We start from the raw sequence: 57,671 nt of genomic DNA, 5'->3' as shown, positions 1-57,671 counted from the left end.
AAAAACAACGGTTGGCGATTTAATATCGTCAAATCGTTTAGAATTTCGTTTAAATTCGCGTGTTACCCGAAATATTTTGTCTTCGTAATTATAAAAATCAAACGCAATAAACGCCGTGCTAGATTTTAAATTCATCATGTTATATGCACGTTTGTCTTGCTTGTTTAAACGTTCGGTTTCGCCGTACAAAGCAAACGTAATGGCTTCTAAAATAGATGATTTACCCGAACCCACCGATCCAAAAATACCGAACAAACCCGCATTTATCAGGTTTTCAAAATCAATGGTTTGTCTTTTTTGATACGAATACAAACCTTCTATGGTAAGTTTAATGGGGATCATAGGTTAATTATTCAAAATTTCGTTAAACAAATCCATTAATTCATTATTGGGTTCTTGTTGGGCATTTTTAGATTTAAAATAATCTTTAAAAAGATGTTTAATATCCTGATTGAGGTTGATTTCTTTTGCTGAAATTTCATTAACATACCCATTTTTTACCTTCGGAATTAAATGTACAATACCCGCATGTGCCTGAAAAATGGCTTTTCGCTCTTCTGTTGTTAAAAAAGTATCGGTTTCCATGGTCAACTCTACCAAGGTATCTGGATTTTGAACCAACCAATTTACCGCATCATCAACCAGTTGAAAGGTTTTACGAACCAATGCTTTTCCTTTGGTAAGTTCTATTTTCGTAAAATTCACCTCTTGATTTGGTTGCGCATTAATGATGGATACATATTTGGTTTGACCAGCTTCGCTAAAACTGTAACACAAAGGCGACGACGAATAAACAACCGGTTTTTCGGCAGTACCAATGTTGTTAAAGGCATGCAAATGACCCAAAGCGGTATATTGAATTTGCGGCGGAATACAATCTGAATAAACCATATCTGCAGTACCAATTTTAATGGGTTTTTCGCCTTCAGGTTCTTCTAAAATTGTTGTGCCGCGCTTATTCATGTATAAATGCGAAAGCAAAATGTTTACGCCTTTTTCATCACAAAATTCATCGGCAATCTTGGTCCATTGATCTTTTAAAACACTGTTTAATTGTTCTTCTTTTTCTTCGCCAAAATATTGTTTTAAGCGGATTTCGTTGGCATACGGCGTATGAATGATTCGAATGGGAAATTCGATATGATTTATTTTTAGTTCAATAAATCCTTCTACAGATTTTGTGATTTTAAAATGATCCAATTCAAACAAATTGACCTTTTCGTTTGGATAACCAATTAAAATTATTCCGCATTCACGAGCTAAAGGATCGGGTGCATTAATGCGATCGGGCGAATCATGATTGCCGGCAATGGCAATTACCGGGCGTTTTGCATTATTTGTAAGTCGTTTCAGGGTTTTGTAGAATAAATCAACCGCTTCAACCGCCGGATTAAAAGCATCGAACAAATCGCCAGCAATTAAAACCAAATCCACCTTTTCGCGATCGGCAATTTCAAAGATTTCGTTCATTACATCAATCTGCTCTTCAAATCGCGAAAAACCATCTAAACGCTTTCCTAAATGCCAATCGGCGGTGTGCAATACTTTCATAATTATTCTTCTTTTAATTTTTGGTTAGCTTGGTTGAATCGTTGCTGAATTTGCTTCAATTTTTCTTTTCGAAGTGCCTCTGCATTAGTTGCTTTACTCTTTTTCTGATCAACTTTTTTCTTATGCGCCAATCGGTTGGTTTCGTTTCTTCTTCCCATTTCAAATATACACTTGTTTTTAAACATTAATTGTCGTTTAAGAATTTGCCCGAAACATAATACCAGCGATCGTTCATTTTTTGAAACACCGATAATTCGTGATGTACTTGTTCGTTTTGATCTTGATCGATATAATATGCCTTGAATTCCACCTGATTTATGGTAGGAATATTTACAATTACCAACTTGATCCATTGATTGATTTCGCCCCATTGCTGCAATTCTTCTTTGGTATGAAACTTTCGTTTTGCGGGCAAAGTGGTATTTATTAAATAGTCGCCGTTGGGAATGGTAAATGCAGAATATCGCGAACGCATTAAGGCTTCGGCAGTGGGTGCGTGTTTAGTTTTACTGTGATAAGGTTCACAGCATTCTGCATATAGTTTAGAGGAACAGCACGGACAATTCATAGTGTAATGTTTTTTCAAAAATACGCATAAAAAAAGAGGCGTAAATGCCTCTCTTTATCTTTTTTGCTGTTGCTTATTCTTCTGCTTGTTGCATTGCTTCTGCACTAGCATATTTCATAACCAAACCTTGCATGCTCATACCTACTTCTGCCTGTAAAGCATTGATTTTTTGTTCAAAAGCTGCTGCATCTTTTGGAGCAATTTGCGTCATTTCTTTTGTTTCCGCGTATTTTTTGTTGGCATCTTTTATTTCGTTAGCGTCGTAGTTTTCGTCAACTAATTTTGTAAAATCGGTAATAAAGCTGCTTGCTACTGCATCAAACTCTTTTGTAAACTCATCTACTTTTGCTGTGTCAATAGCAGGTAAAATTTGCTGTTTTGCACCTTCTATTTGCGCTTTAACGCCCATGTTGCTAACAAATGTTTGTGCATCTTGTGATTGTGCAAAACCAACTTGTATTGCGAAGAACATGAATGTCCCAAAAATCATCTTTTTCATAATCTTTATTTATAATATTAAAAAAACAGTGACTAAAGTACAATTTTTTTTTTAACGACGATAAAAACTTAACATTATTACAACAAAAACGAGGTTTGAGAACATTAAAAAATTTAAGGAGGCAAAACCAACTTTATAACATATTTATCATTCTTCGTAATAAGTATTTTTTCAAAATGGGATTAGATATTTTATAAAATTTCAAAGTTTTTTGTTTCTTATCGATAGCTTAAATATGTTATATGTTGTTTTTTGTATAGCTTAAATCTGTTATTTTCAATAGGTTAGTGAATAATGTAGGTTCAATAATCATTAATTTTATGCTCGTAATGAAGATTTAGATAAGAGTAAAACATACTTAAAATGAGTGTGTTAAAAAATAATTATTAAGAACGATTATGAAAAAAATGGCATTAGCTACAGTCTTTTCTGTGGTATCATTGGGTGCATATAGTCAAGGTCAGGTAGGGATAGGAACTAGAACACCTAATGCATCTTCTCAGTTAGAAATAGTATCAAATAGTAAAGGTGTTTTATTTCCACAAGTAAACCTTACCTCCACTACCGACAACACTTCTATTACACCAGGAAATATCAATAGTCTTTTTGTTTATAATACAGCATATACTAGTGACGTTACACCTGGTTATTATTATTGGTATCAAAATAAATGGCAACGACTATTGAATGGAGAAGACGTAGCGGCGATTGATAACAATGCAATAGTAGCACCAGGAACGGGAATATCGGTGGTTCCTAATGTGTCGGGAAATATAACTACTTACACAGTAAGCGCCAATACAGCTGGAATAACGTTGAATGGTGATGTAACAGGCGCAGCGAATAGTACAAAGGTAGAGAAAATTCAAGGAACAGCTGTAAGCAGTACCGCCCCAAATGTAAACGGACAGGTTTTAACATATAACAGTTCTTTGAACCAATGGGAAGCCGTAACCCCAAGTTTAAGTGGAATGGCAGAAAGTGGTGTAGAAATACATGATGGAAAAGTAAAGTTAGGAGGGAATTTAACAAGAGCCACTACCATTTCAAACAATGGAAATGCTTTTACCATTGCAACCGGAGGTAGTAATTTAGCAATTACTGGGCTTGATAAAACCAAAACCCAAGCTACAAACGCTACTACTGGAATTACACAGCATTTAATGGCTGTGAACCAAGATGGAACAGTGAAGGCTTTAAAAGCAGCAATGCCTAAATTTTTCTATATGCCATCGGTATTAGTGCCCACAGCAGAGAGTCAATTGGCTGGTCAAACAGGTGTTACCTATAATAATACAACACGAATCGGAACTATTGATCTTTATCAAATATACAGCACACAATTTGGCAGCCCAGTAATGAGTAGCACAGGTGCTGCTGCACTTCCCGTTTTACCAGCCAGCGAATTGGGATATCATGTAACACATGCCACATCGGGGGTTTTTACGATTAATAGCATCACACCAGCCGGACTTATGACTTATACGGTGAGTGCATCTGCTAATATTAATAATGGCAGCTTTATAAATATTGTTTTTGCTGTTAAAGAAGATTAATTATGAAAAAAGCAGTTTTATATATAACAATGTTTATTGCACTATGCTTTGGGTTCAAAACACAGGCGCAGAATACTGTAGTAAACACATTATCAGTCACTCAAGCTTTAGACAGTATGTCTGTAGCTTCTCAAGATCAACTGAAGGAAAGGCTATACGGACAAACTTCTTTTACATACATAACCGCACAAGGAGTTGTTGATGCAGTTGAATCAACAGGAAAACCTTTTGATGTTATTGAAATAGAAGATTTAAGTGGATCATCAGCTTTAAATAACCTTACATGGCAATTGCAACAATGTAAAGTTTTAATAGTAAATGTTAATGATACAATACCTAGTAACTTGAATTTTAATTTATTTCCATTAAGAAATCTGGAATATGTTCTTATAAAAGGATACAATCACAACCAGGTAGATGCTATAACTCTTTTAGTAGCAGAGCATATCAGTAATAAAAATATGAATAGTACTATACTGATCGAAAAATTAAAAATAGATAGATAGTCATGGTATATAAAAAAAATTATATAGCGTTAAGAATATTTGCTTTATTTCTGCTATTGCTTTCAGGAAATTATCTGATGGCGCAAGTACAAAACAAAGAAAATTTTTCATTACGTACTTCAGCCAATTCACCAGGAGGTGCACCAACTGGAGGCATTTACAATCTTCGAGGAGATTTCCTGATGATTGGAAATTCTAATTTATATGATAGAAGACAATGGCAATCGGGTAACCCTGATGCTAACAATAGTAACAATACCAATATGGTATTTCATAAACTATCTGGTGATCCTGCGGCTATTCAAAACTCGTCCTCTGCAGTACTATCACACCCTTCTGGATTTAATCAAGACTGTTCTAAAATAATCTATGCAGGTTTGTATTGGTCGGGTCGTGGAGATGGTAGTTCATCTCTAACATTAGGTAACGGTTTGGTTAAGAACAAAGTTAAGTTAAAATTACCAAGTCAAACTGCTTACACGGAAATAACGGCTAATGGAATCCATTTTGGAGCTTCTGATGTTGATGGAATGTATTCGGCGTTTGCAGATATTACGCAACAAGTACGAAATTTAGGAAATGCATGGGGAACTTTTTCTGTAGCCGATGTAGCTACAACAGTAGGTAATGGTGGCTCTGTTGGTTATTATGGTGGATGGGGAATAGTAGTGATATTTGAAAACCCGGAAATGAAATGGCGTGATATCACTATGTTTGATGGCTATAGCTACATTGCTTACGATGGTCAAACAGAGTGTATTGATCCGAGATGGTGGGGCTGTAATCAGACTGGACCAGTTACAACTTACGGACAACTTTCTGTTTCTGGTTTTCGCGCAGCACAAAGCGGAGCTGTTAATGTGAAGATGGGAATGATGGCAGGCGAAGGAGATCAAGGAATTAGTGGCGATGTATTTGATATTCGCAATGCAGCTAACAGTAACTGGGTGCGTTTAAGTCATAGCGGAAATACCACTAATAATTTCTTTAATTCGTCTGTTAATACTGGTGGAAATACCCGAACACCAAATTACACCAACAATTACGGATTAGATATTGCGATGTTTGATTTGCCAAATAGCTCTAAGAACATCATTACAAACAATCAAACATCTACACGTTTTCGTTTTGGAACCAATCAAGATACCTATACAATTTACAGCATTATTTTTGCGGTAGATGCCTATGTACCCGATGTAGTTGCAGAAAATATAACGGCTGTTAACACGCCACCCTCGGGAACAACAGTAGATCCTGGTCAAGAATTAGAATTTGATTTAAATTTGTATAACAAAGGAACAGAAGCGGTTAATAATCTTAAAATAGAAATTCCTATTCCTTTTAATCTACATTATGACAGTTCTACAATTACAGTAGGATCTCATCCTACAATAAAAATTCCTAACGGAACCACTGTTACTTGGGAGAAGCCAGCTTGGGCTCCGGTTGGAGCAACTCCACAGGATTATCCCGGAGGAAAATTGGTTTGGAATATAGGTACATTGCCACTAGACCCCAACAGAGATGTACTACAAGGATCATTGAATTACAAATTTAAAACTACCGAAAATTGTGCATTGCTTTCTTCAGCCGGACCATGCGGATTAAAGATCAATGTAAATGGGACAATTACTGGAACTGGTGCTACTTCAGGAAGTATTGTAAATTCAAAACTTATTCGCGAATATGTAAGTGGTGTTTGTGAAGGTCCAATATTTACAGATTTTGAATCTACTATTGCTGTGAGTCAACAATTTATTCAAAACTGTGCTCCACCTCCGGTTGAAAATGGAATGTTGCAGTTTAAAGCATTTTGTTCCTTGGCAGGTAATGCCTTTCCACGTGCGCAAATTGCAGACAAGTATCCATTACTAACCAAATTTTTTACGTCTGAACCTTCAAGTTACAGCTCTACTACAAATGTTGTTACCGGTAATTTTCCGGTTAATACCGATGGTTCAAAGAGAACTTATTATGCAGTAGTTCCGGGTATGGATGCCGGTTGTTATATAAGGTTACAAACATCGTTGATATTGGTAACTACACAGCCAACAGCTCAAAATGTATCGGTTTGTCAAGGTAATCCAGTGGTTCTGCAAAATGCTTTATCACCAACAGGCGTTACAAACGGTTATCAGTTATATTACTTTGATTCGGCAAGTGCAACCACACCTTTAGCATCTGTACCAAACCCAACAGCAGTTGGTTCACATAATTATTGGGTAGCAGAAGGAACTTCGGTTTCAGGAACTTTGTGCGTTGGTCCTAAAGTGTCTTTTACGATTACCGTGAATGCTTTACCTACGGTAGCGCAAAATGTTCCCAATATTAGTATTTGTGAAAATAACGATACACAAATAACGGTTGCTGTGGCAAATGCTACTACTTATACTTGGGAATATGCTACGGCATCTGCACCTTCGGTTTGGAATGTATTAACAAATGCTACTTTTAGTGGCGTTGTTTCGGTAAGCAACAACACCTTAAATATCACCCATGCTTCCAATGCTTTAAATGAAACAAAAGTGCGTTTAAAAGTGCTAAATAATGTGAATTGTGAAAATATATCCAACGAAGTATCTATACAAATAAAAAATTGTATAGCGATTACAAACCCGATGCTTCCAAATACGCATAATAAGTAAAATATTACAGTAGACAAATAGGTAAAAAGAAGAAAAAAAATAGAGAAAACATAACACTTGGGCAAAAGTTAATGGAATACAATTTTAAAGATATTCATATAGGACATCTTATTCTTCAATTGGTAAATGAACAAAAAATAGAAACAGACCGCATTCTGAAATTTTTTAAAATAACCGATGAAGAATTGGAAAAAATGTATCAATCCAAAAATATTGATACAGAGAAATTATTGCTTTGGAGTAAATTATTAGCGTACGACTTTTTTAGAATTTACACGCAGCATTTAGTGTTGTATGCACCGCCAACTTCCATCAATTATAAAAAAGAGAACAATTTTAAAAGTGTACCGCAGTTCAGAAAAAACGTGTACACTACCGAAATTATTGACTTTTTTTTAGAGATGCTCGATAAGGGTGAAATGACAAAAAATGAAATTATAGAAAAATACAACATTCCTAAAACAACACTTTACAAATGGATAAAAAAATACAAAAAAGATCAATAGTTCCTAATTATAAAAAAATTTATGTAGATTTATTAGAAAAAAAATATCCACATAAAAAGAATGATTGTGCTGCCATTTTATCAAAAGAGAAGCTATCTTCAATGGATGTTTTGTTATTAAATGATTTAATCTTTGGAAAAAAATTAAAGGAACAGCAAAGAAGTAACCAAAAGTATAAATCGTATGACAAGGCATCGATTGAGAAAATATTGAATCACCAAAAAAAGCATAATTTAAACGATAGCGAATTGGCGCTGCACTTTAAGTTAAGTCGCAATACAGTGGCAAAATGGAAGAAAATGTTTCAGCAACAAACCGCAAAACGTTAGGGGGAAATGCGTGTACAGAAAGCAGTATCTTATAATTTTTTTTAGGACATATGGGGATTTTTTTTGACAGATCTCTATCCTACAATGCTAACGATTGATGATTGGGGAATGAAGCCTTGTTGAGACAAACTGTTCATTCCTCTGTAGGAGCGACCTATAAAAATTATAGTAACATTGATTAAAACCAAAAACTTCCACCCACTTTTCAACCAAACTTTTCCTTGAAAGGGAAAAAATCCCAACCCAATGAATCACAATCGGAAAGCTAACGACAACATATTAGACAACGCCCTGAATTGAAAATCGGCGAATCCAAAAGGCAACCTAACACACCAAGCCTATTCAGAGAAAAGTAATGATAAACCGAAAAAATGGGGTAATACAAAGCTATATTGCCCTTTCAGGGCGCATCAACCACTATCCCAAAGAACCAAAGACATTGCCTTTGGCTAGTATATAAAAGGCTTTTTAGCTATGTGATACAGTATTTCCCTGAAAGGGAAATATAAATAGTTGATATTGTTTTTTTGTCAAAATGTTCTGAATAACTCAATAGGTAGCATAAACATTTTTTGAATTTTATAGGCCTAATTTTTAGCGACTTTCCATAGCGAACCAACTGCAATCATCAATACCAGAATATTAATAAACGCATTGCTCACATTTCCCGAAGTAATAGAACCTGCGCTGTCTAAAAAAAAAAAACAAGCTAAAAGACTCGCCAAGACTGCCTTTCGCACCTTGTTGGGTACTTTGTCATAAACCCATTTTTGCAAAAGCCAAATACAAACACCCCAACCAAACAAAAATCACGCCTGTTAATGCACTCAAAAATCGGTTAGTGGACGCCTCATAATTTTGCAAACCGTCTAGGGGAAGGCTTAGTAAATCCAAAGACCATCTTGCGGGTTCAGATGTAGGCAGCATCGTGCCCAAAAAGAAAATCGGACCAAACGAACCTATTACGATTGCAGTGATTTTCAGATAAAACTTGTGAAATCTTTGTGTCATTTCTCTTTAATTAATTTTTCACCACAAAATTAAAGAAAGAGTCAAAGGTGTTTTAGTCGCTACTGTACAACTACATTCAGGCAAAACTTTTGACAATTGCTTTCAGGTTTTCAAAATATGCCGAAAGCCATGTGCAATCCATTTTTTTTGATGGTCTTCTGTGCGTAGCATATCGTGTCAGTTATTCCTTATTATTAATTCGTTCTTGAATTATTGATTGTATTTCCTTTAAGAATTTCATCTTTTTGCCAGCTATCCGCTGACCGAGAGCCGATGCTTTAGCCGATTCATTGTGCTTAACGCTCCAATCGGCCATTTCTACCAAAATAGGTAACAAATCCGCACCTTTTTGTGTTAAACGATACTCAAATTTCGATTTGTTGGTAGCAGAAACTTCCTTTATCAAAATGCTTTCTTCCTCTAACATTTTTAAGCGATTTGCTAAAATATTGGTCGCAATTTTTTCTTCCGAAAGTAAAAATTCGCTGTATGAAACCTTTCCTTTCCATATTACATCGCGAATAATCAGCAACGACCATTTATCGCCCAAAATATCAAGCGTACAACTTAGCGGACAATTTGATCTGTTCTTTTCCATAAAAAATAAAAAAAGTACTTGCGTTTTGCAATTACATTTATATATTTGTACTTGCATTTTGCAATTACAAAAATACATAAAAATAACCGTTTACATAATGAATATAATCAACATTTTAAACAATCGATATTCAACGAAATCATTCGATCCTTCCACAAAAATAAAAGAAGACGATTTTAAGCAACTTTTATCATTATTGCAAATGAGTCCGTCTAGCGTAAACCTTCAGCCGTGGCATTTTGTGATTGCCGCAACAGAGGAAGGCAAACAGCGAATGGCAAAAGGTGTGCAAGGCAACTACAAATTCAACGAAGCTAAAGTGCTGAATGCCTCGCATGTGGTGCTTTTTTGCTCTAAAATGCGTATTGATGAAGCCTATAAAGAGTTAGTTCTTGAATCGGAAGCCAAAGCTGGGCGTTTCCCCAACGAGCAAATCAAGCAAATGACCAAAGACGGCAGAACATTGTTTGTAAATATCCATAAAGAACAATTAAAAGATGAACAACATTGGTTGGAAAAACAAGTGTATTTAAACATTGGTCAGTTTTTATTAGGAGCAGCCGCTTTGGGAATTGATGCATGCCCCATGGAAGGCATTGATGTGCAAATTTTGGATGAAGAATTTGGATTAACCGAAAAAGGATTCACAGCCATTACTGCTGTGGCGTTGGGATATAGAAGCGAAAGCGATTTTAATGATCCTGCCAAAACACCAAAAGCCCGATTGGCTTTAGAAGATATTACCACACTAATTTAATGAGAAGCAAATTGCTTGGAGCAATTTAAAAGTTAAAAACACCATCTGATAAAAAGCAGATGGTGTTTTTGGGTTTTAGGCTTTAGCAATCGCCTCAATTGTTGCTTTGTTAAAAGCGGGTAAATCTTTTGGGGTGCGGCTGGTTATTAAATTTCCATCCACAACAACTTCTTGATCTTCCCATTGCGCTCCGGCATTTTTCAAGTCGGCTTCAATTGCGCCAACCGATGTCAATTTTTTGTTTCGAACAGCTTCTGCATTTATCAAAACCTGTGGACCATGACAAATGGCAGCAACAGGTTTGTTCTCGTTAAAAAATGTTTGCACAAACTGCAAAGCATCTTTATTGGTTCGCAATTTGTCTGGATTGATTACTCCGCCAGGAATTACCAATGCATCGAATTCACCTGATTTTGCATCGTTCAGTTGTAAGTCAACATCATACTCTTTTGTCCAATCATCACCCGATTTTGCTTTTACTTTGCCATTTTTTGGCGATACAATCAACACTTCTGCGCCGGCATCTTTCAAGGCTTCAAGCGGGCTGGTCAATTCAATTTCTTCAAAGCCATCTTCTGTAAGAATGGCAATTTTTTTTCCTTTTAAATCATTCATAGCTTTAATTTTTTAAAATGAATCTACAAGTTAATGATATTTTACAAGCTAAAAAAGTGGATTTTTGTCAGGGGGAATATCTTATCAAAACCTTAACAAAAAATGTCGTTTTTAACTTTTGGAACGACAAGTGAAAATGAAAGGAATCGTTAACTTTGATAGGATGTAAAGAGGAACTATTTTGGAACGGATCGAAGAAAAATTGATGATATTGGCCGATGCCGCAAAGTACGATGTAAGTTGCAGTTCTAGCGGAAGCAAGCGAAAAAATACCGGCGGAATTGGCGATGCATCTGCTTCAGGAATTTGCCATACCTACACGGAAGACGGAAGATGCGTGTCGTTGCTTAAAATTTTGTTGACCAATCATTGCATTTACGATTGTGCTTTTTGCGTGAGCCGTAAAAGTAACGATGTAAAACGTGCTGCCTTTACGGTGGAAGAAGTGGTAGATTTAACCATGAACTTTTACCGCAGAAATTATATTGAAGGATTGTTTTTAAGTTCGGGTATTTTTAAAAATGCCGATTTTACCATGGAACGATTGCTGCGTATCGTTAAAAAACTGCGACTGGAAGAACGATACAACGGTTACATTCACTTAAAAACCATTCCCGGTGCCAGCGAAGAACTGATACAGGAAGCTGGTTTGTATGTGGATCGTATGAGTATTAATCTGGAAATGCCTACCGAAGCCGGATTGAAGCTCGTGGCTCCCGAAAAAGACCATGATTCGGTGCGTAAACCTTTACAATTTGTAAATACGAAAATACAGACGTTTCAAAACGAAAAAAAATTAATCAAACATACTCCGACATTTGTTCCTGCGGGGCAAAGTACCCAGATGGTTATTGGTGCAACACCCGAAAACGATTGGGAAATTATGAGTGTTGCGGATGAGTTTTACAAGAAATACCAGCTAAAGCGCGTATATTATAGTGGATACATTCCTATTAATAACGACAATACCGCGTTGCCACAGATTGGTTCGCGACCGCCGTTAATTCGTGAGAACAGATTGTATCAGACCGATTGGTTGTTGCGTTTTTATAATTTTTCATTGAATGAAATTCTAAATCCGGCATTTACACAGTTAGATTTGGATATCGATCCCAAATTGAGTTGGGCATTGCGAAATTTGCATTTATTTCCAATTGACATTAATACTGCTGATTATCAAACAATTATTCGTGTTCCCGGGATTGGTCGGCAATCGGCTGTGAAAATCATCACTGCACGCAAGTACGGAAAACTGCGGGAATATCAACTTAAAAAGATGGGAATTGCGTATAACCGAGCCAAACATTTTATTACTTGTGCCGATACCCTTGCGCCGTTGGGTTTTAAATATGCTCCGCAAATAAAAAGTACTATTTTGCAAATGGGTAGTAGTAAATACAAGGCGGAAATAGCTGAAAATCAATTAAAATTGTTTTAAAATGAATTATGTGTTCGATGGCAGTTATCACGGATTTTTGTGTTGTGTTTTCGAATGTTTCGAAATGAAAGAATGGCATGCCGTGCCTGTTGCCGAAGGTTTTTTTCAGCCCGATATATTCTTGCCCGAAAGAACCATTTTTACGGATGTTGACAAAGCTAAACGCATTCAAGACGCATTGATTAATCAATTTGGGAAAGCCACAGCCGATGATTTTTACAAAGCATTTCTCTCTGAAGATACCGAAGCTTGGAATGCGGCTTTTTATATCATGGTTTTATTGTTTAAAGGAAATCATTCCATATTAGAACATTTTGGTGATTTAAAGGTTTTGTATTTTCATCAAACCTTAAAAAAAGTAAGCCGTGAACGTCACCGTATGAAGGCGTTTATTCGTTTTAGTAAAAGTAACGATGGCTTGTATTACGCAATCATTGAACCCGATTTTAATGTACTGCCTTTAATCTTATCTTTTTTTAGAAATAGATATACCGATATGCCTTGGGTAATCTATGATGTAAAACGCAATTACGGATTTCATTACAATTTAAAAGGACTTTCTGAAATTGTGATTGATAAACAAGAACAAACCGCTTTTCAAAACACCCAGTTAACCATTGCTTTAGACGAACGCGACGAACTTTTTAAACGTTTGTGGAAACAGTATTTTAAAAGTACCAACATTGAAGCACGTAGAAACATGAAATTGCATTTGCAACATGTGCCGAAAAGGTATTGGAAGTATCTGGTTGAAAAACAGTAAAAAATAAAACAAGCTGCACAATCAAAAAACGGTGCAGCTTGCAAATTTGGGCTAATATAGTGGGCTAAACAGGAACTTTTCGGGCTTCTTCGCGTTCCCAAACGCGGTGTTCTTTCATAACGGCAATCATTTCAGAAATCCAGTTTTTATCTTTGCTTTCTAAAAAAACACCACGGTCTTTTTCTACAAACGATTGCGCCAAAACATCTTCTGTTCCCTCGGCAAAAGCCAATGCTTTGCAATGGCGATATGCCTCGTTTATAAAAGCAAAATAATCGGGATTTTTTAATAATTTTTCAGTTGCTTTTCCGCCGGGAGTGTACACAGCATCATATAAAACCGATGCATCTGTGGCATAGGCGTGTTGAATGTTTTCTGTTCCACCTTCCATAAACTGAAACGTACCCACATGCGGTGCAATTAAAACCGCTTCAGCACCTTCTTTTTCTAACGCCTTTTTAAATGCATCAACACTGGCTTTAGACGATCCTTCTTCAAGAAGAAAAGCCACTTTTCGCGTGGCAATAGTTCCTTCTCCTTTTTTAACAGCCATGCTCAAAGGTGCAGATTTTTCCACTTCGGGTTTGTTTGGTTTTAGAGGATATTCCGGATGATTGTTTCGGGCAAATTGCAACGTTAGCTCATCTAGTTGTTCAGGAACGCTGATTCCCAAATTACTAGCTACTTGCATCGCTAAATGCTTGTCTATTTGATGCAGAATAGCTACTTGGCGTTCTCTGATTTTAGGGTTGTTCACCTTACTCAATTCAAACGAAAGCGCATTTATAATATGATTTTGCTCGTATGATGTTTGCGATTGAAAAAACAATCGGGCTTGTGTGAAGTGGTCTGCAAATAAATGGGTTCTTTTGCGTTCTTTCACAGCTTCGATAGGTTCTTTGTGCGATTGATAACCTGTTTCGCCTTTCAACATGGCGTGGTACGGACAACCAGTGGCTTTACTGTTTGGAAAATAACTTACATCACCTTTTAAAATATCTTGGCGGGCAAAACCGTCTTTTTGATTATTGGTTTTTTTGTTGATGCTTCGATTAATAGGCAATTCATGAAAATTGGGTCCACCTAACCGGTAATTTTGGGTATCCATATAAGAAAAAATTCTGCCTTGAAGCAACGGATCGTTTGAAAAATCGATTCCGGGAACCACACGCCCCGGATCAAATGCAGCTTGCTCGGTTTCGGCAAAAAAGTTCTCAGGATTTTTGTTCAATGTCATGGTACCAACAATGGTTACTGGCACTACTTCTTCTGGTACTATTTTAGTTGGATCTAATAAATCGAATGAAAAGGAATGTTCGTCTTCTTCAGGAATCAACTGCATACCTAAATCCCATTGCGGATAGTTTCCATTTTCAATTGCTTCCCATAAATCCTGACGGTGAAAATCAGAATTGAATCCTGATATTTTCTGTGCTTCGTTCCATGCCACACCGTGTGCACCCAAACGAGGTTTCCAATGAAATTTTACAAAAGTGCCTTTTCCTTCTGCATTGACTAACTTAAAAGTGTGTACCCCAAAACCTTCCATCATACGCAAACTGCGAGGAATGGCTCTGTCTGACATCACCCACATAATCATATGTGCTGATTCGGGCATTAATGAAATAAAATCCCAAAAAGTATCGTGTGCCGAAGCTGCCTGTGGAATTTCATTGTTGGGTTCGGGTTTTACTGCGTGAATTAAATCCGGAAAATTCATGGCATCTTGTATAAAAAACACAGGAATATTGTTTCCTACCAAATCGTAGTTTCCTTCTTCTGTATAAAATTTTACGCTAAAACCGCGTACATCGCGTGCCAAATCGGTAGATCCCTTAAAACCTGCAACAGTAGAAAAACGCACAAAAACTGGCGTTTGCACGCCTTTTTGTAAAAAATGTGCGGTGGTGTATTTAGATAAATCTGCATTCATTTCAAAAACGCCATGCGCCCCACTTCCGCGGGCATGTACCACACGCTCGGGAATACGTTCTCTGTCGAAATGCATCAATTTGTCCAGATAAATATGATCTTGTTGCAAAGACGGACCTCTTTCGCCAGCTTTCAGGGTATTGTTGTTGTCATAAATAGGTACGCCATCGTTGGTAGTGAGTACCTTACCGTTGTTATCCGTAATTTGTTGTTGCAACTGTTTGGTTTTTTGGTTTTCGCTGGTTTGCTTTTTTTCCTTTTTCATGAATTTATTATTTTGAGATTTAATATTTGGTGGGTCTCTTTTAGCAGCGTGTTTTTGATGCAGTAAAAGCTCTGAAAAAACTTCAGAGCTTTTGTATTGTAAAGGCTAGAGGTTTAAATCGCCTTCTCTGCCCATGTCCATTTTTGCGCCTGTTAACGCGCTTGTTGCTACTTTGAAAAAAGTAATCAATTTGTTGGTTTTGTTGTCCCAATAGTGCGCCTCGTTTGGAACTACTTTTAAGATGCGAATGTTGGGATCTTCTTTTCCTTTTTCAAACCAAGCTTCTACAAACTTGTTCCAATATTTTTCGATTTTGGCAGCATCTCTTGAAACTTCGCCAATGCCGTTGATACTTAAAAATTCATACGATTTAACATCGGCAAATGTCAATGATATTTTTTTGTTATCCATTAAATGTTGGTGGGTATCACTGGTTGCCGAAAATAGAAACCATATATTGCCTTCTTCGTCAACTTCTTGACGACTCATTGGAACGCTGTGCGGATAATCGGTGTGGTTTTGAAAAGTAGAAAGCATACCAATATCAATGGCATCTACCATGTTTTTTAACTTTTCAACTGCCTCCTTGTGGTTTAGGTTTTCTGTACTCATAGCTTTAATTTTTTAAATTGATTTTTTCTTTTTCAATTATAAAGATACAAATTAATAACATAAAAATGCTATTAATTTTGTGTTTCTATGAAGCACAAATGGGAATGGAACGATTATTTTTTTTCTAAAAAGAGGGTATCCATATCGGGAATCTCGGCAAATTCGCTGTATGTTCCACCGTTCATATTTACGCGTAGTTCCATTTTATCGTAGCCCAAAAAGCGGTAAATGCCCCGCATGCGGTTGATTTCATTATTGTTTGCAAGGTTATAAAAAACATAATCTATTTGATGCGGTGTTTTAGAAAAATCGGCAATGTATTTGCAAGCGGCTTTAATGCCTTCGATTTCAAATTCTTTTCCGCCAAAGGTGTTTTTTCCGTTAATAAACGTCACATAACCATCTTTTGAGAATAGAATACAAACAGTGCCTCCTTGGGAATCGGTTCCTTTCCATTTTCCTGTAAGGCGCTTATCTTGAGCTTTACAGGAAAGGCTCAGCATTAAAAAAACAACAAATAATAGTCTTGGATTCATGTGGCGAGTAGCATAAATATGTGATGTCAAATGTAAACATAATATTAATAGAAAAAGCGCTTGTTTGATTTTAGGCATAAAAAAATGCTGTTTTAAATGAAAACAGCATTATTAGTGATTTATTTCTTTTTATCGGTTCTTCGTTTTAAAGGAATATCAGCGATATTGTTGTTTAACAACAGCGGATAATATTCAATTTTCACTGAACTATTGTCTAATCCAAAAGCTTTTTCTTCCGATAAACTATTCTTGCGAATGAATGCATAACAATCGAGTATAAATTTTTCGTACCAAGGCAAATCGTTGTCATAAGAAACTACTTTTTCGATGATGATGTATTTGTGGTCGGCAGTGATTTGATTTTTTCTTAAAGAGTGATACGTACTAAGTTTATTGAACTCTCCGCATTTGTTTAAATCTTCTAAAACTTTTTTAAACAACGGACTTATCTTTGGTGCAATGCGGAATCCTAAATAAAAATCGACACGGATAATTTTGTCTGAGAATTTTTTAATTTGATATTCCATTCCATAAGGTTCGTCTTGAACATTTACATGCAACATCCAATAAACATCGGCACGTTTGGGACGTTTATAAAGGATGGAATAAATCACTTTCGATTCAATTTCGCTTTTAATATGTGCGTTGGTAAGATAGATGAGGTTGTTGGCATATTGCGGGATGCTTTCGTCATTGCTTAAATCTTCTATTACAGTGGTGTAATCTTCCAAACGAACAAATTCGGTATAATTCTTACGAATGCGTTTACCCAAAAACCAAATGGCCATAACACTTGCTAAACCTCCTGCCACTAAAAGCGACACATAACCGCCGTGGTGAAACTTATCAATATTTGCCAAGAAAAACGATATTTCAATCACGCTATATACCATTACAAACGCAGCGATGATGAATTTGCTAAAGCGTTTTAAAATCATATAGTAGGTAAGCAATATACTGGTTGCAATCATACACATTACAATTGCCAAACCATAAGCAGCTTCCATATTGCTCGATTCTTTGAAATGCAACACAATCAAGATACAACCAATGCAAAGCATCCAATTGGTAGAAGGAATGTATAACTGTCCTTTTATAATCGATGGATATTTAACCAACACACGCGGCCAAAGATTTAAACGCATGGCCTCGTTTATCATGGTAAATGAGCCAGTGATTAATGCTTGTGCTGCAATGATGGCTGCCAATGTTGCTACAATAATTCCGACGGGAATAAACCATTGCGGCATCATTAAATAGAACGGGTTTTGAATAAATTCTACACCGTTTTCAAATGTTTTCAGTTTTATATCGGCATGTGAAAGTAAAAATGCACCTTGACCAAAGTAATTTAAAATCAATGTTGTTTTTACAAACAACCAACTGGCGCGTATGTTTTTTATGCCACAATGACCCAAATCGCTGTACAAAGCTTCGGCACCTGTGGTACACAGAAACACAAATCCCAATACATAAAAACCTTCTGGATGTTCTTTTAACAGCAAATAAGCATAATAAGGATTAAAAGCTTTTAAAATTTCGGGCAATTGGATAATTTGCAATAATCCCACAATTGCCAACATACTGAACCAAATAAACATAATAGGTCCGAAGAACTTTCCAATGGTTTTGGTGCCATAACTCTGAAAAAAGAACAGCACCACAATAACAGCAATTACAAGCGGAATGGTTTGCAAATCGGGGTAATAAATTTTTAAACCCTCTAAGGCCGAAGAAATTGAGATAGGAGGTGTGATGAATCCATCGGCAAGCATGGCACTACCGCCAATTAAGGCCGGAACAATCAACCATTTTTTCTTTAGCTTTTTCACCAACGTATAAAGCGAAAAAATACCACCTTCTCCGTTATTGTCAGCTTGTAAGGTAAGCCATACATATTTTATACTGGTTTGTATGGTAAGTGTCCAAAGCACACAAGAAACCGCACCCAGCACCAGATTTTCATTAATGGGTGCTTCGCCAAAAATAGCTTTCATTACATACAAAGGCGAAGTACCGATATCTCCATAAATGATACCTAATGTGATTAATAAAGCGCCGGCACTTACTTTATTTAGGCTGTGTTTTGCTTCCACTTAAATTGGATTTTTAATTAAATTTAGATTGATTTTTTTTATATTTCTTATATTTTACTAAAAACCATAGCCCCAAAATAAGAATAATTAAAAAAAACGGCCAAAGGTATAAAATATCTATTAATGAATCTACAAAATTTTCAAAACCACCGATAAACGCATTTTTGGTTTTGTATCCAATAGTGCGATCGGGCGATTTTGCGTGTGGCATTTCTTTAAAAATAGTAAGCGAAACGGAACTGTATTGCACTTGCCGATCATACAACCGTAGGCGGTTTTCTGAAAGCTCAATTTCTAATCGCACTTGGTGAAGTTTCTCTTCGATTTCTAAAATTTCGGTAACGTTTTTTGCTTGTTTCAACAACTCTAAATAGCGTGCTTCTAATGCCCTTTGGTTTTTTAAGCGAGTGGCTACATCCACGTAATCACGGGTAACATCTTCGCGCTTAATTTCCTTTAAATCAAAATAAGCTACGTCTTTTTCAAGAGAAGTAATAAACCCATCGAAATGTTCCGAAGGAATATTAAGCTGAAAAGCAATTTGCGGATTGTTGTAAGTAGCATCGGCAATTTCAGAAACTACAAAACCTTTTAAAGCATTGGTTTCGCGAACCAGTTTGTTTTTTTCTTCTTCTAAATCATCTACTTGATATTTAACCGTTGCCGATTTAATGATTTTTTTAGCAAAAGAAACTTCGTTCTGCACATTGTTCTCGTTAGGTGTTGGCTCTTGAACTTGAGCCATTTCTTCTGAAGATAGTTCGGCATCATACACCGCATTATACTCGCGTGGCTCATATTCCGGCAATTCAATCTCGGTAACCTCGACGGCATCTTCGGTAGCCGTTTCGTTGTTTTTACATGCGATGATCAACAAACTGTTGAATGCAAACACCCAAAAAATATACTTTTTCATACCACAACTAGTTTAGGTAGTACTAAGGTATATTTTTATTGTGAATATCAAATAGAAAATAGAGCGAATAATAATAGGTTTGTTTTTGATATTTTTTTGTTTTATTTAACAACATGTTAATTTTTTAATTATATTTACAATTCGATTAACTTAAATATAATAATTATGAGTAAATTAAGTAAAATTTTGTGGGGGGGGGTAATAGGCTTAACCCTTACAGCATGTACAACCGACAGCATGGTTGATGATTTGGATCAGCAAAATGCTGAAACAGGTTCGCAATACCAAACTAATAGCTTTAACCCTAATAACCCAGGTTTTTATATTCCAGGGTCTGGAACTCCAGGGATTGTAGGTGATAATTATTATTCTCCGTGGGATATTAAACACCGTAATGATGTTATTCCAACTTATACGATATCGAATCATACAGCTGGTGAGGGTTATAGTATTTTTGAGTTGCATTTAACCCCATATATTGGTTTGGCATATTATGATGGTGTGAATGATGGTCAATATCATGATGCTTACCAAGCATCACTAATCCCACCCGGGTTAGTAGCCGATTTTACAAACGGTAACTATCCCAACCTATACCAAAACGGTAATGAAATTGGTGAATTAATTGCGGCAAAACCAATTGTTTTAGACGGTTCTTCTATAAATCATTCCGAAGTATCTATAAGCTCTTATGCAGATCATTGTCCAGTAAATCCTCACACCCCAGGGTCAAATCCAGGTTGGAATCCCGAAAACCGTTTTTTTGATATTTCAGGGAATGCCACACCGCAAGAGCAAGCAGTTTTAGCACGTTATGGCAAAGTGTTTTTTTATGAATATACAATAATATTAAAATCAAACGGAAGTGTTGTGGGCAATGGCTTTATCCAAGTAGAAAACAAAACAATTCAAGATCCGGCGACTTATCCTTATTGGGAGGACACGTTTGTAACCAATGCTTTCGTTCCTGGTAAAGGAAACGTTGGTAAATTGCGTTATTACCATGAAACTGATCCTTTAATTGCACCATCACCATTTACATCTTGGATGCAGAATGGCGGTCCTAGTACTTGGTGCGATTCCCGCGAGGTGGACTATGAATTTGAGTGGTCTCATGAAGAATATTTCTTTGGTTACCCATCGCATAAAATTAATTTATATATGGGAATGGGTGCTAATTTATGGATGACATCTGGTCATGTTATATCTATAGGCTTATAAAAAATAATTCGTAAATCTTAAATCATTAAGATTTACGAATTTGTTATTTAATTTAAAAATGCTAGTATGAAAAAAATACTATTCACAATAATCCTGTTTGTTTATAGCTGTTATATAGCTGCCCAAGTACTCTACACCGAAAACTTTGATAACTACACATTAGGAAATGTTGCTACCGATTTTTCTGGTCAAACGCCTGGTCAGGGCGGATGGCATACTTTATTTGGCTCATTGAACACAAATGCTACAGCAGCAAATTTTCAAATAGAAAACGAAACCAATAAAGGAAAAGTGTTAACCATTACAACCGGACCGGTAGGGAGCCATGGTACTAACAGAATGTTCAAAAAAAATTTTGATGTGCTTTGGAACCAGCGCACACAAGGGAATAATGTTTTGAAGTTTGAAATTGAAATATTTGTACCAAACTATCCGGGTAATCCTTCAATCCCTTTTGCGGTAGTTAGCACAATAACTCTTTATACCACAAAACCAAAAATTTTGGCTGGGTTTCTTTATAATCATTTTGACGGGCTTTTAAGGGGTGTAAGCTCAAATGGATTAGTATCGTACTCTCCGTTTCATTTGACCCCAACTAATAATTTTTTGTATACACCTGATAACCAATGGTATCAACTGTTTTTTTTTATTGATTATGATAATAACAAAGCGTATGTTGAGATACCTAAATTGGGAATTGTAAAAAAAGTAGATGTTTTTGATAAGCTAACCCCACCAGATACGATGAGTAATTATCCGCCAACCGAACTAAATCTTGATATAGGAAAAAATATAGATGCTGTTCAAGAACAACCATCCTTTTTAAAATACGATAATATCAAAATAACGGCATTAAAAAGCGTGCCACCACACTTGTTAACCGCAGATAATTTTTTGGCAGAAAAATTTAATCTATACCCCAACCCGGCAAACAGCATGGTAAACATCACCAACGCCGAGAATATGCAAATACAACAAATCACGGTTTATGATGTTGCAGGTAAACAGTTAAGCACCCAAACCTATAACAACGAAACCGAAATACAATTAAACATAGAACATTTTGCAAGCGGCACGTATATGCTGCACTTGCAAACCAACCAAGGCACAGCGGTTAAGAAACTGGTGAAGAAATAGTTTTGTTTTTCTGTATAATGTAGATTGTATTGCTGTAGAATGTAAAATAAATTTGAGTGAACCACAGCAGTTTGTACTAATCAACTGTTGTGAAGCAGTTAACCTGCAAAGATTAACAGAAACGCTCTGATTAAAACAATCAGGGTGTTTTTTGTATGGTGGTAACAAACTTTTCAAAAAGCTGTTGGGTTTTTGTTTCAATTTCTTGGTAGGGCAGGCGTTCTTTGGTTTGGTAAAAGAACATCATTACATAAGGTTCTTTTAAATCGTTCAGTAGCAATTCTTTGTTTAAACGGTAGCATTCACGTAGAACTCGTTTAAAATAATTGCGGTCAACCGCTTTTTTAAAATATCTTTTGGAAACCGAAACACCCATTTGTAAGGGCACTTCTAAATCTTTCACAGGCACATACACCAAGCGCAACGGATATTTGGTTACCGTGCGTCCTTCCGAAAAAAGCAAATCGATATACTTTTTCCGTTTCAATTTTTCGGTTTTGGGATAGGTGTGGTTCATAAAACAATTTATGGGGCAAAAATACTGTTTTGTATCGGTTTTAAAACAATTAATAAAGCTATTTGCAGATTTACTTTTAAACGGAAATCATGTTATATGAAAAAGAGCATTCGTGTATCTGTGGAAAATTAGTTCCTAAAAATAAAAATTATTCCTATTTTTACTAATTCATACAAAAACAAAACAACTATGAAACTTCATGCCATAGAAGCAGGAAATTTTAAACTAGACGGCGGGGCAATGTTTGGCGTGGTGCCAAAAGTGCTTTGGAACAAAACCAACCCCGCCGATGCGAATAACCAAATTGATCTGGCTGCCCGTTGCCTTTTAATAGAAGATGGAAACCGATTAATTTTGATTGATACCGGTATGGGCAACAAACAGTCCGATAAATTTTTTGGTTTTTACAATATGTGGGGTGATTATAGTTTAGAAAAATCTTTGCAAGAAAAAGGTTTTCATAAAGACGATATTACCGACGTGTTTTTAACCCATTTGCATTTTGATCATTGCGGTGGTGCCGTTTCGTGGAATGAAACACGCACGGGATATGTGCCTACTTTTAAAAACGCCACGTATTGGAGCAACGAAAACCACTGGAATTGGGCCACAAAACCAAATCCGCGCGAAAAAGCCTCTTTTTTATCAGAAAACATTTTGCCGTTGCACGAAAGTGGTCAATTAAAATTTATTGAAACATCAAACAACCCTTTGGAGCAGCACGCCGATTTGAATTTCGGTGTATTGTTTGTAGATGGGCATACCGAAAAACAAATGATTCCGCATATTAAATACCAAGACAAAACCATTGTTTTTTGTGCCGATTTACTGCCTACTGCCGGACATATTCCGTTGCCGTATGTTATGGGATACGACACCCGACCATTGCTTACTTTGGGCGAAAAAGAGCAGTTTTTAAAACTCGCCGCAGCAAACAATTATTATTTATATCTGGAACACGATGCCCACAATCCCATTATCACCGTACAAGAAACCGAAAAAGGCGTTCGTCTGAACCAAATTTTTGCAATTAACGATATTTTATAACAACGTACTGTAACATTTGAATGTGTTTGCATACCAACTTCTAAAATTAATACAAGTTTTATCAAATATGAAGATCAATAAATCTATTTATTTATCAGCTTTAGTAGCATTAGCGTTAACAAGCTGTAAAACAGCGCAAACATCTTATTTACAAGATTTAAGCACGTTGAAACCTATTACTTCTGCAGACCAACTTCCTACAAGAAAATCTGCTTTGCCAGAAGCTTCCATGCAACGTTGGAGTCATTTAGATATTTTAAAAGATACGGTTCCGGGAATGTCGGTAGATCGTGCTTATCAAGAAATCATAAAAAACAAACCGGGTAAAAAGGTTTTAGTAGCGGTGATTGATTCAGGTATCGAAGTAGATCATCCAGATTTAAAATCGCAAATGTGGGTAAATCCTAAAGAAATTGCAGGAAACGGTATCGATGATGACAAAAACGGATACATCGATGATATACACGGTTGGAATTTATTAGGAGCTACCAACGAAGAGCAGTTAGAGCTTACCCGAATTGTGTCGAGAGGCGATGACGGATCGGCAGAATACAAACGTGCCAAGAAAGAATTAGATGAGAAAATTGCCGAGTTAGAGCCTGTGAGAAAACAGCTTGAAATGATGGAAGATGCGCACGGAAAACTTACAAAATACCTTAAAAAGACCGAGTATTCTAAAGAAGATTTAGACAACATAAGCAAAGATGCACCTGCCGATGTGGCAAAAGCAAAAAACATTGGTTATGTGTTAATTTCTCGCGGAAAATCGGCAGCTGATTTTATTAAAGATTACGGTGATTACGTAAACGGACAATTAAAATACAACTTAAATGTTGATTTCAGAGGACGCAAAACAGGAGATGATATTTTTGATATTAACGATACCAAATACGGTGATAACGATGTAATGGGCAACCGCGACCATGCAAAACACGGAACCCACGTTGCGGGTATTATTGCGCAAACACGAAACAACAATATTGGTGGCGATGGTGTAGCATCAAACAACGTAGAAATTATGTCGGTTCGTGCAGTGCCAGATGGCGATGAGTACGATAAAGACGTTGCATTGGCAATTCGCTATGCTGCAGACAACGGTGCTAAAGTAATCAACGGAAGTTTTGGTAAATATTTTGCACAAAACAGCCAATGGGTGATGGATGCCATTAAATATGCCGCTAAAAAAGATGTGTTGATTGTGGTTGCAGCCGGAAACGATGCAATGGATTTAAACCCGGAAGGGGAAGAAATTAAGCGCTATCCAAACGACCGTATTGAAGGAACAAATACCGAAGTTGCAGACAACTTTTTGGTAGTAGGTGCTTTAAACCCATCATTCGGCGAAAAAATGGTAGCAAACTTCTCCAACTTTGGAAACATTGACGTAGATGTTTTTGCACCAGGTGTTAAAATTTATGCAACCGTTCCTCATGCCGGATACGAATATTTGCAAGGAACATCAATGGCGTCACCAAACGCCGCAGGTGTTGCAGCAATGATTCGCTCGTACTATCCAAGCTTAACCGCACCGCAAGTAAAACAAATCATGAAAGATTCTGGTGTTGCTGTTAACAAAGAAGTTATTGTTTCAGGCGATGCAGAAGATAAACGCAACTTTAAAGATATTTCTACCTCAGGTAAATTTGTAAACCTTTACAATGCTTTAATCATGGCAGATAAAGTTTCTAAAGGGAAAAAATAAAATTATAATTAATTTAGTAATTTAGCTGTTCTCTTTGGGGAACAGCTTTTTTATTAAATAATGAATGATCCCTAAAAATAATTTAAAATGAAGGTAACTGTTGCAATAATATTGTCTTTTAGTTTTTTTGGTGCTTTCGGACAAGTTAATAAAGAGAAAATTAATGATTTGCAAATAGAACTCGACATTAGCTCTTTATGGATAAAAGAAATAGAAAATCAAACTTATTTAAAGAAGCTTGATATAAATTCTACTCAATTAAAAACAATTGACATAAGTTCTATTTTAGTATCTAATGACAATTCAAAGGATGAAGTTTCGAGATATTTCACAACTTTTACAGGTGTTTTAGGACAAAATTTTGAGAGAGTTGATTTCCATTTTTATTCAGCGATTAAAAAGAATAATCATGATTATGACTTGAAGATCTTGATGAAAAAAGGAAGTTTAATTGATTCACTTTCGGGATATTTAAAATTAGTAGAAGCTTTCAATTTTCCAGAAGTTTTTACTGACAAAACTATGGAAGCTATGGTTTTTCTTTATGAGTTTGATTTTATATCAGAAAAATTCGACCATGGATTCAAAATAAAAGGAACAAGTTCGGTGTGCTTTTATGTCAACGATAAAGGCGTAGGAAATTTTTGGATGGAAGATGGGTCGTTTCGGGAATATATTAGAACTTTTGTAGGTTATTATATTGACAATAAAACAAATCAAAGATTAAATTGCATTTTTTCACTTGACGTTGCAGGATTGTATTCGTACTTGCCTTTTTGTGAGGATTTTTACTATATAGACGAAGAAAACCCAGATTATTATTTTATAAAGGATAAATATAGACAGTATGGCTGGGAAGATTATGATTATTCCAAGCCTAATAAATATGAAAGTCAGTACAAATAACACAATTATAAATGGAAAATTAATATAAATTTACTATTCCGTAGAAATCTAAAAAACTATTACTAATTTGCAACAAACACTCAAAACCAAAATATGAAAAAGTTTTTACTATTATTAATTGCTGTATCAACTGCCGGATACGCACAGCACAAAAACCCAAATCCGGGTTACTGGCAGCAACACGTTGATTATAAAATGGATGTTACCATGGATGTTGAAAAATTTCAATATTCGGGAACTCAGGAACTAGCCTATACCAACAATTCAAACGATACCTTAAAAAAGGTTTTTTACCACTTATATTTCAATGCTTTTCAACCGGGAAGCGAGATGGACGCTCGTTTAACTTCTATTGCCGATCCCGATAAACGAATGGTAAAGTCGTTTAAAGGGCCAGATGGTATCGAAAAAAAACAAAGTAAAATAGCTGAATTAAAACCCAACGAAATTGGTTTTTTAAGAGTAAACGATTTAAAACAAGACGGCACACTTTTAAAAACAAAAGTTGTTGGAACTATTCTAGAGGTTGAATTGGCAAAACCTTTATTGCCGAAAGCAAAAACCACTTTCACCATGAAATTCAACGGACAAGTGCCTGTAATGGTGCGCAGAGCCGGACGAAATTCAGAAGAAGGCGTGGCACTTTCCATGACGCAGTGGTACCCAAAAATGGCCGAATTCGATTTTGAAGGTTGGCATGCCGATCCTTATATTGGGCGGGAGTTTCACGGCGTTTGGGGAAATTTTGATGTGAAATTAACCTTGGATAAAAAATACACGGTTGGAGCCACAGGTTACCTTCAAAACAAAAACGAAATTGGTCATGGTTACGAAGATGCAGGCGTAAAAGTATCAATCCCTAAAAAAGAAAAAAATCTAACGTGGCATTTTATCGCTCCAAACGTGCATGATTTTGCTTGGGGTGCCGATCCTGATTTTATCCACGATAAAGTGATGGGGCCAAACAATGTAGAACTGCATTTCTTCTATAAAAACGATGCTTCTATCAAAGAAAATTGGGAAAAACTGCAACCAGAAACCGTGAAATTATTAGATTTCTTCAACAAAAATATTGGCGAATATCCGTACAAGCAATACTCGGTAATTCAAGGTGGCGACGGCGGTATGGAATATGCTATGTGTACTTTGATTACCGGAAAACGCAGTCTGCCGAGTTTAATCGGAGTTACAGCACACGAAATGGCACACATGTGGTTTCAGCATTTACTGGCAACCAACGAAAGCAAACACGAATGGATGGATGAAGGTTTTACCTCGTTTATTTCAGATTTTGCAGTGAACCAAATCATGGATAAGAAAAACCAAGAAGACGAAAACCCGTTTCAAAGTGCTTACAACAACTATTTTTACATGGTAAAGATGAATGGCGAACAACCATTATCAACACATGCAGACCGGTACGACGACAATATGAATTACGGCATATCGGCATACAGCAAAGGTTCGGTTTTTATTACTCAGTTGGCTTACGTTATCGGTTGGGATAAAACCTTTGAAACCTTAAAACGTTTTTATCATGATTACCGTTTTTCACACCCAACCCCCAACGATTTTAAACGAAGTGCAGAACGTGTTTCGGGCGCTGTATTAGATTGGTATTTGGTAGATTGGACCCAAACCGTGAACACCATAGATTACGGCATTAAAAACGTTGAGGTAAAAGACAATCAAGCAAATGTTACTTTGGAAAGAATCGGCAGAATGCCAATGCCTATTGATTTTTTAGTGATTTATGAAGACGACAGCACCGAAAGTTTCTACATTCCCAATACCTTGATGCGTTGGACTAAAAACAACCCTTACCCAAATATTCCTCGCACAGTTTTAAAAGGCTGGGATTGGGCTTACCCAACTTATGATTTTAAATTTGATACCAAAGGAAAAAATATAAAAGCAGTAGTTATTGACCCATCGCAATTAATGGCAGATGTAAATCTTGCAAACAACGCAAAAGAAATGTAACGATTCTAAATAGTAAACCCCAAAACCACTTCCAATTTATGAAGTGGTTTTTTGTATCAATTCAATTTATAGCAGTATAAGTTATAATATTGTTATTAATATGATAAAAATCATATTTTGTGCCTATCTTTGCAATTAGTAAAATTTAAAACCCGAAAGTCATGATAAAAGTGTCAGAATCGGCTGCAAAACGAGCTAAAATGTTGATGGAAGATGATGGATTAAACCCCGAAACAGCGTTCATTCGTGTAGGAGTGAAAAGTGGTGGTTGTTCAGGTTTGGAATATGAACTGAAGTTTGATGAAAATGCTTTAGAAAACGATAAAATTTTTGAAGATAACGGTGTAAAAATCGCTGTTGATAAAAAAAGCTTTCTGTATTTAGTTGGCACCACGTTGGAATATTCAGGTGGATTAAACGGAAAAGGGTTTGTATTTAACAACCCAAATGCAGCCAGAACATGTGGTTGTGGAGAGAGTTTTTCGCTTTAAAAATGTATAGTTTTTTTAGTTTCAGGTTTCAAGTTTAACGTTCAAAAACTTTAAACCTTAAACTTTAAACTACAATTTAAAAACTTATTATGAGCAAATACACAGAAGAAGAATTAAAAAAAGAATTAGAAACAAAGGAATACGAATACGGATTTTATACCAATTTAGAATCTGAAACTTTTCCTGTGGGGCTAAATGAAGATATCATTCGGGCAATTTCTATGAAAAAAGAAGAGCCGGAATGGATGACAGAGTGGCGTTTAGATGCTTTTAGAATTTGGCAAGAAATGACCGAACCCGAATGGGCAAATGTAACTTACGGAAAACCAGATTTTCAAGCAATTTCATACTATTCGGCACCAAAAAAAGTAGATCCAAATAAAACGCTAGACGATGTAGATCCGGAACTTTTGGCTATGTACAAAAAGCTGGGAATTTCTATCGAAGAGCAAAAGCGAATGAACAACATTGCAATGGACATTGTGGTTGATTCGGTTTCAGTGGCAACTACTTTTAAAGAAACTTTGAACGAAAAAGGAATTATTTTTTGTTCCATTTCCGAAGCCATAAAAGAGCACCCAGAGTTGGTGAAAAAATACCTTGGAACGGTTGTGCCAAAAAGCGATAATTTTTATGCAGCATTAAATTCGGCTGTTTTTTCAGACGGATCGTTCTGTTACATACCAAAAGGTGTGCGCTGTCCAATGGAATTATCCACCTATTTCCGCATCAATCAAGCCGGAACTGGACAGTTTGAACGCACGTTGTTAATTGCCGATGAAAGCTCGTATGTTTCTTATTTAGAAGGATGTACCGCTCCAAGTCGTGATGAAAATCAATTACACGCAGCTGTTGTAGAGTTGATTGCCATGAACGATGCCGAAATTAAATATTCAACCGTTCAAAACTGGTTTCCGGGCGATAAAGAAGGTAAAGGCGGTGTGTTCAATTTTGTAACAAAAAGAGGATTGGCCGAGAAAAATGCGAAAATTTCTTGGACGCAAGTGGAAACCGGATCGGCAGTTACATGGAAATATCCTTCATGCATCTTAAAAGGCGATAATTCGGTGGGCGAGTTTTATTCAATTGCCGTAACCAATAATTTCCAGCAGGCTGATACCGGCACCAAAATGATTCATTTAGGAAAAAACACCAAATCAACCATTATTTCCAAAGGAATTTCGGCAGGAAAATCCCAGAATTCATACCGTGGATTGGTGCAAATTGGTTCGCGTGCAGAAAATGCCCGTAACTTTTCGCAATGCGATTCGTTGTTAATGGGGAACGAATGTGGTGCACATACTTTTCCGTATATCGAATCGAAAAATGCAACAGCCAAGTTAGAGCACGAAGCTACCACTAGTAAAATTGGTGAAGATCAAATTTTTTATTGCAATCAAAGAGGAATTCCAACCGAAACAGCAATTGCCTTAATCGTAAACGGTTTTTCACGCGAAGTTTTAGACAAACTGCCAATGGAATTTGCTGTAGAAGCTAAAAAACTATTAGAGATTTCGTTAGAAGGATCGGTGGGATAATTTTTTGTTTAAAGTTTAAAGTTCAATGTTACAAGATTATGAATAACTTTAAACCTTGAACAGAAATAGCTTTTAACTAAAAATAATGGCAACAATAAAAAGATTTGAAGATTTAGAAATTTGGCAGGAAGCAAGAAAACTTTCTAAAGAAATTATAAATATTGCTAAACATACAGATTTGAAAACTCATTATAGGTTCAACGAACAAATAAAAGCAGCATCTGGTTCTGTAATGGATAATATAGCAGAAGGGTTTGAGCGAAATGGAAATATGGAGTTTAGACAGTTCCTTTCCATAGCAAAAGGCTCGGCAGGAGAAACAAGATCTCAAATTTATCGTTTATATGATAATGAATATATCAATAATGAAAAGTTCAATTTCTTGGTTTCAGAATATGAAAAATTGAGTGGAAAAATAAATAATTTTATTATTTACTTAAATAAAAACGATTTTAAAGGAACAAAGTTTCAATAATAATATAAATAAGGTAGTAAGTCTAAAGCTTCAAAACTTTAAACTTTAAACTTTAAACTTTAATCAAATGTTACAAATTAAAAATTTACACGCAAGTGTTGAAGACAAAGAAATATTAAAAGGAATTAACCTAGAAGTAAAAGCAGGTGAGGTGCATGCCATCATGGGACCAAACGGCGCAGGTAAATCAACCTTATCGTCTGTAATTGCAGGTAATGAAAACTTTGAAGTTACCGAAGGCGAAATTATTTTAGAAGGCGAAGATTTGGCAGATTTAGCACCAGAAGAGCGTGCTCATAAAGGTATTTTCTTATCGTTTCAGTATCCGGTTGAAATTCCGGGTGTTTCGGTAACCAACTTTATGAAAACTGCAATCAATGAAACACGCAAAGCAAACGGTTTAGAAGACATGCCTGCAAACGAAATGTTGAAGTTGATTAAAGAAAAAGCCGAATTGTTAGAAATCGACCGTAAATTCTTATCTCGATCTTTAAACGAAGGTTTTTCGGGTGGAGAGAAAAAACGTAACGAAATCTTTCAAATGGCAATGTTGAATCCTAAAATTGCGATTTTAGATGAAACAGATTCAGGTTTGGATATCGATGCTTTACGAATTGTTTCAAACGGTGTAAACAAACTGAAAAACGAAAACAACGCAGTAGTTGTCATTACACACTACCAACGTTTGCTAGATTATATCGTTCCTGATTTTGTACACGTTTTGCACGATGGAAAAATCGTTAAAACAGGTGGTAAAGAATTAGCACTTGAATTAGAACAAAAAGGATACGATTGGTTGAAATAATATAGTTTAAATAGTTTAAGGTTTCACGTATAAGGTTCATTTTCCAACTTTAAACAAAACAAACTTTAAACTTTAAACAAAACAAATAATGGATTTAAAAGAAAAAGTACTATCATCATTTTTAGCATTTGAACAAAAGGTAGATATCAATTCAACCTTGCACAATGTGCGTACAGATGCTTTGAAGGTGTTCGAAAATAAAGGATTTCCCACAAAAAAAGAAGAAGCTTGGAAATACACATCGCTAAATGCAATTTTAGCAAACGATTTCAATATTCTTCCTAAAAACGATAGCGCTGTTGAGTGGAAGGATGTAAAAAAATACTTTTTGAACGATGTAGATACCTATAAAGTAGTGTTCATAAACGGTGTTTTTTCCTCGCATTTATCCTCAACCACACACGATGGAATTGATGTGTGCTTAATGTCGTCGGCGCTCACAAAGCCCAAATACAAAATGGTAATCGATACCTATTTTAATCAAGCGGCAAACAAAGAAGACAGTTTAACCAATTTGAATACTGCTTACGCCTACGAAGGTGCGTATATCAATATTCCAAAATCGAAAGTGGTTCAAAAACCTATCGAAATTTTGTATTTCACCACCGGCAATTCTTCCAATTTTGTGCAACCAAGAAATTTGATAATTGTGGGCGAAAATGCACATGTACAGATTACGGAGCGTCATCAATCGTTGACAGATGTGGCTATGTTCACCAACAGCGTAACCGAAATTTATGCGGCAAAACGTGCCATTGTTGATTATTACAAAGTTCAAAACGACGTGCAAACTGCAAATTTGGTTGACAACACCTATATCGAACAAAAGCAAGAAAGCCGCGTGTCAGTGCACACGTTTTCGTTTGGAGGAAACATCACCCGAAACAATTTGAATTTTTATCAAAAAGGCGAACGCATCGATTCTACTTTAAAAGGAATCACCATTATTGGCGATAAACAGCACGTAGATCACTATACATTAGTGAATCACGAACAGCCAAATTGTGAATCGCACCAAAACTATAAAGGTATTTTTGATGAGCGTGCTACCGGAGTTTTCAACGGAAAAATTTATGTAGATAAAATTGCTCAAAAAACCGATGCTTTTCAGCAGAACAATAATATTTTATTAACAGATAAGGCAACGTTGAACACCAAACCGCAATTAGAAATTTTTGCCGACGACGTAAAATGTTCGCACGGTTGTACCATTGGTCAGTTAGATGAATCGGCGATGTTCTACATGCAACAGCGTGGTATTCCTAAGAAAGAAGCCAAAGCATTGTTGATGTATGCCTTTACCGATGAGGTTTTATCATCAGTAGCCATTCCGGATCTTCAATTAAAGCTACAAAAATTAATCTCAATGAAACTGGGTGTAAACATTGGGTTTGATATCTAATATAAACAAAAAAAGACTTCTAAAAAGGAAGTCTTTTTTTGTAAATTAATGTTCGTTATCAGGTGGAAGCTCATTTTTTGTGCGGTATAATATCATTAATTCGTTCCTTTGTTTAATATTCAAAATCGTATAAATAGCTTTTAAATGATACTTTACCGTATTTTCAGAGATGAACAGTTCTGCTGCAATTTCTTTGTTGTTTTTTCCTTTTTGTACCAAATCAATAATCTCTAATTGGCGTTCGGTAAAATTAAAAGAGTTAAGATCAATTTTATGGTCGCCTGCATTATTAGTGAGTTCGGTAAGATGGTCAATTTTTTCAGAAAAACGCTGGTTTTCTTCCACAATTAAAGCATTTTTTTGTTTGTTGGAGCGATACAATTGTATCAAAATGAAAACCAGTAAATCAAAATAATAGCTATAGAGAGAAGCAAAATTTCAATTTTCTGCTTTTTTTCAAGTTCCAAATGATATTCTTTATCTTTAAGCTGTTGTTCTAAAAGTTCAATTTTGCTTCCCACATTGTTGGCATTGTAAACAGCATATACCGAGTCGCATTTTTTTTGATAATAAACCGCTTTTTTATAATCTTTATTCGTGCTAAAAACCCTTTTCATGATTTCATGCAGATAAAATTCATACTTGATATTTCCAAGCTTTTTAGCAATCAATAAAGCTTTGTTGTAAATAGCATCTCTCTTGTCGGTTTGTTTGGTGAAGTCGTACAATTCAATAAACTTCCCATAAACAATAGGCAATTCTTCCGGGTGATAAACCTCTGCAATTTTCAAAGCTTCGTTTAGTTTTTCTTCCGAAACTTTATAATTTTTATCCATCAACAAAAAATAACCCTCTTGGGTCTTCAAAAAAAATTGCTGTTTTTTAGTCAAGCCTGCATAATCATTCTTTTTTAAATCACGCATCACTTCCTTTGCCTTATCAAATTGCTGCATATCAAAAAACACAAACGATTTTTCAGCCTTCACCTCTTGTATGCTGCATTGTAGTTTGCTATCTTTTTCTGCCTCTTTCAATGCTAAATTAAGATGATGTAAAGCGTGTTGATACTTAAATAGTTTTTTGTAAATAGTTGATTTAAGTAAATATGCAGTAAATTTTTCTTCAGAAGTTAAATTTTTCTCTGACAGATAATGAGATAAAGATTGAATGGATAGCTCATAATCTTCATGTTGATTATAGTAGATAATTTGTTTTTTAAGCGAATCTATCGGAATTTTATGGGCATAGATAAGACTGCTTAACAACAAAAGAATATATGTTATTAAGTTTTTCATTAGATTAGGTTGTAGCGCAAAAATAGAAAATTATTGATTTATTTCACTATATAGTTTTTTATTTAACTTTTTAAACCTCTCTTCCTGTTATTTTTTTACTTTTTTCGATAAAACACTGATTTAAAACAATTTGTATTTGTAACTACCCATTGAGTAGTAAAGAATTAACATAAATACTACCTACTAACTACCTGATTTATTATGTTGATTAATAGAATTATACCTAAATTTGCACTCGATATGAAATTCAAAAGGCAATACACTCAGAGTCTGCAAATTCGGGTATTTAAAATGCAACTTTAGAGGACCTTAAAAATAACAACATGATAAAAAACTATTTTTCTTTTTTATATTTTTTGGGCAATTAGGTTTCTCCCAAACAGAATTAACAGTCAACCAAGGCTTACTAAAAGTTGAACCGGGCACAGAAGTATCCACCTACTTTGATTTCAAAAACGAATCAACGGGCGATGTATTAAACGACGGCGATTTTTATTTCTACGGCGATTACCAAAACGAAGGTTTGTTCAGTTATACAACTAATAGTACTACGGGTTATGTGGTATTCGAAGGCTTAATGCCGGGCATGCAACAAATCTCCGGCAGTTCACCCAGTAGTTTTTACGATGTGCTGTTCAACAAAAGTGGCGCAGAACACAGCTTTCATTTAACCACTGACATCGCCAATGCCGGCACCGTAAATCTTTTAAACGGAGTGGTATTGATGGACAAAGCCAATGGCGGCGCGTTTGTCTTCTTAAAAGGAGCCAAGCACATCAATACTTCAGACCGCAGCCACGTAAACGGCGAAGTCACCAAAAACGGTAACGAAGGCTTTAAATACCCTGTGGGCGACGGAGGTTATTACCGTTTTGCAGGCATATCAGCACCCGTTCAAGAAGCAGAAATCTACACGGGGGAATATTTATTGGAAAACTCGAACAGTAAATACCCGCATGCCAGCCGCACTGGTGTCATAAAAGCCATTGACGACCAAGAATATTGGATCATCAACCAAAGCGTAAACACCGACAATTCGGTGGTTGTAACCCTCTCATGGGATACGCGCACGACACCGGCATGGTTAACAGCAAACCCTGATTTGCTACACATAGTTCGTTGGGACGAAACCCAAAAATTGTGGGTAGATGAAGGCGGTGTAGTAAACTATGGCGAGCAAACCGTAAGCACACCTGTAAATGTAGATGACTTTGGAATATTTACCCTTGGAACGATTAAAGAAAATCTTATAAATCCGGGTGAAGTAGTTATTTACAACGGGGTAACACCAGATGGCGACGGTATGAACGATTATTTCATTATCGACAACATCAACCAATTTCCAAACAACCACGTAACCATTTACAACCGTTGGGGAAGAAAAGTATATGAAACCCATAGCTATGACAGCAACGGCAACGTATTCCGCGGCTATGCCCAAGGCAATGCCATTGTAAACGAAGGCGAAAAACTCCCAAGCGGAACCTATTAACCTGAGTTCGGTTATTATTTAGGATAAATATATTGTGTAAAAAAAGAAATAGTTGTATATTTAATTATCTGATTGTTAAATATTTAAATAACTATTTCTCATGATTAATTTCAATAAAATTACAGAAATTTTTGTCTTGTTGATGAATTTTGCCAGCAATTTTTTCCTTTTCTTGAAAAAAACAGTATCGGAAACAAATCCAAAAGACCCCCAATGATGTCACCCAGTGAAATAATCAGTATTATGATTCTTTTTCATTTAAGCGGTTTCAGATGCTTTAAGCACTTTTACATTTTCTATATTCAAAAACATATGCAGGCTGAGTTTCCTAAAACAGTGTCTTACAATAGATTTACTGAGCTTATGCAAGCCAATATACTTCCGCTGACAATGTTTTTAAAAACTTGCTGTATGGGCAATTGCACAGGTATTTCATTTGTTGACTCCACTCCAGTAAGGGTTTGTAAAAACAAACGAATCAAAAACAATAAAGTCTTCAAAGACATAGCTACCGTAGGCAAGTCGACTATGGGGTGGTTCTATGGATTCAAGCTTCACTTAATTATCAATGGAAAGGGTGAAATTCTAAGCTTTACTATTACACAAGCCAATGTAGATGACCGTGAACCTCTTAAAAATGAAGGGTTTCTCAGAGGGATTTTCGGGAAACTCTTTGCAGATAGAGGGTACATCTCTAAAAAATTGCAGACATATTATTTGTTGATGGTGTTCATCTAATCACGCAGCTTAAAAACAATATGAAAAACTGTTTAATGACCTTGTCTGATAAAATACTATTGAGAAAACGATCTGTTATTGAAACAGTTAACGATGAATTGAAAAATATGTGTCAAATTGAACATTCAAGACATAGATCTATAGGAAACTTTTTCACAAGCCTTATTTCGGGGCTAATTGCTTATTCATTTTTTCCTAAAAAACCTTCAATACAATATAATGAGCTAAAAACAAATCAGTTAGCAATATTCTGATTAATCGAACTCAGGTTAGCAGCAACCGTTGTAGAGAAAATTCAAGGCATTCCCGTTGCTACTTCCAATCCAACAAACAACCAAGTCTTGACCTATAACGGAACAGCATGGACGCCTACAGCTATTACACCTTCGGTTATTAGTAATAAAGCAGACCTAAGTGTAACAGACGGGATTAGAATTGCATCAGGGTCTGGAACCGGAGCTTTGTTAAACGCAGCAACAGTTGGTATTAACGATAGAGGAATTGCACCTATTAAAATAGCCCTGGGAGCAAATGGTCAGGTTTTAACAACCAATGCCGCAGGGAATGCCGTGTGGGATACTAAAGGTAGTTTAATAATCGGTGTAAGTAATACTTCTAGCGGTAATTCTTTATCAACTACGGTTAACGGAATAACAGGAACTGCTGTAAACATTATTAATAGTAATACACTTACATTAAACGGTTCTAATCAGTTAGTAAGCACTGTAAATGGAGTAGCAAGTTCACCAGCAATTTCTGTTTTGTCTTCTGCAAGTAATGGTTTAAACGCTACAAATGGAGATGTTAAATTAGGTGGAAACTTAACTCAAAATACGATCATTACCAATACATCTGCTTTTGACTTGACTTTGGCAACAACTAATAGTGGATCAACTGGGAAATTAAAAATTACAGGTTTAGATAAAACTAAAGTTCAAGCTACAACAAATAGCGGAACAACGACAGGTGTTACAGAGCACCTTCTTGCAGTAGGTTCAGACAATGTTGTAAAAGCTTTAAAAGCATCTATGCCAAAATTTTTCTACATGCCATCTATTATAGTTCCAATAGCTGCTTCTCAATTTACTGCTATAAATGCAACAGCTGGAGAATCTTTTAGTGACGTTACCAGAACAGGCATTTTAAATCTTTACGAACGCTACAAAGCTCAATTTGGAACAGTTGGAACAGCAACACAACCGAGTAGTCCTAGCGCTCCTTCACTACCAGTATTGCCTGCATCAGAATTACATTATTATGTGACCTGGTACGATACAACAGTTTTTCAAAGTGTTTCGTTAGATGCAACAGGGAAAATGACTTATGTGGTTAGAGTAGGTGTCGATGTTACAGTAGGGTCTTTTATGAATATTGTGTTTGCAGTAAAAGAAGGATAATTATGAGTAGTTTTAATCTTAAAAAATATTTTAGCTTATTAATTATTTTGTGTGCTTATCAGCTTTCATCAGCACAATTCACCATTACTGATAATTTTAGAGGCAATGGATCGACGGATGTTAAAGTAGGTGGTTCAAATGTAGCTAGTCAAGGTGAAGCATATTTTACATCAGGAGTAGATGACCCAGTAAATTCGGGTTGGCTAAGAATAACAAAAGCTTTAGGAAATCAAAGGGGATATGCTTACATTGATAGATCATTTCCTTCAACACTAGGATTGTTAGTAGATTTTGAATATAAAATGTGGAGAAATAGTACTGATAGTTACAATGGTGCTGATGGATTAAGTTTTTTCCTTTTTGATGCAACTGTACCATTTAGTTTAGGTGGATATGGAGGATCGTTGGGTTATGCCCCAAATACTGGGGGTGGTGTTAATACTGGTGTTAACGGAGGATATATTGGAGTAGGGTTAGATGCATATGGAAATTTTTCTAATTTTAACGAAGGTAGAAATGGAGGGCCAGGAGAAGTAGCAAATGCGGTAACTGTAAGGGGAGCAACTACCAATAACCCTAGCACAACCAATCCATATCTAAATCACGTTCCATTAGGGGATCAAATGGATGGGATAAATGAAGTGCGTAAGCGTAATGAAATTGATTATAATACAGTCACTTCCACTCGCCCTACTGACGCTACTTTTTATAGAAGAGTTCAGCTAGAAGTTGTGCCAAATCCATCAGGAACGTATCGGATTATTGTTCGCTGGAAAAAATCGATTAATGCGTTAGTTTTTACCAACTTACTAGATTTTACTTCTGCAGAAGTACCGCCACAATTATTAAAATTAGGTTTTGCAGCATCTACGGGAGGGGGGGGTTAATTATCATGAACTTAGAAATCTTCTCATAACAACACCTAATAATTTAAGAGTTACTAAAAAAGCAGATAAAGATCTTTTAAGAAGTATTAATGTAGGGAGTAATGAAATAGAATAACCTATTATATAGAGGTAGTAAATGATACCGATACAACTTATACAAATGCAGATTTTTTAGATGAATTAGTTGATATAAATGGAGCATCTATACCTAGTTCAATGTTTACAATTAACACCGTAACGCCAACTAATTTTACAAACGCTAATCTTAGTATAGACTCCAATCAAAATACTATACAGGGAACAATAACGGTACCTGCACAAACAACTGGATTAGTAACTGTTGTGGGTACACTCAATGCCATCCCTTTTTATAACGTATTGATTAATAAAGTTCGTGTACTGCCTACTGGCACCGATAAAGATTTTGATTTAGCTAACAATTATGCAACTGTAAGCACACCAGTAATTGCAGAAAATGTTGATTTACTACTACAAAAGCAGACCATTGGTGAAAATTGTATTGATCCAGTTAATGGAAATACGTTTGAAATTAAAGTAGCGAATATGGGTGCAGTAGCTGCTCAGTACAGACGCACGGGCAATAATACTAATAACAATAAGAATAGAATTATAGTTACTAAAATAATACCTGCTGGCTTTACATACAACGATAGCGCAACGCCAGACGGTTTTGTAACAGATGTAAATACAACAACTGGTACAGCAAAATGGACAAAAATTACTCAGAGCAATACTCCAACATCAGGCGCAACTACAATTACTTATATTGCAAGAGGTGATTCGAATGCAGATAAAACATTGAGTGGCGGTGGCTCGGCCTTGCCTTACCCTATACGTTATACAATTAAACCACCCTCTGGAACTACTTCTTTTACTGACACTTCAGTTGTGACGTATCGATCTGCTAACGGAAATACTGTATATAATGGTAGTAATTTAGAATCAACTTACGCACCTCCCAATACAGCGAATAATACAAATAGTCAATTGCTAAAGTCTGTTCCTTCAGCACCTACAGTATCAAGTAGTACAGTTTATTATTGTTTAGGTCAGTCTCAACCATTATCTGCGACTGCCGATGCAGGTAATACATTGATTTGGTATTTAAACCCAGGTGGTGTTCCTTCAGCTATACCGTTTACTCCCCCTACCGCAAACAGAGGTACATTCAAATACTATGTTGCCCAATCAAACGGAAGTTGTGAAAGTGAGCTGACAGAGATCACAGTTATTGTTAGAAACTGTAAAATGATAACAAATCCAATCTTAATAAATAAACCAAAACCAATCTAACCAATTTCCAAAACCGCTTCTGTAAAACGAGGCGGTTTTTATTTACAACCATTCTAAATTCCAATTTCAATCGTTCTTTTGTGTGATTTAATATTAGTATCTTTGTATAAATTTTTTTAGAAGTTTCTATGAAGTTCGATATAAATAAAATACGCAGTCAGTTTCCTATACTTCAGCAGCAAGTAAATGGAAAACCTTTGGTGTATTTTGACAATGCCGCTACATCTCAAAAACCGCAAGTGGTGATTGATGCTGAAGCAAAATATTACAGCGAGATCAATGCAAACATTCACCGTGGCGTACATCATTTAAGTCAGGTGGCAACCGATGCTTACGAAGAATCGCGCATCAAAATCCAAAAACACATCAATGCCCAAAACAGTTTCGAAGTGTTGTTTACAACGGGCACAACTTTCGGAATCAATCTGGTAGCAAACGGTTTTGGTCAGATTTTAAAACCAGGAGATGAGGTAATTGTTTCACATCTGGAGCATCATTCTAACATTGTTCCGTGGCAGTTTGCCTGCGATCGGTCAGGAGCAACGTTAAAAGTAATTCCCATGTTGCAAGATGGATCTTTAGATATGGAAGCGTATCAAAACCTGTTAAACGAAAACACCAAAATTGTTGCCGTAAATCATATATCCAATGCGTTGGGTGTAGTAAATCCAATAAAATTCATTATTGAAAAAGCACATAAAGTTGGTGCTGCCGTTTTAATCGACGGGGCACAGGCAACTCCGCATTTAAAACCCGATGTTCAAGAATTAGATTGTGATTTCTACGTTTTTTCGGGTCATAAAATTGGTGGACCAACTGGCACGGGAATTTTGTACGGAAAAGAAGCGTGGTTAAACAAACTACCTCCGTACCAAGGCGGTGGCGAAATGATTAAGGAAGTTACGTTTGAAAAAACTACTTATGCTTGTTTACCGCATAAATTCGAAGCAGGAACACCCAATATAGCAGGCGGGATTGTTTTAGGGGTTGCCATTGATTATTTAAACGAGATTGGTTTTGATAACATTGCCGCTTACGAGCAGGAATTGTTAGATTATGGAATGCAGCAGTTAAGCAAGTTAGAAGGTATTGAATTTTACGGAACAACAGCCAAGAAAACATCGGTCATTTCATTTAATTTCAAAGGAATTCATCCGTATGATGTGGGTGCAATTATCGATAAATTAGGAATTGCCGTACGAACGGGGCACCATTGTGCACAACCCATTATGAATTTTTTCGATATTCCCGGAACCATTCGCGCATCGTTTGCTTTTTATAATACCAAAGAAGAAATCGATGCCATGATTGAAGCGTTGAAAAAGGCGCGGATGATGTTATCTTAATTTTGAAATCAAAAAGGAAAACGAACAAAAAAAACGTGAAACCTTAAACAAATCAAACCAAAAACAAAAAATGACAATTAAAGAAATACAGGAAGAAATAGTAGATGAATTTGCAATGTTCGATGATTGGATGCAGCGTTACGAATACATCATTGAACTAGGGAAATCACTTCCTTTAATAGAAGATCAATACAAAATAGAAGAAAATTTAATTCGCGGATGCCAGTCAAAAGTGTGGTTACATGCCGAAAAAAAAGACGATAAAATTGTTTTTACTGCCGATAGCGATGCCATTCTTACCAAAGGAATCATTGCTATTTTAATAAGAACATTTTCTAACCAAAAAGCTGCCGATGTAATGAATGCCGACACATCTTTTATCGATGAAATCGGACTAAAAGAACATTTGTCGCCAACGCGTGCCAACGGTTTGGTATCCATGCTAAAACAAATAAAATTATATGCAATCGCCCTTCAAGCCAACTAATATCATGGAAGAACAAATAGATATGAACGAATTAGGAGAAAATATCGTTCGCGTTTTAAAAACCATTTTCGACCCCGAAATACCTGTAGATATTTACGAATTAGGATTAATTTACGACGTTTTTGTAAACGAAAGCTACGAAGTGAAAATTCTAATGACACTAACATCGCCCAACTGTCCCGTGGCCGAAACCCTGCCTATGGAGGTAAAAGAAAAAGTAAGCTCTATTGACATAGTGAAAGATGTAGAGATCGAACTAACATTCGATCCGCCTTGGGATAAAGACATGATGAGCGAAGAAGCGAAGTTAGAACTTGGAATGCTGTAATATGGAAGAAGAAATTATAAATAAGGTTGCGCAAAGCAGTCTGGTAATTTTTGATTTGGAAGATTATTATCCGCAAGAAAAACCGGTTGTTTTAGATATTTCGCAATGGCTTTTTCAAGGTTTTATCTTAAAGGAAAAAGAATTTAGAGATGCTTTGAAAAATTTCGATTTTACCGTTTATCAAGATAAATTGGTTGCAATAACGTGTTCAACCGATGCTATTTTACCGTCTTGGGCATTCATGTTGGTATCGTCATACGTACAGCCGTTTTCAAAAATGGTGGTTCAAGGATCGGCAGATCAGTTAATCCTTACTTATTATCAGCAATTGATCGATAAGTTAGATTTTTCTGTTTACGATAATCAGCCTGTAATCATAAAAGGATGTTCTAAAAAACCAATTCCGGAAGAAGGTTATGTTATGGCAACCCAAAAAATGATGAATCATGCACGGTCTATCATGTTTGGCGAAGCTTGTTCGGCAGTGCCTATATATAAAAGAAAAAAATAGAAAATTAGTTGAAAATTATGAAGAAAATTATTTTTGCGAGTTTTTTGCTTGCTTCACAAGTCTTTCAAGCCCAAGAAGCAGAGGTTAAAAAAGACACCTTGTGGACTAAAAAAGGAGTTATTGCTATTTTGGGCAGCCAGTCTAGTTTTTCACAATGGCAAGCCGGTGGTGCTAATAACGTAGCCATCAATGGGTCTTTGAATTATGACATCAATTATAAAAAAGCTGATTGGGTTTGGGATAACAAATTCATTGCTTCGTACGGTATCAATAAAATCAGCGGACAAGATCAACAAAAAACCGACGACCGTTTAGAGATTAATTCCGTTTTGGGAAAAAAAGCAAAAGGCGAGTGGTACTACTCTGCGTTTACCAATTTCAAAACCCAATTTGATGTTGGTTTAAACCCAGATGATCAAACCGAACGTATATCGCACTTCATGTCGCCCGCATTTTGGCAAACAGGTTTAGGGATGTTGTGGAAGAAAAACGATAATTTTAAAGTAAACATTGCACCAGCAACTGCACGCTTTATTTTCGTACACAAACACTTTACCGACTTCAAAGAATCGTTTGGTGTGGAACAAGGAAAAAGCATGCGCTTTGAATTAGGTGCATCTGTAAATGCCTATTACAAAGTACAGCTGATGGAAAATTTCTCGGTAGAAAATATCCTTAATCTTTACAGCAATTATTTAGAAGATCCGCAAAATGTAGATGTCGATTATCAATTAAATGCAGTTTTAAAAGTAAATAAGTATATTTCTACCAATTTAACCTTCCAAGCCCTTTATGATGACAACGCTTACAAAGGTTTTCAAACCCGCCATACATTAGGTGTAGGGTTAAATTATATATTTTAATTTTTTTTTCTAAAAGTATTTTTCTAAATTTAACGAATTATTATATTAATTCAACCATTATGTTTAGAAAAATACTTTTCTTATTGCTTTTAACCTCTGCTACAGTAAGGGTATCAGCGCAGGATAACAGTGATCCAGGACCTACTTGTTTCGATGTATCAATTCGACCTGAAAATAATCCGTACTATTTAGAGAACAAAGATCAATATGTGGTATGTAAAGATCAGTTAGTTACTATTACCCCAACTATTGATGCTCCACTTAAAAGAACAAATCTGTATGAGGTAGAAGAGATTCCTTTTAATCCTTTTCCATATACAGGAACGGATATTCCATTTACAAATCTTGTAGATTATAGAGCAGATAGTGATATTGATTTGCCTTTTGATTTTTGCTACTTTGATGAAACTTGGAATAAAATTTCCGTACATTCTAATGGGTACTTATCATTTACCAACGGAACAAACCACAAAACACAATATCCTCAGGGAGGAAACACTCCTTCTTTTACACTTCCTGCTAATGCAGATGGTGTGACTAATACCATTATGTTTTGGAAGCATACGCATTGGATGACTGGAATGCAAGGTGCAATAAGATATGCAGTTTATGGAGAAGCGCCATGTAGAGTAGTTGTGATTACATACTTTGAACAATTAGCGTTCCAGTTAGATCCTACAGCTTGTTTACCTGCTTTGATTCCTCCGCAGACACACCAAATTGCATTATATGAAACAACCAATTTTATTGATATAATAGTTACACAACACAATGGATGTCCGTTAACTAATAACGGAAATGCCATTTTAGGTATCAATAACGCAAACGGAACACAAGCTTATACAGCACCAAATAAAAACCTTGGTATTTATGATATTGTTCAGCAATCATGGAGGTTTAAACCGGCTGGCGAGCAATGGTATCGAATGGAATGGTTAGTAGATGGTGTGTTGCAAAGTAACCAAAATGCCCCTTTTGATGTGGTGATAGACAAAACTAAAATCATTGCTGCTAAAATTATTCCTTTTGACTGTGATGGTGAAGATAAAGATGAAGATTTTGATAAATACGAAGTACGATTTAGACCGGCTATTGATCTGGATGAAATTGAATTGGATCGCTTAATTGTTTGTGATAAAAATCAAAACACCTATAATTTGAATGAAATAGCACAAATGGTAAAAGATGGTCAGCCAAATGTGGATCCGGCAGAGTTAGATAAGCTTACCTTCTTGTATTATCCAACAGAAGATGATGCTATAAACAAAACAAATCGTATCACAAATCCTCGTGAATACCCAATTCAAATGGGTGAGAATGAATTATATGTGAGAGTAGAATCAGAAATTGCTAACTGTTTTGAAATTGCTAAAGCTTTAATAATAAAGGCGCCGGTTGAAGTTAAAACACCAGTTGATGTTAATTTATGTGAAAAATATGAACTACCTGTACTAACAGATGATGAATTTTACTATAAATTGGAACGACTTGATGAAGATGGTAATTTTGTAGTTAATACATTACCGCAACCTTCTGAAAATCAAGTGATTGATGTTGTAGGGTATTACAGAGTCTCTATTAAAAAAACCAATGAATATGGATGCGAAAATGTTAAATCATTTATCTTGTTTGTAGAAAGCTGTAGTTTTCCTAAAGGAATTTCGCCAAACGGAGACGGTGCAAATGATTATTTAGATTTAACCTATAATAATGTTCAAGAGTTGAAAATATACAACCGCTATGGAAAACTTGTATATGAGCATGGAAAAGGCTATAAAAGACAGTGGAGTGGTCAAGACTCTAGCGGCAAAATATTACCTTCAGGTACTTATTTTATGTATATAAAAACAAAAGATAGTGAGTATCAAGATTGGATTCAATTAATGTACGAAGTGAAATAATTATAACAATTAATATTAATGAACATGAAAAATATAATATATATTATCTTCTTAATTGTTTCGGCAAATGGTTTTGCACAATCAGGAATTGCTAATGATCAATTGTTTTTAAAATATGAAGCAGCCTATCTAACTTATCTAAACAATATTGATTCACAAGAGCTAAAAAAATTAGATGAAGATGAGTCTACTTTTTATAAAATGTTTATAAGTCCAAAGGCTATAAAAAGTTTTAAAAAACAAAAAGATCAGTCAAAATGGTTACAGAAAAACTTATCAAAGACACATTATAAATCTGTATTGGAGGCTCAAGAAGCATACAATAACATTGTGACTGTTAGAAACAAGGCGAATGATGAGAGCAAGATGTTTACTGAATTATTAGAAGAACTTCTTAAAAAGTATGATTCTAAACTTATTTGGAAAACTTTAACAGAAAGAATGGACAAATAAACTTTATTCCATTTTAGTTGCAATTATAAAAGCCCGGTATTCAATATCGGGCTTTTGTATTACTGCCTACTCTTCACTAGCATCATTTTCGGTGTATTCCGGATAAAGAAAGTTATTATACGGAAAGCGCGTAATATGAATTTGCCTAACAGCTTCGTACACCTTTTCGCGTAATTCTTCAAAATTTTCTTTCTCAGTTGCCGAAATAAATACAGTGTGTTCTTTGCCTACTTTATTCATCCATGTTTTTTTCCATTCATCAATAGAGTAGTGCTTAGAGGTGCGCTCTATTACCAAGTCTTCTTCGTCAAAATATTCTGGTTTGTAAGCATCTATTTTGTTAAAAATCATAATAGTGGGTTTGTCATCGCTTTTAATATCTTTTAAAATTTGCTGTACCGATTCAATATGATCCTCAAATTCAGGATGCGAAATGTCCACAACATGTAATAATAAATCTGCTTCGCGTACTTCATCTAAAGTAGATTTAAAAGATTCTACCAACTGAGTGGGTAATTTTCTAATAAACCCTACCGTATCTGAAAGTAAAAAAGGTAGGTTTTTTATAACCACTTTTCGAACAGTTGTATCCAAAGTTGCAAACAATTTGTTTTCAACAAACACTTCACTTTTTCCCATTGCGTTCATCAATGTAGATTTTCCTACATTGGTATATCCCACCAAAGCCACCCGTACCATAGCGCCGCGATTGCTGCGTTGGACAGCCATTTGGCGGTCAATAGTACGGATTTTTTCTTTCAGCAAAGCAATGCGGTCACGAACAATTCGGCGGTCGGTTTCAATTTCGGTTTCCCCTGGTCCGCGCATTCCAATACCTCCACGTTGGCGTTCCAAGTGGGTCCACATACCGGTTAATCGGGGTAATAAATATTGAAATTGTGCCAATTCTACTTGCGTCCTTGCGTAGGAAGTTTGTGCACGTTGGGCAAAAATATCTAAGATTAAATTGGTACGATCTAAGACCTTACAATCTAGCTGGCGTGATAAGTTTTTTTGTTGCGCAGGAGTTAATTCATCGTCAAAAATAACGGTGTCTATTTTGTGTTCCTTTGCAAAAAGCTCAATTTCTTCCAGTTTTCCGGTTCCTACAAATGTTTTAGGATTGGGCTTATCCATTTTTTGAGTAAACCTTTTCACCACTTCTCCACCAGCAGTTTGGGTTAAAAATGCCAATTCATCCAGGTATTCCTGCAATTTATCTTCAGATTGATTTTGGGTAATAATGCCCACCAATACTGCTTTTTCATAATTAATCTCTTCTTTTTCTAACATTTTTTTATTTTTTGTAGTCTATATAATGCAAATTTATTAAAATAGCAGGTAAGAAACGTACCTAAAATTGGGCGAAGATTGTTTTTTTATAAATATTCAAAAAAATATTGATTATATTAAATTAATATTGTTATTTTAGTAATTTCTTAACAACGGCTGTTCGGGAAGAAATAATTGGCAATTATTATGCTACAAAAAATTAAAACTTATCTTTGTAATATTGAAATATAAATTTGTCCTTATGAAAATAAATAAGAGTATTGTTGCAGTAGTTTGTATTTTACTGGGGAGTTTAAAAGGTTTTGCCCAACAAGATCCTCATTATACGCAGTATATGTACAATCAGAGTATATTAAATCCTGCGTATGCAGGTATAAATGAATACATGTCAACAGGGGTGTTATACAGGTCACAGTGGCTGGGTATGAACGACGCTCCTAAAACAGCAACCGCTTTTGTGCATACACCGGTTGCAAAAAATTTAGGTGTTGGTTTATCATTTATTAATGATAATATCGGTCCCGTAAGTGAAAATAATGTGTATGCTGATGTTTCTTATACCATTCGCTTAGGAAAAGGTCATAGTTTGGCTTTGGGGGTTAAAGGAGGTGTTACGATGCAAAACATTGGCTTGTTTAGCGATATTAATAGTACATTACCTGATAAAAGTGATATTGTTTTTGCAGAAGACAGTAGCGCAACTAATTTCAATGTGGGTGCAGGTTTGTTTTATTTTACAAATAAGTACTATGTTGGTTTTAGTATGCCCAACTTTTTGCAAAATACTTTTGTTGAAAAAAATAACAGAAAATTTGGTACCGATGTGGCGCACATGTTCTTAACAGGTGGATATGTATTTGATTTGAACAGAGAATGGAAACTAAAGCCATCAACCATGTTAAAAATGGCTGTAGAATCTCCTGTATCAGCAGACCTATCTCTTAACACTTTATACGATGAAAAATTAGAGTTTGGTGTAAGTTACCGTTTGCAAGATTCATTTGGTGCTATGGTAAATTATAGAGTTACACCAAAATTAAGAGTAGGTTATGCATACGATTATGTAACTTCAGCTCTAAATTATTCAACAAGTGGATCACACGAAGTTTTCATTTTGTTTGATATTTTCTACAAGAAAAAAGTATCTAGTTCACCACGTTTCTTCTAATATGCAAATATAAATCATGAGAAAAATTTACTTATCACTTCTATTAATAGGTTCCTTATACACTGCACAAGCTCAAAATACGGCTTTCATCAGTACACCGCAAGAACGCTTAAAACACGCCGATGAGTTGTTTAAACGTTACGAGTTTACAGATGCGGTGGAGCATTACAAAAAATTAGTGCGCGGAGAAAAAACCGATAGTTATGTAGTTTTGCAATTAGCAGAAAGCTATTACCACTTGTTCAATACCGTTGAATCTGCGAAGTGGTACGCAAAAGCTGTAGAGCTAAACCCTAATCAAGAACCTGAAGTTTATTTCAGATATGCGCAAATGCTTAAGGCAAGCGGACGTTATGATGTTTCAAACAAAATAATGAAGAAATTTGCCGATTTAAAACCTGAAGATTCGCGTGCTATCGATTTTCTTAAAGACCCGGATTATATCCCCGCTTTAAGAAGCCAAGAAGCGTTGTTTACTTTTGAAGACAGCCGAATGAATCACTCGCAGTTTTCTGATTTTGGGGGTGTTTTAACAGCTGATAACATCTTATATTTTGCGTCTGCGCGAGACGAATCTAAAAAGAAATATGGCTGGAACAACCAACCATACCTTAATGTATATGCAGCCACTTACATCGCCGATGAAGAAAAGTTTAAAGACATTAAGCCGGTTGATGAATTAAATACAAAACATCACGACGGACCCACTACTATTACCGCAGATGGTCAAACTATGTTTTTTGCTACGGAAAGTTTCCGTGGAGGAAAATATGAAAAAGACAAAAAGAACCGTTTGAAAAAAGGTAAAGTTAGTGTGTATCGTGCAAAATACAACGGAAAACGTTGGACAGATGTAGAGCCTGTGCCTTTCAACTCTGCAAATTATATGGTGAGTAATCCGGCTGTAACGCCTGATGGAAAAACCCTTTACTTTGCTTCAGATATGCCCGGATCAGTGGGTGATATGGATATTTGGAGAGTAGCTTTAAACGACGATGGAACCTACGGGACTCCTGAAAACTTGGGAGCAATTGTAAATACAGAAGGTCGTGAATCGTTTCCTTTTATCTCTGAAGACGGAAAGCTTATCTTTGCTTCAGATGCTCATAAAGGATTCGGTGGATTGGATTTGTATATGTATGACTTAACTGACCCAAATGCATCAGTACGCAACATTGGTGACCCAATTAATACCGCAAAAGACGATTTCCATTTGTCGTATTATCCTGAAAAAGGAATTGGTTTCTTATCAACCAACCGTGTGGGACGCGATGATATCTATAAAGTACGCCCGGTGTGTGTTACTGAAATGGTAATCACTGTGAAAGACCAAAAAACGGGTGCTATTCTAAAGAACGCAGAAGTTGCTATTTTAGATTATGACAGTAACATCATCGAAACAAAATATACCGATGCGTATGGTATTGTGCGATACGATACCGATTGTAACAAAGTTTTTGCTTTGCAAGTAGGAGCAGAAGGTTATGAAAGCAAAGACGTGGAACTTCAAAAATGGGGTAATGGTAAATATCCAATCGATGTGGAACTTCGACCAATTGAGATGTTGATTGGAGATGATTTAAAAATCATTTTAGGAGATATCTATTTCGAGTTTGATAAAGCGAATATTACCCAACAAGGGGCTTTTGAATTGAATAAATTGGTTCAAATCTTACAAAGAAATCCAGGAATGATGATTAAGATTGAATCGCACACCGATAACAAAGGAAGCGATGCATACAACTTAAAATTATCAGAAGAACGTGCACGTTCAACCAGACAGTATGTGATTTCTAAAGGAATAAATCCTGCTCGCTTAGAAGCTCGCGGATACGGTGAAAGCCAACCAAAAGTGGATTGCGGTGCCGACTGTACACCAGAGCAAGATGCAATGAACCGCCGTTCAGAATTCATCATCACAAAAAGATAATTTTCACAAATTATAATGTTAAAAGACCTCATTTTTTGAGGTCTTTTTCTATTAATTGAATTTTGGCACAGTACTTGTTATTTCATAAGTGTAATAAAACTAAAAACAATAAAAATGAAAATATTTAGATTCGCATTAATAGCAACAGCCATGCTAACCGCAAGTGTTAGTAATGCGCAATACAACAGTGGTAATGCAACTGTTGTTGCTCAGAATTATGATATTTCTGATAATCTAGATTTGCAGGCAGTAGCATCTATTTTTGGCGAATCTAGAGATTTAGAAGATTTTGAGCGTAGATTGAATGATCCGTCTGCACAAATATCCAACCTTGATTTAAACAATGATAATTATGTTGATTATTTACGTGTGGTGGAAGTAGGTGAAAGCGATGTGCGTGTGATCGTAATTCAGGCTGTTTTAGGTCAGGATCAATTTCAGGATGTTGCAACGATTGAAATGGAACGCCAACGAAACAGAACCGTTCAAGTGCAAATTGTAGGTAACTCCTATTTATATGGACCAAACTATATATATGAGCCGTTTTTCTATTCGCCTCCTGTATTTTTTGATATGTTCTGGTTGCCTACCTATCGCCCTTATTTTTCTCCATGGTATTGGGGATATTACCCAACCTATTTTTCATATTGGAGACCAATGCCAGTGTTTAGATACCACAGACACATATATTCACATATCGACCGAAGAAATAGATATTCTTATACCGACAACCGCCGTTTAGTTCGTGCAGACCGTATGACTAGTAGTGTGAGAGGAAATTCATTAGAGCGTCAAAGTCCGAATAGATCTTTTGCAAGCCGTAATGAAAACGTAACCAATCGCAGAGCATTAGAATCAACCAGAACTTCAAGAGTAAATTCATTGAGTAATGGATCTAATTTAAGAAGCACAAACCGAAGCGAAGGTATTGGTAGATCGCAAAGCTTTAACCGCAGCAATACAAATACAAGCCGTTCTGCCGTGCAGTCTGGCAGAGAAAGAGTATCAAGCGAAGCGTTTTCACGTGGTAGAGCAACAAGCAATTCGAGTCGTACAGAAAGAGTTCGTGTACAGAACAACAACTTTGAAAGTGGAAGACTTAATTCTTCTTCAATTAGGAGGGAAGCTGCTCCGGCACGTTCAAGAATAGAGCGTTCGTCACGTATCTCCTCACAACCAAGCAGAACTTTCAACCAATCTAGCTCTAGCAGAAGTTCAGCTCCAACCATGCGTAGCTCGTCACCAACTATGAGTCGTTCGTCGGCTCCCTCAATGAGCAGAAGCAGTGGTTCAATGAGCAGAAGTAGCAGCGGCGGCGGAAGAAGTTCATCAGGTGGTGGAATGACCAGAGGAGGTAGATAATCATAAAATTATTCAAAAACAAAAGAGTGTGCTTTTCCGTACACTCTTTTCGTTTTTAGCTGAATAAAGCTTTTAATTCTGTGGCTTCGCTGGGTTGCATTTTGCCTGCTAAAACCAAGCTTAATTGCTTGCGACGAAGGGCAGCATCGAATCGGCTTTTTTCTTCATCGGTTTCAGGGGTAATTGCGGGTATTTCAATCGGAGTTCCCATTTCATCAACAGCAACAAAAGTGTAAATAGCTTCATTTGCTTTTTGGCGGTTGCCCGATTCGCGGTCTTCTATCCATACATCAAGAAAAATCTCCATAGATGTCCTAAAAGTACGCGATACTTTTGCTTCTACGGTTACCACACTTCCCAATGGAATACTTTTGTTAAATGCCACATTGTTTACCGATGCGGTTACACAAACGCGGCGCGAATGTCTGCGGGCTGTGATGCTGGCTGCGCGATCCATTCGGGCTAATAATTCGCCTCCAAAAAGGTTGTTCAAGGGGTTGGTTTCCCCTGGCAACACAATATCTGTTAATATCGTTATAGAATCTTTAGGTGTTTTGGGTTGCATATTCGTAATTTTTTACAAAAGTAGCAGAATTAAATCATATCAAAATAAAAAAAAAGACCAATGCGGTCTTTTTTTCTGTATTTAGTTTTCAATAAAAATCCAAGCGTCTTTATTTACTTTTTCGTGTATTAATCGCAATTCTTGCTGTGCTTCTTCTTGCGTTGCATAGCTGTTGTAAACCACCGGTCGCATGTTGTGTTTAGACGTGGTTAAATATTTTGCATTGGCATAACCTTTTGCTTTTAACTCATTGGTTAAAATTTGTGCTTTGGCTTCGGTTTTGAAAGCGCCGGCAACAATGTGAAAAGGTTTTTGTTCTATTTTTGAAGTAACTTCGGCAACCTTTTCTTTGATAATTTGAGGTGTTTCAATAACAAAAGTGGCTTGTTGCAGTTTTTGTTCGATTTGCGACTGCACTTCTTTTTCTACTGCCAATTTTTTGCCTTGATACACTTCGTATTCCTGATAGGTAGAAACAGAACTGTATAAACCAATCACAGCTGCCACAGCTGCTGCATAGCGCATCCACTGTAAACGTGGTTTGCTTGCTGTTGGTTTTAAAGCCACAACTTTTGTATTGGTTTGTTCTTCTTTCGTTAAAGCATTCGCCACAACCGCAGATAAACCAAAAGAGGATGTAAGGTAATTGGTAGATCCAACGGGTTCAAACTGCAATTTTTGTTCGCTGTTTAAAGAAAGCTCACCAATATTTTTTAAATAAATAATTTGTTTTTCATTCAAGGCATTTTTCCAGCTGTTTACTTGCTCATAAATCAAAGCTACCGCCTGATTAAACGAAATATTTTCTTCTAAAGCAATATGGTTTGCCAATAAGCCATCGTTTTGTTGTAACAAACTGTTAAACAAAATGGTTTTTTTGGGTGGAACAAATGCATGCGTGGTTTCATTGTATCTTGCAGATACTGCTTCGGTAATAAAAGCACCAAAACCAGGTACCGTTACACATTGGTAGCGGTATAATAATGCGGAAATATGTTTTTCGATCATCATAAAGCAAAAGTAAAAAATCAAACACAGTTTAAAGAAAATTATTCACAAATGTTATCAACAATTTTTGTCTGTTGTTGATAACATTTTCAGTTGCCTTGATTTAAGTGTTTTTCAAAATTAAAAAATGATTTATATTTATAAAAGAATGATAATCAAAAAGTAAATGAACAAGGAAACATTAACGGCTTATTTGAAACTATTAGCGTGTGATGGGATTGGGGTGCTGCACGCTCGGAAAATACTAGATGCCTTTAAAAATGTAGAAGCTGTTTTTAATGAAGAGCAGGATCATTTTTTTTCCGATGGAAAACTTTCAAACACTATTGAAAAAGCTTTGAAAGCATTCAATAAAAGGGAAATAGTGGAAGAAGAACTGCGTTTTATCGAAAAAAACAGTATCGAATGTGTAGGGATTTTAGATGATGCGTATCCTGCATTGTTAAAAGAATGTTCCGATGCACCTATTTTGCTGTTTTATAAAGGTGATTTGTCATTGTTGCATAATCGATGCTTAGCTGTTGTAGGCACTCGTAAAATATCAGCCTACGGAAAAGAAATTACCACAAAGATGATGGAACATTTGCAGCCATATAAACCCACAATTGTAAGTGGAATGGCTTATGGTGTTGATATTGCGGCATACCATGAAGCCCGAAAGTTAAACCTGAATATGGTAGGAATCATGGGCACAAGTTTTAAAAAATTGTATCCAAGTGTGCATAAAAAATACTATGAAGATTTATTTACAAACGGATTAATCATTTCCGAATATGCAGGTTTTAACACATTGGTACCCGAATTATTCACTCGAAGAAATAGAATCATTGCTGGTTTGTGTAATGCAACCGTGGTGGTTGAAAGTGCTGAAACAGGCGGATCGCTTTCAACGGCCTATTTTGCCAATGATTATGCACGCGAAGTGTATGCTATTCCAGGAAAAATAACCGATGCGTTTAGCAAAGGATGTTTGCGATTGATTCATGAAAACCGGGCACAAATTCTTTATAATTTTGACCATTTAATTACCGATTTAAACTGGAATACAACAGACGAACCCAAGAAACAAGCGGAAGTTAAAAAACAAATCAACTTAAATGATTTTACCGATTTACAGCAAACTATTTTAAAAACTTTGCAAAACGAAGCTTTACATATTGATGAATTGGCGTTGCAAACCCAATTGTCAATGCCGGTTTTAAATGCTGAATTAATGATGCTGGAACTAAACGGAATTGTTGTGGGGTTACCAGGGAAAATGTTTAAAGTGAAAGAATAAGTATTAAATAAACAACTCTGCCAAAGTTCTAAACTTTGACAGAGTTTTATAAGCTACAATAAAAATCTTAAAAAGAATACCCCAACTTCTCTCTAACTCGGTTTAATGTTCCGTTTGCAATAACAGCAGCTTTTACAGCGCCTTCTGTCAAGAAACGATCAACCTCTTCCAAGTTGTTCATGTAATAGGTATATTTTTCGCGTATGTCTTTAAATTTTTCGCAAATCAATTCAAACAAAGCTTGTTTTGCGTGTCCATAACCGTAATTTCCACCTAAATAATTTGCACGCATTTGTTCAGTTTGTTCAGGTGTTGCCAATAATTTGTAAATAGCAAACACGTTGCAGGTATCCGGATTTTTAGGTGCTTCTAACGGAGTAGCATCGGTAACAATTGCCATAATTTGTTTGCGCAACTTTTTATCGTCTTCAAAAATATTGATGAAATTGTTGCGAGATTTACTCATTTTTTCGCCATCGGTTCCGGGAACGGTCATGATTTCTTCGGAAATTTTTGCAGTAGGCAACACAAATGTTTCTCCCATTTGGTTGTTAAATCGAGATGCGACATCACGCGTTATTTCCAAATGCTGTAATTGGTCTTTACCAACCGGCACAAATTCAGCATCGTACAATAAAATATCGGCTGCCATAAGCATTGGGTAGGTAAACAATCCGGCGTTTACGTTTTCCAAATAACTCGATTTATCTTTAAAAGAATGTGCCAACGTTAAACGTTGAAATGGAAAAAAACAGCTTAAGTACCAAGTAAGCTCACAAGTTTGTGGCACGCTTGATTGCTTGTAAAACGTCACACGATCCGTGTTTAATCCACACGCAAGCCAAGTAGCAGCCACACTATAGGTGTTTTCTTTCAATGTTTTTGCGTCTTTAATCTGTGTAGCCGAATGCAAATCGGCGATAAATAAAAACGTTTCATTTTCAGGACTATTTGCCATTTCAATAGCAGGCAAAATAGCTCCTAAAAGATTTCCAAGGTGTGGGGTTCCGGTACTTTGAACTCCTGTTAATACTTTTGCCATTATTTAAAATTAAATTTTTACAAATTTAAAAGTTTATAACGTTAGTTGTTAAAATTATTTATTTATTAATTTGCATTGTCTAACAAAAAACACATGGATTTTTTAAAAAAAGCAGTTTGGTTTTTCTGGAAACTTTGGTTTTACCTCATCATACTGATCGTAATTGTGGTGCTTTCGCCCTTTTTAATTGTTTCGTTATCAACCGATAAATTCTATCGATTCTTTTTCTTTTTGGCTAGAATTTGGGCGTTTGCAGTGTTTTACGGAACAGGTTTCAGGAAATCAATCGTTACTAAACAGCAATTCGATCGAAACAAAAGTTATATGCTTACGGCAAACCACACGTCGATGATGGATATTATGCTGATGCTGATTTTGGTGAAAAACCCGTTTGTGTTCGTAGGGAAGAAAGAATTGGCAAAATTGCCCATTTTTGGATATTTCTATAAAAAAGCCTGTATTTTGGTTGACAGATCAAGTGCTGTGAGCCGACAGAGAACCATGATTATGGCGGCGCAAAAGTTGGCAAGCGGTTTAAGCGTTTGTATTTTTCCCGAAGGTGGTGTTCCAAACGACGAATCGGTTGTTTTAGATGATTTTAAAGACGGCGCTTTTCGTTTGGCAATCGATTTTGAAATTCCGGTGGTTCCCATGACGTTTATCGGATTAAAAAAGATGTTTCCTTTTCGGTTTTTTGCAGGACATCCCGGAAATGTGTTGGTTTACCAGCATCCGTTTGTTGAAACCAAAGGATTAACCCAGCGCGATAAACCCGAATTAAAAGACCAAGTACGTGAATTGATTTTAAAACCTTTACTAAAGCATGAAAAAAATACTCATTCGTAGTTTATTTGCAATTGTTTTATTAGCTGCCGTTGTTTTGCTTGTACTTAAATTTGTTCGACCGCAATACGATGTTTCGACTGAAGCAAACGACCGATTCAAAGAGAACACAAAAATTGCCAAAACATTCTTACAAGATCATGCCGATTATAATCAGGATATTGTTTTCTTGGCAGATATGGCTATTAAAAGCCGATACAACCGCTTTTATGTGTACGATGTTAAGAATGACAGTGTTTTGCACAAAGGTTTGGTGGCGCATGGAAAAGGATCAAACACCGGAACCTATGGTGAATTGCAGTTTAGCAATGTAGAAGGCAGCAATATGACTTCGTTAGGAAACTATAAAGTTGGAGCAAGTTATGTGGGCAGATTTGGAAAATCGTACAAACTGCATGGTTTAGATAAAACCAACGACCAAGCTTTTGCGCGTTACGTGGTTTTACATACTTACGCTTTTATGCCACACGAAGAACAATTGGTACCCGTTATTAATAGCGAAGGTTGCCCAATGGTGAGCCAAGAGACTTTTAAAATTTTAGAAAACATTATTGATAATAGCAAAAAACATATTTTGTTGAGGATTTATTATAAGTAACACTGTTTGTCATCCCGAACTTGATTCAAGGCGAACAAGAAGCTAAAAGAGGTAAGTTGCGTAAATCACTGCTGCGTAAAGTCTCCAGCTTTGAGCAATAAAGGAGCGTACTTGAGAAATTCACTTAGAACCAATGAACCTATCTATTATTGTATTACGATCTTTTTAGATAGACGCAAAGTCAGGAGACTTCGCGTAGCGAGTCAACATTTAAGTTGACCCTTTTTTTAGTATGTTATTAAATATTTTGTAGCCTCACAGGGATTACTTTTCACCGTTTCTTCATCAACACAAAGTATTGTTTCACGGCAACTAAACAGCATCGAATTAGTTTCTTTATCAATTCCAAAGAATCTTGCAAAACAATTATTATCCCCTTCACAGATAAAAATTCTAATTCCATATTTATTATCAATAAAAAGTTTATCATCAATTTTTTTAAGAGCAATTACTAAATTTTTGTTCATATTAGATTTCATACTAATATAATAATAGTTTGCTCCTTCGTAATATTCCTTTTGAATAGTCATAGAATTAAAATATTTTTTTTTGTCTGAAAAATGATAATTCATTGTTTCAATAAAATCTTTTTCATTAACGACTATTTTTTGAGTTTCATTTTCAATTTTTCCAATTTCTAATTTATCA

Annotated in this window: 57 protein-coding genes and 1 pseudogene (2 of these 58 running past the window's edge); 37 read left to right on the top strand and 21 right to left on the bottom strand. The window is 35.9% G+C overall.

Translation table 11 applies throughout. The features are described from left to right. The 5 genes from MG290_RS09445 to MG290_RS09425 form a co-directional block, all read right to left on the bottom strand. On the bottom strand, nt 1–342 hold the start of the coding sequence (locus MG290_RS09445) for an AAA family ATPase (protein ID WP_264561066.1). The gene continues 2,697 nt to the left of window position 1, outside the view; the window shows 342 of its 3,039 coding nt (coding positions 1–342); it begins with the start codon at nt 340–342; the stop codon falls past the left edge of the window. Between the two features lie 3 nt (nt 343–345). Next, nucleotides 346–1,551 (bottom strand): metallophosphoesterase family protein, encoded by a 1,206-nt coding sequence (locus MG290_RS09440; protein WP_264561065.1) that lies wholly within the window; start codon nt 1,549–1,551, stop codon nt 346–348. A gap of 2 nt (nt 1,552–1,553) precedes the next feature. Next, nucleotides 1,554–1,736 carry a hypothetical protein gene (locus MG290_RS09435; protein WP_264561064.1) on the bottom strand — a complete coding sequence of 61 codons (183 nt, stop codon included), beginning with the start codon at nt 1,734–1,736 and terminating at the stop codon, nt 1,554–1,556. Continuing rightward, nucleotides 1,736–2,119, bottom strand: coding sequence for a YchJ family protein (locus MG290_RS09430; protein ID WP_264561063.1), 384 nt, complete (start codon nt 2,117–2,119; stop codon nt 1,736–1,738). The genes MG290_RS09435 and MG290_RS09430 overlap by 1 nt, the downstream gene beginning before the upstream one ends. 73 nt (nt 2,120–2,192) lie before the next feature. Then, the gene (locus MG290_RS09425; protein ID WP_264561062.1) at nt 2,193–2,618 is read right to left on the bottom strand and encodes a hypothetical protein; all 426 of its coding nucleotides are present in this window, start codon (nt 2,616–2,618) and stop codon (nt 2,193–2,195) included. Nucleotides 2,619–3,025: 407 nt separating this feature from the next. Between MG290_RS09425 and MG290_RS09420 the strand changes: the two genes are divergently transcribed. The 5 genes from MG290_RS09420 (at nt 3,026) to MG290_RS09400 (ending at nt 8,160) form a co-directional block, all read left to right on the top strand. Further along, on the top strand, nt 3,026–4,174 hold the full coding sequence (locus MG290_RS09420; protein WP_264561061.1) for a hypothetical protein: 1,149 nt from the start codon (nt 3,026–3,028) through the stop codon (nt 4,172–4,174). A 2-nt stretch (nt 4,175–4,176) separates the two neighbouring features. Further along, entirely contained in the window at nt 4,177–4,680 is a 504-nt protein-coding gene (locus MG290_RS09415; RefSeq protein ID WP_264561060.1) for a hypothetical protein, read from the top strand. A gap of 2 nt (nt 4,681–4,682) precedes the next feature. Continuing rightward, nucleotides 4,683–7,325, top strand: a complete 2,643-nt coding sequence (locus tag MG290_RS09410) for a hypothetical protein (protein WP_264561059.1) — start codon at nt 4,683–4,685, stop codon at nt 7,323–7,325. A gap of 71 nt (nt 7,326–7,396) precedes the next feature. Further along, nucleotides 7,397–7,831 carry a transposase gene (locus tag MG290_RS09405; protein ID WP_264561058.1) on the top strand — a complete coding sequence of 145 codons (435 nt, stop codon included), beginning with the start codon at nt 7,397–7,399 and terminating at the stop codon, nt 7,829–7,831. After that, nucleotides 7,801–8,160: a helix-turn-helix domain-containing protein gene (locus MG290_RS09400; protein ID WP_264561057.1), complete on the top strand. Its 360-nt coding sequence runs from the start codon at nt 7,801–7,803 to the stop codon at nt 8,158–8,160. Before MG290_RS09405 ends, MG290_RS09400 begins: the two co-directional genes overlap by 31 nt. A 756-nt stretch (nt 8,161–8,916) precedes the next feature. On the opposite strand, the gene MG290_RS09395 is transcribed toward MG290_RS09400, so the two are convergent. Together MG290_RS09395 and MG290_RS09390 are read right to left on the bottom strand one after the other, a co-directional pair. Then, the gene (locus MG290_RS09395; RefSeq protein ID WP_264561056.1) at nt 8,917–9,171 is read right to left on the bottom strand and encodes a hypothetical protein; all 255 of its coding nucleotides are present in this window, start codon (nt 9,169–9,171) and stop codon (nt 8,917–8,919) included. Between the two features lie 181 nt (nt 9,172–9,352). After that, nucleotides 9,353–9,769, bottom strand: coding sequence for a winged helix-turn-helix transcriptional regulator (locus MG290_RS09390; RefSeq protein ID WP_264561055.1), 417 nt, complete (start codon nt 9,767–9,769; stop codon nt 9,353–9,355). A gap of 97 nt (nt 9,770–9,866) precedes the next feature. Between MG290_RS09390 and nfsB the strand changes: the two genes are divergently transcribed. Beyond that, complete coding sequence (gene nfsB, locus MG290_RS09385) at nt 9,867–10,526, top strand: oxygen-insensitive NAD(P)H nitroreductase (protein ID WP_264561054.1); 660 nt, start codon at nt 9,867–9,869, stop codon at nt 10,524–10,526. 75 nt (nt 10,527–10,601) lie between these two features. Here nfsB and MG290_RS09380 read toward each other — a convergent pair whose 3' ends face one another. Continuing rightward, nucleotides 10,602–11,141 carry a type 1 glutamine amidotransferase domain-containing protein gene (locus MG290_RS09380; protein WP_264561053.1) on the bottom strand — a complete coding sequence of 180 codons (540 nt, stop codon included), beginning with the start codon at nt 11,139–11,141 and terminating at the stop codon, nt 10,602–10,604. A gap of 178 nt (nt 11,142–11,319) precedes the next feature. Between MG290_RS09380 and MG290_RS09375 the strand changes: the two genes are divergently transcribed. Both MG290_RS09375 and MG290_RS09370 read left to right on the top strand, forming a co-directional pair. Continuing rightward, complete coding sequence (locus MG290_RS09375) at nt 11,320–12,579, top strand: putative DNA modification/repair radical SAM protein (RefSeq protein ID WP_264563197.1); 1,260 nt, start codon at nt 11,320–11,322, stop codon at nt 12,577–12,579. 1 nt (nt 12,580) lies between these two features. Further along, complete coding sequence (locus tag MG290_RS09370) at nt 12,581–13,342, top strand: TIGR03915 family putative DNA repair protein (protein WP_264561052.1); 762 nt, start codon at nt 12,581–12,583, stop codon at nt 13,340–13,342. A gap of 64 nt (nt 13,343–13,406) precedes the next feature. Here MG290_RS09370 and MG290_RS09365 read toward each other — a convergent pair whose 3' ends face one another. The 5 genes from MG290_RS09365 to MG290_RS09345 form a co-directional block, all read right to left on the bottom strand. Further along, nucleotides 13,407–15,539 carry a catalase gene (locus MG290_RS09365; RefSeq protein WP_264561051.1) on the bottom strand — a complete coding sequence of 711 codons (2,133 nt, stop codon included), beginning with the start codon at nt 15,537–15,539 and terminating at the stop codon, nt 13,407–13,409. A gap of 105 nt (nt 15,540–15,644) precedes the next feature. Continuing rightward, nucleotides 15,645–16,151, bottom strand: coding sequence for a pyridoxamine 5'-phosphate oxidase family protein (locus tag MG290_RS09360; RefSeq protein WP_264561050.1), 507 nt, complete (start codon nt 16,149–16,151; stop codon nt 15,645–15,647). Between the two features lie 113 nt (nt 16,152–16,264). Continuing rightward, complete coding sequence (locus MG290_RS09355; protein WP_264561049.1) at nt 16,265–16,765, bottom strand: hypothetical protein; 501 nt, start codon at nt 16,763–16,765, stop codon at nt 16,265–16,267. Between the two features lie 41 nt (nt 16,766–16,806). After that, nucleotides 16,807–18,783, bottom strand: a complete 1,977-nt coding sequence (locus MG290_RS09350; RefSeq protein WP_264561048.1) for a KUP/HAK/KT family potassium transporter — start codon at nt 18,781–18,783, stop codon at nt 16,807–16,809. 13 nt (nt 18,784–18,796) lie between these two features. Beyond that, nucleotides 18,797–19,699 (bottom strand): DUF4349 domain-containing protein, encoded by a 903-nt coding sequence (locus tag MG290_RS09345; protein WP_264561047.1) that lies wholly within the window; start codon nt 19,697–19,699, stop codon nt 18,797–18,799. Nucleotides 19,700–19,864: 165 nt separating this feature from the next. On the opposite strand from MG290_RS09345, the gene MG290_RS09340 reads away from it, so the two are divergent. Both MG290_RS09340 and MG290_RS09335 read left to right on the top strand, forming a co-directional pair. After that, on the top strand, nt 19,865–20,920 hold the full coding sequence (locus MG290_RS09340; RefSeq protein ID WP_264561046.1) for a hypothetical protein: 1,056 nt from the start codon (nt 19,865–19,867) through the stop codon (nt 20,918–20,920). Between the two features lie 66 nt (nt 20,921–20,986). Continuing rightward, complete coding sequence (locus tag MG290_RS09335; RefSeq protein ID WP_264561045.1) at nt 20,987–22,057, top strand: T9SS type A sorting domain-containing protein; 1,071 nt, start codon at nt 20,987–20,989, stop codon at nt 22,055–22,057. 139 nt (nt 22,058–22,196) lie between these two features. Here the strand turns inward: MG290_RS09335 and rnpA are convergent, their stop codons facing one another. Further along, nucleotides 22,197–22,574, bottom strand: a complete 378-nt coding sequence (gene rnpA / locus MG290_RS09330; protein WP_264561044.1) for a ribonuclease P protein component — start codon at nt 22,572–22,574, stop codon at nt 22,197–22,199. Nucleotides 22,575–22,763: 189 nt separating this feature from the next. Between rnpA and MG290_RS09325 the strand changes: the two genes are divergently transcribed. From MG290_RS09325 to sufD, 9 genes are all read left to right on the top strand, one after another. Next, nucleotides 22,764–23,621, top strand: a complete 858-nt coding sequence (locus MG290_RS09325; RefSeq protein ID WP_264561043.1) for an MBL fold metallo-hydrolase — start codon at nt 22,764–22,766, stop codon at nt 23,619–23,621. A gap of 67 nt (nt 23,622–23,688) precedes the next feature. Further along, nucleotides 23,689–25,323, top strand: a complete 1,635-nt coding sequence (locus MG290_RS09320; protein WP_264561042.1) for a S8 family peptidase — start codon at nt 23,689–23,691, stop codon at nt 25,321–25,323. Nucleotides 25,324–25,410: 87 nt separating this feature from the next. Further along, nucleotides 25,411–26,229 (top strand): hypothetical protein, encoded by an 819-nt coding sequence (locus MG290_RS09315; RefSeq protein WP_264561041.1) that lies wholly within the window; start codon nt 25,411–25,413, stop codon nt 26,227–26,229. A gap of 93 nt (nt 26,230–26,322) precedes the next feature. Then, a complete protein-coding gene (locus MG290_RS09310) occupies nt 26,323–28,212 on the top strand; it encodes a M1 family metallopeptidase (protein WP_264561040.1) in 1,890 nt (629 codons plus the stop codon). A gap of 161 nt (nt 28,213–28,373) precedes the next feature. Further along, nucleotides 28,374–28,703: a HesB/IscA family protein gene (locus tag MG290_RS09305; protein WP_091095816.1), complete on the top strand. Its 330-nt coding sequence runs from the start codon at nt 28,374–28,376 to the stop codon at nt 28,701–28,703. A gap of 89 nt (nt 28,704–28,792) precedes the next feature. Further along, nucleotides 28,793–30,241 (top strand): Fe-S cluster assembly protein SufB, encoded by a 1,449-nt coding sequence (gene sufB / locus MG290_RS09300; RefSeq protein ID WP_264561039.1) that lies wholly within the window; start codon nt 28,793–28,795, stop codon nt 30,239–30,241. A gap of 85 nt (nt 30,242–30,326) precedes the next feature. Further along, nucleotides 30,327–30,716, top strand: a complete 390-nt coding sequence (locus tag MG290_RS09295; protein ID WP_264561038.1) for a four helix bundle protein — start codon at nt 30,327–30,329, stop codon at nt 30,714–30,716. A gap of 67 nt (nt 30,717–30,783) precedes the next feature. Continuing rightward, entirely contained in the window at nt 30,784–31,521 is a 738-nt protein-coding gene (gene sufC / locus MG290_RS09290) for a Fe-S cluster assembly ATPase SufC (protein ID WP_264561037.1), read from the top strand. 88 nt (nt 31,522–31,609) lie between these two features. After that, on the top strand, nt 31,610–32,923 hold the full coding sequence (gene sufD, locus MG290_RS09285; RefSeq protein WP_264561036.1) for a Fe-S cluster assembly protein SufD: 1,314 nt from the start codon (nt 31,610–31,612) through the stop codon (nt 32,921–32,923). Nucleotides 32,924–32,968: 45 nt separating this feature from the next. On the opposite strand, the gene MG290_RS09280 is transcribed toward sufD, so the two are convergent. Further along, nucleotides 32,969–33,268: a helix-turn-helix domain-containing protein gene (locus MG290_RS09280; RefSeq protein ID WP_264561035.1), complete on the bottom strand. Its 300-nt coding sequence runs from the start codon at nt 33,266–33,268 to the stop codon at nt 32,969–32,971. Nucleotides 33,269–33,309: 41 nt separating this feature from the next. After that, nucleotides 33,310–34,218: a hypothetical protein gene (locus tag MG290_RS09275; protein WP_264561034.1), complete on the bottom strand. Its 909-nt coding sequence runs from the start codon at nt 34,216–34,218 to the stop codon at nt 33,310–33,312. 523 nt (nt 34,219–34,741) lie between these two features. On the opposite strand from MG290_RS09275, the gene MG290_RS09270 reads away from it, so the two are divergent. From MG290_RS09270 to MG290_RS09215, 12 genes and pseudogenes are all read left to right on the top strand, one after another. Continuing rightward, nucleotides 34,742–35,710 carry a gliding motility-associated C-terminal domain-containing protein gene (locus MG290_RS09270; protein WP_264561033.1) on the top strand — a complete coding sequence of 323 codons (969 nt, stop codon included), beginning with the start codon at nt 34,742–34,744 and terminating at the stop codon, nt 35,708–35,710. Between the two features lie 100 nt (nt 35,711–35,810). Beyond that, a pseudogene (locus MG290_RS09265) lies at nt 35,811–36,702 on the top strand (IS982 family transposase). 87 nt (nt 36,703–36,789) lie between these two features. Further along, nucleotides 36,790–37,845 carry a hypothetical protein gene (locus MG290_RS09260; protein ID WP_264561032.1) on the top strand — a complete coding sequence of 352 codons (1,056 nt, stop codon included), beginning with the start codon at nt 36,790–36,792 and terminating at the stop codon, nt 37,843–37,845. Between the two features lie 2 nt (nt 37,846–37,847). After that, nucleotides 37,848–38,732 carry a hypothetical protein gene (locus tag MG290_RS09255; protein WP_264561031.1) on the top strand — a complete coding sequence of 295 codons (885 nt, stop codon included), beginning with the start codon at nt 37,848–37,850 and terminating at the stop codon, nt 38,730–38,732. Nucleotides 38,733–38,948: 216 nt separating this feature from the next. Next, nucleotides 38,949–40,046, top strand: coding sequence for a hypothetical protein (locus MG290_RS09250; protein ID WP_264561030.1), 1,098 nt, complete (start codon nt 38,949–38,951; stop codon nt 40,044–40,046). Between the two features lie 128 nt (nt 40,047–40,174). Continuing rightward, nucleotides 40,175–41,392, top strand: coding sequence for an aminotransferase class V-fold PLP-dependent enzyme (locus MG290_RS09245; RefSeq protein WP_264561029.1), 1,218 nt, complete (start codon nt 40,175–40,177; stop codon nt 41,390–41,392). A 70-nt stretch (nt 41,393–41,462) separates the two neighbouring features. Continuing rightward, nucleotides 41,463–41,879 (top strand): SufE family protein, encoded by a 417-nt coding sequence (locus MG290_RS09240; RefSeq protein ID WP_264561028.1) that lies wholly within the window; start codon nt 41,463–41,465, stop codon nt 41,877–41,879. A gap of 4 nt (nt 41,880–41,883) precedes the next feature. Continuing rightward, a complete protein-coding gene (locus MG290_RS09235) occupies nt 41,884–42,207 on the top strand; it encodes an iron-sulfur cluster assembly protein (protein WP_264561027.1) in 324 nt (107 codons plus the stop codon). A gap of 1 nt (nt 42,208) precedes the next feature. Continuing rightward, entirely contained in the window at nt 42,209–42,718 is a 510-nt protein-coding gene (locus MG290_RS09230) for a DUF2480 family protein (protein WP_264561026.1), read from the top strand. Nucleotides 42,719–42,735: 17 nt separating this feature from the next. Further along, nucleotides 42,736–43,581, top strand: coding sequence for a DUF3078 domain-containing protein (locus MG290_RS09225; RefSeq protein WP_264561025.1), 846 nt, complete (start codon nt 42,736–42,738; stop codon nt 43,579–43,581). 59 nt (nt 43,582–43,640) lie between these two features. Continuing rightward, nucleotides 43,641–45,482 (top strand): gliding motility-associated C-terminal domain-containing protein, encoded by a 1,842-nt coding sequence (locus tag MG290_RS09220; RefSeq protein WP_264561024.1) that lies wholly within the window; start codon nt 43,641–43,643, stop codon nt 45,480–45,482. Nucleotides 45,483–45,506: 24 nt separating this feature from the next. Beyond that, complete coding sequence (locus tag MG290_RS09215; protein ID WP_264561023.1) at nt 45,507–45,935, top strand: hypothetical protein; 429 nt, start codon at nt 45,507–45,509, stop codon at nt 45,933–45,935. Between the two features lie 66 nt (nt 45,936–46,001). Here MG290_RS09215 and hflX read toward each other — a convergent pair whose 3' ends face one another. Beyond that, nucleotides 46,002–47,228, bottom strand: coding sequence for a GTPase HflX (gene hflX / locus MG290_RS09210; protein ID WP_264561022.1), 1,227 nt, complete (start codon nt 47,226–47,228; stop codon nt 46,002–46,004). Nucleotides 47,229–47,469: 241 nt separating this feature from the next. Between hflX and MG290_RS09205 the strand changes: the two genes are divergently transcribed. The 3 genes from MG290_RS09205 (at nt 47,470) to MG290_RS09195 (ending at nt 51,688) form a co-directional block, all read left to right on the top strand. Then, the gene (locus MG290_RS09205) at nt 47,470–48,396 is read left to right on the top strand and encodes a PorP/SprF family type IX secretion system membrane protein (protein ID WP_264561021.1); all 927 of its coding nucleotides are present in this window, start codon (nt 47,470–47,472) and stop codon (nt 48,394–48,396) included. Between the two features lie 16 nt (nt 48,397–48,412). Next, nucleotides 48,413–50,326, top strand: a complete 1,914-nt coding sequence (locus MG290_RS09200; protein WP_264561020.1) for an OmpA family protein — start codon at nt 48,413–48,415, stop codon at nt 50,324–50,326. A 114-nt stretch (nt 50,327–50,440) separates the two neighbouring features. Next, nucleotides 50,441–51,688, top strand: a complete 1,248-nt coding sequence (locus MG290_RS09195) for a hypothetical protein (protein ID WP_264561019.1) — start codon at nt 50,441–50,443, stop codon at nt 51,686–51,688. 55 nt (nt 51,689–51,743) lie between these two features. On the opposite strand, the gene MG290_RS09190 is transcribed toward MG290_RS09195, so the two are convergent. Together MG290_RS09190 and MG290_RS09185 are read right to left on the bottom strand one after the other, a co-directional pair. Further along, the gene (locus MG290_RS09190) at nt 51,744–52,253 is read right to left on the bottom strand and encodes an acyl-CoA thioesterase (RefSeq protein WP_257500159.1); all 510 of its coding nucleotides are present in this window, start codon (nt 52,251–52,253) and stop codon (nt 51,744–51,746) included. An 81-nt stretch (nt 52,254–52,334) separates the two neighbouring features. Then, the gene (locus tag MG290_RS09185; RefSeq protein ID WP_264561018.1) at nt 52,335–53,264 is read right to left on the bottom strand and encodes an SPOR domain-containing protein; all 930 of its coding nucleotides are present in this window, start codon (nt 53,262–53,264) and stop codon (nt 52,335–52,337) included. A 163-nt stretch (nt 53,265–53,427) separates the two neighbouring features. Here MG290_RS09185 and dprA point away from each other — a divergent pair, with 163 nt between their 5' ends. Continuing rightward, entirely contained in the window at nt 53,428–54,540 is a 1,113-nt protein-coding gene (gene dprA / locus MG290_RS09180; protein WP_264561017.1) for a DNA-processing protein DprA, read from the top strand. Nucleotides 54,541–54,607: 67 nt separating this feature from the next. On the opposite strand, the gene trpS is transcribed toward dprA, so the two are convergent. Then, on the bottom strand, nt 54,608–55,582 hold the full coding sequence (gene trpS, locus MG290_RS09175) for a tryptophan--tRNA ligase (protein WP_264561016.1): 975 nt from the start codon (nt 55,580–55,582) through the stop codon (nt 54,608–54,610). A 93-nt stretch (nt 55,583–55,675) separates the two neighbouring features. Between trpS and MG290_RS09170 the strand changes: the two genes are divergently transcribed. Both MG290_RS09170 and MG290_RS09165 read left to right on the top strand, forming a co-directional pair. Continuing rightward, nucleotides 55,676–56,428, top strand: a complete 753-nt coding sequence (locus tag MG290_RS09170) for a lysophospholipid acyltransferase family protein (RefSeq protein ID WP_264561015.1) — start codon at nt 55,676–55,678, stop codon at nt 56,426–56,428. Then, the gene (locus MG290_RS09165; protein WP_264561014.1) at nt 56,406–57,023 is read left to right on the top strand and encodes a murein L,D-transpeptidase catalytic domain family protein; all 618 of its coding nucleotides are present in this window, start codon (nt 56,406–56,408) and stop codon (nt 57,021–57,023) included. Before MG290_RS09170 ends, MG290_RS09165 begins: the two co-directional genes overlap by 23 nt. A gap of 227 nt (nt 57,024–57,250) precedes the next feature. Here MG290_RS09165 and MG290_RS09160 read toward each other — a convergent pair whose 3' ends face one another. Next, a protein-coding gene (locus MG290_RS09160; RefSeq protein WP_264561013.1) for a hypothetical protein crosses the window boundary here: on the bottom strand, nt 57,251–57,671 show its 3' portion. 98 nt of this gene lie beyond the right edge of the window; the window shows 421 of its 519 coding nt (coding positions 99–519); its start codon lies off the right edge, out of view; its stop codon occupies nt 57,251–57,253.

This window comes from Flavobacterium sp. CBA20B-1, assembly GCF_028473145.1.
Taxonomy (GTDB): Bacteria; Bacteroidota; Bacteroidia; order Flavobacteriales; family Flavobacteriaceae; genus Flavobacterium.
The sequence above is the reverse complement of the archived record's forward strand: the minus strand, read 5'-3'. Positions and strand labels throughout refer to the sequence as shown.

Excerpts from the sequence above, each read along its gene's own strand:
- MG290_RS09440 (WP_264561065.1), bottom strand. The coding sequence starts at position 1,551 with ATGAAAGTATTGCACACCGCCGATTGGCATTTAGGAAAGCGTTTAGAT.
- MG290_RS09435 (WP_264561064.1), bottom strand. The coding sequence starts at position 1,736 with ATGTTTAAAAACAAGTGTATATTTGAAATGGGAAGAAGAAACGAAACC.
- MG290_RS09430 (WP_264561063.1), bottom strand. The coding sequence starts at position 2,119 with ATGAATTGTCCGTGCTGTTCCTCTAAACTATATGCAGAATGCTGTGAA.
- MG290_RS09425 (WP_264561062.1), bottom strand. The coding sequence starts at position 2,618 with ATGAAAAAGATGATTTTTGGGACATTCATGTTCTTCGCAATACAAGTT.
- MG290_RS09420 (WP_264561061.1), top strand. The coding sequence starts at position 3,026 with ATGGCATTAGCTACAGTCTTTTCTGTGGTATCATTGGGTGCATATAGT.
- MG290_RS09415 (WP_264561060.1), top strand. The coding sequence starts at position 4,177 with ATGAAAAAAGCAGTTTTATATATAACAATGTTTATTGCACTATGCTTT.
- MG290_RS09410 (WP_264561059.1), top strand. The coding sequence starts at position 4,683 with ATGGTATATAAAAAAAATTATATAGCGTTAAGAATATTTGCTTTATTT.
- MG290_RS09405 (WP_264561058.1), top strand. The coding sequence starts at position 7,397 with ATGGAATACAATTTTAAAGATATTCATATAGGACATCTTATTCTTCAA.
- MG290_RS09400 (WP_264561057.1), top strand. The coding sequence starts at position 7,801 with ATGGATAAAAAAATACAAAAAAGATCAATAGTTCCTAATTATAAAAAA.
- MG290_RS09395 (WP_264561056.1), bottom strand. The coding sequence starts at position 9,171 with ATGACACAAAGATTTCACAAGTTTTATCTGAAAATCACTGCAATCGTA.
- MG290_RS09390 (WP_264561055.1), bottom strand. The coding sequence starts at position 9,769 with ATGGAAAAGAACAGATCAAATTGTCCGCTAAGTTGTACGCTTGATATT.
- nfsB (WP_264561054.1), top strand. The coding sequence starts at position 9,867 with ATGAATATAATCAACATTTTAAACAATCGATATTCAACGAAATCATTC.
- MG290_RS09380 (WP_264561053.1), bottom strand. The coding sequence starts at position 11,141 with ATGAATGATTTAAAAGGAAAAAAAATTGCCATTCTTACAGAAGATGGC.
- MG290_RS09370 (WP_264561052.1), top strand. The coding sequence starts at position 12,581 with ATGAATTATGTGTTCGATGGCAGTTATCACGGATTTTTGTGTTGTGTT.
- MG290_RS09365 (WP_264561051.1), bottom strand. The coding sequence starts at position 15,539 with ATGAAAAAGGAAAAAAAGCAAACCAGCGAAAACCAAAAAACCAAACAG.
- MG290_RS09360 (WP_264561050.1), bottom strand. The coding sequence starts at position 16,151 with ATGAGTACAGAAAACCTAAACCACAAGGAGGCAGTTGAAAAGTTAAAA.
- MG290_RS09355 (WP_264561049.1), bottom strand. The coding sequence starts at position 16,765 with ATGCCTAAAATCAAACAAGCGCTTTTTCTATTAATATTATGTTTACAT.
- MG290_RS09345 (WP_264561047.1), bottom strand. The coding sequence starts at position 19,699 with ATGAAAAAGTATATTTTTTGGGTGTTTGCATTCAACAGTTTGTTGATC.
- MG290_RS09340 (WP_264561046.1), top strand. The coding sequence starts at position 19,865 with ATGAGTAAATTAAGTAAAATTTTGTGGGGGGGGGTAATAGGCTTAACC.
- MG290_RS09335 (WP_264561045.1), top strand. The coding sequence starts at position 20,987 with ATGAAAAAAATACTATTCACAATAATCCTGTTTGTTTATAGCTGTTAT.
- rnpA (WP_264561044.1), bottom strand. The coding sequence starts at position 22,574 with ATGAACCACACCTATCCCAAAACCGAAAAATTGAAACGGAAAAAGTAT.
- MG290_RS09325 (WP_264561043.1), top strand. The coding sequence starts at position 22,764 with ATGAAACTTCATGCCATAGAAGCAGGAAATTTTAAACTAGACGGCGGG.
- MG290_RS09320 (WP_264561042.1), top strand. The coding sequence starts at position 23,689 with ATGAAGATCAATAAATCTATTTATTTATCAGCTTTAGTAGCATTAGCG.
- MG290_RS09315 (WP_264561041.1), top strand. The coding sequence starts at position 25,411 with ATGAAGGTAACTGTTGCAATAATATTGTCTTTTAGTTTTTTTGGTGCT.
- MG290_RS09310 (WP_264561040.1), top strand. The coding sequence starts at position 26,323 with ATGAAAAAGTTTTTACTATTATTAATTGCTGTATCAACTGCCGGATAC.
- MG290_RS09305 (WP_091095816.1), top strand. The coding sequence starts at position 28,374 with ATGATAAAAGTGTCAGAATCGGCTGCAAAACGAGCTAAAATGTTGATG.
- sufB (WP_264561039.1), top strand. The coding sequence starts at position 28,793 with ATGAGCAAATACACAGAAGAAGAATTAAAAAAAGAATTAGAAACAAAG.
- MG290_RS09295 (WP_264561038.1), top strand. The coding sequence starts at position 30,327 with ATGGCAACAATAAAAAGATTTGAAGATTTAGAAATTTGGCAGGAAGCA.
- sufC (WP_264561037.1), top strand. The coding sequence starts at position 30,784 with ATGTTACAAATTAAAAATTTACACGCAAGTGTTGAAGACAAAGAAATA.
- sufD (WP_264561036.1), top strand. The coding sequence starts at position 31,610 with ATGGATTTAAAAGAAAAAGTACTATCATCATTTTTAGCATTTGAACAA.
- MG290_RS09275 (WP_264561034.1), bottom strand. The coding sequence starts at position 34,218 with ATGAAAAACTTAATAACATATATTCTTTTGTTGTTAAGCAGTCTTATC.
- MG290_RS09255 (WP_264561031.1), top strand. The coding sequence starts at position 37,848 with ATGAGTAGTTTTAATCTTAAAAAATATTTTAGCTTATTAATTATTTTG.
- MG290_RS09250 (WP_264561030.1), top strand. The coding sequence starts at position 38,949 with ATGTTTACAATTAACACCGTAACGCCAACTAATTTTACAAACGCTAAT.
- MG290_RS09245 (WP_264561029.1), top strand. The coding sequence starts at position 40,175 with ATGAAGTTCGATATAAATAAAATACGCAGTCAGTTTCCTATACTTCAG.
- MG290_RS09240 (WP_264561028.1), top strand. The coding sequence starts at position 41,463 with ATGACAATTAAAGAAATACAGGAAGAAATAGTAGATGAATTTGCAATG.
- MG290_RS09235 (WP_264561027.1), top strand. The coding sequence starts at position 41,884 with ATGGAAGAACAAATAGATATGAACGAATTAGGAGAAAATATCGTTCGC.
- MG290_RS09230 (WP_264561026.1), top strand. The coding sequence starts at position 42,209 with ATGGAAGAAGAAATTATAAATAAGGTTGCGCAAAGCAGTCTGGTAATT.
- MG290_RS09225 (WP_264561025.1), top strand. The coding sequence starts at position 42,736 with ATGAAGAAAATTATTTTTGCGAGTTTTTTGCTTGCTTCACAAGTCTTT.
- MG290_RS09220 (WP_264561024.1), top strand. The coding sequence starts at position 43,641 with ATGTTTAGAAAAATACTTTTCTTATTGCTTTTAACCTCTGCTACAGTA.
- MG290_RS09215 (WP_264561023.1), top strand. The coding sequence starts at position 45,507 with ATGAAAAATATAATATATATTATCTTCTTAATTGTTTCGGCAAATGGT.
- hflX (WP_264561022.1), bottom strand. The coding sequence starts at position 47,228 with ATGTTAGAAAAAGAAGAGATTAATTATGAAAAAGCAGTATTGGTGGGC.
- MG290_RS09205 (WP_264561021.1), top strand. The coding sequence starts at position 47,470 with ATGAAAATAAATAAGAGTATTGTTGCAGTAGTTTGTATTTTACTGGGG.
- MG290_RS09200 (WP_264561020.1), top strand. The coding sequence starts at position 48,413 with ATGAGAAAAATTTACTTATCACTTCTATTAATAGGTTCCTTATACACT.
- MG290_RS09195 (WP_264561019.1), top strand. The coding sequence starts at position 50,441 with ATGAAAATATTTAGATTCGCATTAATAGCAACAGCCATGCTAACCGCA.
- MG290_RS09190 (WP_257500159.1), bottom strand. The coding sequence starts at position 52,253 with ATGCAACCCAAAACACCTAAAGATTCTATAACGATATTAACAGATATT.
- MG290_RS09185 (WP_264561018.1), bottom strand. The coding sequence starts at position 53,264 with ATGATGATCGAAAAACATATTTCCGCATTATTATACCGCTACCAATGT.
- dprA (WP_264561017.1), top strand. The coding sequence starts at position 53,428 with ATGAACAAGGAAACATTAACGGCTTATTTGAAACTATTAGCGTGTGAT.
- trpS (WP_264561016.1), bottom strand. The coding sequence starts at position 55,582 with ATGGCAAAAGTATTAACAGGAGTTCAAAGTACCGGAACCCCACACCTT.
- MG290_RS09170 (WP_264561015.1), top strand. The coding sequence starts at position 55,676 with ATGGATTTTTTAAAAAAAGCAGTTTGGTTTTTCTGGAAACTTTGGTTT.
- MG290_RS09165 (WP_264561014.1), top strand. The coding sequence starts at position 56,406 with ATGAAAAAAATACTCATTCGTAGTTTATTTGCAATTGTTTTATTAGCT.